The organism is Streptomyces aurantiaciflavus, from assembly GCF_049808595.1.
GTDB lineage: Bacteria > Actinomycetota > Actinomycetes > Streptomycetales > Streptomycetaceae > Streptomyces.
This window is the reverse complement of record NZ_JBNCAQ010000012.1, coordinates 170,548-222,787: the sequence shown is the minus strand read 5'-3', so window position 1 is coordinate 222,787 and position 52,240 is coordinate 170,548. Positions and strand designations below refer to the sequence as shown.

The 52,240-nt window shown below is 71.8% G+C and carries 49 protein-coding genes and 2 pseudogenes (1 of these 51 cut by a window edge); 20 read left to right on the top strand and 31 right to left on the bottom strand.

The annotated features are described in order from the left end of the window. Nucleotides 1-81 precede the first annotated feature (81 nt). The 4 genes from ACPT94_RS17040 to ACPT94_RS17025 all read right to left on the bottom strand — a co-directional run bounded on the left by ACPT94_RS17040 (nt 82) and on the right by ACPT94_RS17025 (nt 4,029). A complete protein-coding gene (locus ACPT94_RS17040) occupies nt 82-1,275 on the bottom strand; it encodes a glycoside hydrolase family 64 protein (protein WP_360352048.1) in 1,194 nt (397 codons plus the stop codon). Between the two features lie 167 nt (nt 1,276-1,442). Next, nucleotides 1,443-2,198, bottom strand: coding sequence for a dienelactone hydrolase family protein (locus ACPT94_RS17035; RefSeq protein ID WP_425246200.1), 756 nt, complete (start codon nt 2,196-2,198; stop codon nt 1,443-1,445). A gap of 148 nt (nt 2,199-2,346) precedes the next feature. After that, a complete protein-coding gene (locus ACPT94_RS17030; protein WP_360352042.1) occupies nt 2,347-2,967 on the bottom strand; it encodes an L-threonylcarbamoyladenylate synthase in 621 nt (206 codons plus the stop codon). 465 nt (nt 2,968-3,432) lie between these two features. Beyond that, nucleotides 3,433-4,029: a TetR/AcrR family transcriptional regulator gene (locus ACPT94_RS17025; RefSeq protein ID WP_360352039.1), complete on the bottom strand. Its 597-nt coding sequence runs from the start codon at nt 4,027-4,029 to the stop codon at nt 3,433-3,435. 385 nt (nt 4,030-4,414) lie between these two features. Between ACPT94_RS17025 and ACPT94_RS17020 the strand changes: the two genes are divergently transcribed. Further along, nucleotides 4,415-5,938, top strand: coding sequence for a helix-turn-helix domain-containing protein (locus ACPT94_RS17020; protein WP_360352036.1), 1,524 nt, complete (start codon nt 4,415-4,417; stop codon nt 5,936-5,938). A gap of 119 nt (nt 5,939-6,057) precedes the next feature. Here the strand turns inward: ACPT94_RS17020 and ACPT94_RS17015 are convergent, their stop codons facing one another. The 7 genes from ACPT94_RS17015 to ACPT94_RS16985 form a co-directional block, all read right to left on the bottom strand. Then, a complete protein-coding gene (locus ACPT94_RS17015; RefSeq protein WP_425246199.1) occupies nt 6,058-7,290 on the bottom strand; it encodes a cytochrome P450 family protein in 1,233 nt (410 codons plus the stop codon). Beyond that, entirely contained in the window at nt 7,287-8,558 is a 1,272-nt protein-coding gene (locus ACPT94_RS17010; protein WP_425246198.1) for a cytochrome P450 family protein, read from the bottom strand. Before ACPT94_RS17010 ends, ACPT94_RS17015 begins: the two co-directional genes overlap by 4 nt. Beyond that, complete coding sequence (locus ACPT94_RS17005) at nt 8,555-9,208, bottom strand: GTP-binding protein (protein WP_425246197.1); 654 nt, start codon at nt 9,206-9,208, stop codon at nt 8,555-8,557. Before ACPT94_RS17005 ends, ACPT94_RS17010 begins: the two co-directional genes overlap by 4 nt. Continuing rightward, complete coding sequence (locus ACPT94_RS17000; RefSeq protein ID WP_360352025.1) at nt 9,180-9,542, bottom strand: DUF742 domain-containing protein; 363 nt, start codon at nt 9,540-9,542, stop codon at nt 9,180-9,182. Before ACPT94_RS17000 ends, ACPT94_RS17005 begins: the two co-directional genes overlap by 29 nt. After that, nucleotides 9,539-9,961, bottom strand: coding sequence for a roadblock/LC7 domain-containing protein (locus ACPT94_RS16995; protein WP_360352022.1), 423 nt, complete (start codon nt 9,959-9,961; stop codon nt 9,539-9,541). Before ACPT94_RS16995 ends, ACPT94_RS17000 begins: the two co-directional genes overlap by 4 nt. Next, on the bottom strand, nt 9,958-11,337 hold the full coding sequence (locus ACPT94_RS16990; RefSeq protein WP_425246196.1) for an ATP-binding protein: 1,380 nt from the start codon (nt 11,335-11,337) through the stop codon (nt 9,958-9,960). Before ACPT94_RS16990 ends, ACPT94_RS16995 begins: the two co-directional genes overlap by 4 nt. A 345-nt stretch (nt 11,338-11,682) precedes the next feature. Further along, nucleotides 11,683-12,150 (bottom strand): hypothetical protein, encoded by a 468-nt coding sequence (locus ACPT94_RS16985; RefSeq protein ID WP_425246195.1) that lies wholly within the window; start codon nt 12,148-12,150, stop codon nt 11,683-11,685. 297 nt (nt 12,151-12,447) lie between these two features. On the opposite strand from ACPT94_RS16985, the gene ACPT94_RS16980 reads away from it, so the two are divergent. Beyond that, complete coding sequence (locus ACPT94_RS16980) at nt 12,448-12,684, top strand: hypothetical protein (RefSeq protein ID WP_360340258.1); 237 nt, start codon at nt 12,448-12,450, stop codon at nt 12,682-12,684. 78 nt (nt 12,685-12,762) lie between these two features. On the opposite strand, the gene ACPT94_RS16975 is transcribed toward ACPT94_RS16980, so the two are convergent. Then, on the bottom strand, nt 12,763-13,131 hold the full coding sequence (locus tag ACPT94_RS16975) for an ArsR/SmtB family transcription factor (protein WP_360340261.1): 369 nt from the start codon (nt 13,129-13,131) through the stop codon (nt 12,763-12,765). Between the two features lie 149 nt (nt 13,132-13,280). Beyond that, the gene (locus tag ACPT94_RS16970; protein ID WP_360340264.1) at nt 13,281-13,655 is read right to left on the bottom strand and encodes a hypothetical protein; all 375 of its coding nucleotides are present in this window, start codon (nt 13,653-13,655) and stop codon (nt 13,281-13,283) included. A gap of 353 nt (nt 13,656-14,008) precedes the next feature. Between ACPT94_RS16970 and ACPT94_RS16965 the strand changes: the two genes are divergently transcribed. Beyond that, complete coding sequence (locus tag ACPT94_RS16965) at nt 14,009-14,461, top strand: flavodoxin family protein (protein WP_360340267.1); 453 nt, start codon at nt 14,009-14,011, stop codon at nt 14,459-14,461. Nucleotides 14,462-14,482: 21 nt separating this feature from the next. Here ACPT94_RS16965 and ACPT94_RS16960 read toward each other — a convergent pair whose 3' ends face one another. Further along, on the bottom strand, nt 14,483-14,959 hold the full coding sequence (locus tag ACPT94_RS16960) for a hypothetical protein (RefSeq protein WP_360340270.1): 477 nt from the start codon (nt 14,957-14,959) through the stop codon (nt 14,483-14,485). Between the two features lie 538 nt (nt 14,960-15,497). Between ACPT94_RS16960 and ACPT94_RS16955 the strand changes: the two genes are divergently transcribed. After that, nucleotides 15,498-17,768, top strand: a complete 2,271-nt coding sequence (locus ACPT94_RS16955; protein WP_425246194.1) for a M4 family metallopeptidase — start codon at nt 15,498-15,500, stop codon at nt 17,766-17,768. 77 nt (nt 17,769-17,845) lie between these two features. On the opposite strand, the gene ACPT94_RS16950 is transcribed toward ACPT94_RS16955, so the two are convergent. Next, nucleotides 17,846-18,475, bottom strand: a complete 630-nt coding sequence (locus ACPT94_RS16950; protein WP_360340276.1) for a hypothetical protein — start codon at nt 18,473-18,475, stop codon at nt 17,846-17,848. 235 nt (nt 18,476-18,710) lie between these two features. On the opposite strand from ACPT94_RS16950, the gene ACPT94_RS16945 reads away from it, so the two are divergent. The 3 genes from ACPT94_RS16945 to ACPT94_RS16935 all read left to right on the top strand — a co-directional run bounded on the left by ACPT94_RS16945 (nt 18,711) and on the right by ACPT94_RS16935 (nt 20,538). Next, nucleotides 18,711-18,986 carry a hypothetical protein gene (locus ACPT94_RS16945; RefSeq protein WP_425246193.1) on the top strand — a complete coding sequence of 92 codons (276 nt, stop codon included), beginning with the start codon at nt 18,711-18,713 and terminating at the stop codon, nt 18,984-18,986. Between the two features lie 185 nt (nt 18,987-19,171). Continuing rightward, nucleotides 19,172-19,999: a chitosanase gene (locus tag ACPT94_RS16940; protein WP_360340282.1), complete on the top strand. Its 828-nt coding sequence runs from the start codon at nt 19,172-19,174 to the stop codon at nt 19,997-19,999. 89 nt (nt 20,000-20,088) lie between these two features. After that, on the top strand, nt 20,089-20,538 hold the full coding sequence (locus tag ACPT94_RS16935; RefSeq protein WP_360340285.1) for an ATP-binding protein: 450 nt from the start codon (nt 20,089-20,091) through the stop codon (nt 20,536-20,538). 12 nt (nt 20,539-20,550) lie between these two features. Here ACPT94_RS16935 and ACPT94_RS16930 read toward each other — a convergent pair whose 3' ends face one another. Continuing rightward, nucleotides 20,551-21,060 (bottom strand): molybdenum cofactor biosysynthesis protein, encoded by a 510-nt coding sequence (locus ACPT94_RS16930; protein ID WP_425246192.1) that lies wholly within the window; start codon nt 21,058-21,060, stop codon nt 20,551-20,553. 38 nt (nt 21,061-21,098) lie between these two features. Here ACPT94_RS16930 and ACPT94_RS16925 point away from each other — a divergent pair. From ACPT94_RS16925 to ACPT94_RS16905, 5 genes and pseudogenes are all read left to right on the top strand, one after another. Beyond that, nucleotides 21,099-21,545: pseudogene (locus ACPT94_RS16925) on the top strand (SAM-dependent methyltransferase); the annotation flags it as partial. Nucleotides 21,546-21,812: 267 nt separating this feature from the next. After that, a complete protein-coding gene (locus ACPT94_RS16920; protein WP_425246191.1) occupies nt 21,813-22,325 on the top strand; it encodes a nucleoside deaminase in 513 nt (170 codons plus the stop codon). A 92-nt stretch (nt 22,326-22,417) separates the two neighbouring features. After that, entirely contained in the window at nt 22,418-23,302 is an 885-nt protein-coding gene (locus ACPT94_RS16915; RefSeq protein ID WP_425246190.1) for a metallophosphoesterase family protein, read from the top strand. 47 nt (nt 23,303-23,349) lie between these two features. After that, nucleotides 23,350-23,524, top strand: a pseudogene (locus ACPT94_RS16910) (IS5/IS1182 family transposase); the annotation flags it as partial. Between the two features lie 119 nt (nt 23,525-23,643). Then, the gene (locus ACPT94_RS16905; RefSeq protein ID WP_425246189.1) at nt 23,644-24,297 is read left to right on the top strand and encodes a GOLPH3/VPS74 family protein; all 654 of its coding nucleotides are present in this window, start codon (nt 23,644-23,646) and stop codon (nt 24,295-24,297) included. 278 nt (nt 24,298-24,575) lie between these two features. On the opposite strand, the gene ACPT94_RS16900 is transcribed toward ACPT94_RS16905, so the two are convergent. Continuing rightward, complete coding sequence (locus tag ACPT94_RS16900) at nt 24,576-25,901, bottom strand: lipase family protein (RefSeq protein WP_360340306.1); 1,326 nt, start codon at nt 25,899-25,901, stop codon at nt 24,576-24,578. A gap of 449 nt (nt 25,902-26,350) precedes the next feature. Here ACPT94_RS16900 and ACPT94_RS16895 point away from each other — a divergent pair, with 449 nt between their 5' ends. Both ACPT94_RS16895 and ACPT94_RS16890 read left to right on the top strand, forming a co-directional pair. Beyond that, on the top strand, nt 26,351-27,832 hold the full coding sequence (locus ACPT94_RS16895; RefSeq protein WP_360340674.1) for an MFS transporter: 1,482 nt from the start codon (nt 26,351-26,353) through the stop codon (nt 27,830-27,832). Between the two features lie 47 nt (nt 27,833-27,879). Then, entirely contained in the window at nt 27,880-28,743 is an 864-nt protein-coding gene (locus ACPT94_RS16890) for an NAD(P)-dependent oxidoreductase (protein WP_425246188.1), read from the top strand. A 125-nt stretch (nt 28,744-28,868) separates the two neighbouring features. Here ACPT94_RS16890 and ACPT94_RS16885 read toward each other — a convergent pair whose 3' ends face one another. After that, nucleotides 28,869-30,170: a phytase gene (locus tag ACPT94_RS16885; RefSeq protein ID WP_425246187.1), complete on the bottom strand. Its 1,302-nt coding sequence runs from the start codon at nt 30,168-30,170 to the stop codon at nt 28,869-28,871. Between the two features lie 193 nt (nt 30,171-30,363). Next, entirely contained in the window at nt 30,364-31,011 is a 648-nt protein-coding gene (locus tag ACPT94_RS16880; RefSeq protein ID WP_425246186.1) for an HAD family hydrolase, read from the bottom strand. A 104-nt stretch (nt 31,012-31,115) separates the two neighbouring features. On the opposite strand from ACPT94_RS16880, the gene ACPT94_RS16875 reads away from it, so the two are divergent. Next, nucleotides 31,116-31,544, top strand: a complete 429-nt coding sequence (locus ACPT94_RS16875) for a hypothetical protein (RefSeq protein WP_425246185.1) — start codon at nt 31,116-31,118, stop codon at nt 31,542-31,544. A 207-nt stretch (nt 31,545-31,751) separates the two neighbouring features. Here ACPT94_RS16875 and ACPT94_RS16870 read toward each other — a convergent pair whose 3' ends face one another. The 8 genes from ACPT94_RS16870 to ACPT94_RS16835 form a co-directional block, all read right to left on the bottom strand. Next, complete coding sequence (locus tag ACPT94_RS16870) at nt 31,752-32,153, bottom strand: DUF6083 domain-containing protein (RefSeq protein ID WP_425246184.1); 402 nt, start codon at nt 32,151-32,153, stop codon at nt 31,752-31,754. A 357-nt stretch (nt 32,154-32,510) separates the two neighbouring features. Further along, the gene (locus ACPT94_RS16865) at nt 32,511-33,257 is read right to left on the bottom strand and encodes a DUF1775 domain-containing protein (RefSeq protein ID WP_425246183.1); all 747 of its coding nucleotides are present in this window, start codon (nt 33,255-33,257) and stop codon (nt 32,511-32,513) included. Between the two features lie 69 nt (nt 33,258-33,326). Further along, nucleotides 33,327-33,989: a hypothetical protein gene (locus ACPT94_RS16860; protein WP_360340327.1), complete on the bottom strand. Its 663-nt coding sequence runs from the start codon at nt 33,987-33,989 to the stop codon at nt 33,327-33,329. 145 nt (nt 33,990-34,134) lie between these two features. Then, complete coding sequence (locus tag ACPT94_RS16855; protein ID WP_425246182.1) at nt 34,135-34,896, bottom strand: ZIP family metal transporter; 762 nt, start codon at nt 34,894-34,896, stop codon at nt 34,135-34,137. Nucleotides 34,897-35,092: 196 nt separating this feature from the next. Continuing rightward, nucleotides 35,093-36,472: an alpha/beta hydrolase gene (locus ACPT94_RS16850; protein WP_360340333.1), complete on the bottom strand. Its 1,380-nt coding sequence runs from the start codon at nt 36,470-36,472 to the stop codon at nt 35,093-35,095. A 318-nt stretch (nt 36,473-36,790) separates the two neighbouring features. Further along, nucleotides 36,791-38,053, bottom strand: coding sequence for a sugar ABC transporter permease (locus ACPT94_RS16845; RefSeq protein WP_425246181.1), 1,263 nt, complete (start codon nt 38,051-38,053; stop codon nt 36,791-36,793). Nucleotides 38,054-38,067: 14 nt separating this feature from the next. After that, a complete protein-coding gene (locus ACPT94_RS16840) occupies nt 38,068-38,850 on the bottom strand; it encodes an ATP-binding cassette domain-containing protein (protein ID WP_425246180.1) in 783 nt (260 codons plus the stop codon). Between the two features lie 38 nt (nt 38,851-38,888). After that, nucleotides 38,889-39,980: a sugar ABC transporter substrate-binding protein gene (locus ACPT94_RS16835; protein WP_425246179.1), complete on the bottom strand. Its 1,092-nt coding sequence runs from the start codon at nt 39,978-39,980 to the stop codon at nt 38,889-38,891. A 462-nt stretch (nt 39,981-40,442) separates the two neighbouring features. On the opposite strand from ACPT94_RS16835, the gene ACPT94_RS16830 reads away from it, so the two are divergent. The 4 genes from ACPT94_RS16830 (at nt 40,443) to ACPT94_RS16815 (ending at nt 45,877) form a co-directional block, all read left to right on the top strand. Then, entirely contained in the window at nt 40,443-42,965 is a 2,523-nt protein-coding gene (locus tag ACPT94_RS16830) for a SpoIIE family protein phosphatase (protein WP_425246178.1), read from the top strand. Beyond that, nucleotides 42,962-44,044 (top strand): sugar ABC transporter substrate-binding protein, encoded by a 1,083-nt coding sequence (locus tag ACPT94_RS16825; protein ID WP_360340348.1) that lies wholly within the window; start codon nt 42,962-42,964, stop codon nt 44,042-44,044. The genes ACPT94_RS16830 and ACPT94_RS16825 overlap by 4 nt, the downstream gene beginning before the upstream one ends. Before the next feature lie 256 nt (nt 44,045-44,300). Beyond that, the gene (locus ACPT94_RS16820) at nt 44,301-45,632 is read left to right on the top strand and encodes a S8 family peptidase (RefSeq protein ID WP_425246177.1); all 1,332 of its coding nucleotides are present in this window, start codon (nt 44,301-44,303) and stop codon (nt 45,630-45,632) included. Continuing rightward, entirely contained in the window at nt 45,629-45,877 is a 249-nt protein-coding gene (locus ACPT94_RS16815) for a hypothetical protein (RefSeq protein WP_425246176.1), read from the top strand. Before ACPT94_RS16820 ends, ACPT94_RS16815 begins: the two co-directional genes overlap by 4 nt. Nucleotides 45,878-46,063: 186 nt before the next feature. On the opposite strand, the gene ACPT94_RS16810 is transcribed toward ACPT94_RS16815, so the two are convergent. The 3 genes from ACPT94_RS16810 to ACPT94_RS16800 all read right to left on the bottom strand — a co-directional run bounded on the left by ACPT94_RS16810 (nt 46,064) and on the right by ACPT94_RS16800 (nt 49,893). Beyond that, entirely contained in the window at nt 46,064-47,542 is a 1,479-nt protein-coding gene (locus ACPT94_RS16810; RefSeq protein ID WP_425246175.1) for a glutamate-cysteine ligase family protein, read from the bottom strand. A gap of 107 nt (nt 47,543-47,649) precedes the next feature. Next, nucleotides 47,650-47,904: an EF-hand domain-containing protein gene (locus tag ACPT94_RS16805; protein WP_360340677.1), complete on the bottom strand. Its 255-nt coding sequence runs from the start codon at nt 47,902-47,904 to the stop codon at nt 47,650-47,652. Between the two features lie 141 nt (nt 47,905-48,045). Continuing rightward, nucleotides 48,046-49,893, bottom strand: a complete 1,848-nt coding sequence (locus ACPT94_RS16800; RefSeq protein ID WP_425246174.1) for a peroxidase family protein — start codon at nt 49,891-49,893, stop codon at nt 48,046-48,048. 520 nt (nt 49,894-50,413) lie between these two features. Between ACPT94_RS16800 and ACPT94_RS16795 the strand changes: the two genes are divergently transcribed. Next, on the top strand, nt 50,414-51,106 hold the full coding sequence (locus tag ACPT94_RS16795; protein ID WP_360340363.1) for a glycoside hydrolase family 11 protein: 693 nt from the start codon (nt 50,414-50,416) through the stop codon (nt 51,104-51,106). A 42-nt stretch (nt 51,107-51,148) separates the two neighbouring features. Here ACPT94_RS16795 and ACPT94_RS16790 read toward each other — a convergent pair whose 3' ends face one another. After that, nucleotides 51,149-52,240, bottom strand: partial view of a glycosyltransferase gene (locus ACPT94_RS16790; protein WP_360340366.1) — the 3' portion only. The gene runs 201 nt beyond the window's last position; the window shows 1,092 of its 1,293 coding nt (coding positions 202-1,293); its start codon lies beyond the right edge, outside the window; it ends in the stop codon at nt 51,149-51,151.

The following is a 52,240-nucleotide window of genomic DNA, read 5'->3' as shown; positions in this document are numbered from 1 at the left end:
GCCCCCCGGCGGCCCCCCCCCCCCCCCCGGGGGGCGCCCCCCCCCGGGGGGCCCCCCCGGGGGGGGGCCCCGTCGCCGTGTTCAGCTCAGCGGGTCGAGCGTCAGATAGGCCTGGCGCGGAGCGCCGTCGTGGACGAGCGACTCCTGCCGGCCGACGTCGTCGAAGGCGAACGCGTACGCCTTCCCGTCGGCCATCTGCGCGTGGATCTTGCGGGCGTAGTGGTTGGTCACCACGTCCTGGTAGAAGTTGGCCGTCGTGGTGTCCGGCTGGTTGGGGTTGACCAGGAGCGTCGAGCGGTTGAAGCCCGCGCACAGGGTGCGGGAGATCGGCCCGCGCACCGCGTCGTTGGGCGCGTCCAACAGCCGGTGGCAGCCGAAGACGCTGTCGGCGTCGGGCTTCTGGAAGCTGGTGACGACGGCTCCCGCGCCGTTGGTGAAGTTCAGGACGCCACCGGAGACCCGTCCGTAGTACTTCGTGCCCGGCTGATCCGCGAACGGGGTCACCGTCAGCGTCGTGGTCGTGTACTTCTGCCAGACGCGGTTGACGTAGTCGTCCATCACGGACCTCGGCAGGGCGCCGGTCTCCACCCCGTAGAGCGGCGAGAGCGCCCTGAGGACGGTGCCGTCGGGTCGCGTCTGGATCAGGTTCGCCCAGCCGCCGGGCTGTCCGCGCAGGGCGTTGAAGAAGCCGTTGTAACCGCCCGGCTTGAGCCGCCCGGTGCTGCTCACGCTCCCGTCGGAGCGCTGCACGCCGACCGCGTACGGCGCGGAGAACATGTCGACCTGGGTGCTGTTCAGCCACAGCCCGGAGTCGTTGAGGGTGTACTCCGACCAGTTGAAGAGGATGTTGCGGTTCGGGTCGCTCGGGTTCTGCACGGCCGGTTGCACCAGCCCGCCGGTGGTCAGCCGGAACACCAGCTTCTGGCCGTAGGAGAAGTAGATCCGGCCCGAGAACTTGGGGATGCGGATCGTCGTGGACTGCCCGGCGGCCGGTCCCGGGATCGAGGCGTCGGGGGCCGGTGTGGGCGGGTTGCCGCCCGCGGGCCACGCGTGGAACGTGCCGTTCGCGTCCGCCCAGCCCTGCTGACCCGTCGTCAGGAGGGTGCCGAGGTTGTAGACGTGGACGGGCTCGCCGCGGCCCGAGTTGTTGGTGATCTTCAGCGGGACGGTGTCGGGGACCGCGGCCTGCGCGGGCGGTCCGAGGGTGAGCAACGCGCCAGCCAGAGCCGCGGCTCCCGCCGCGGCCGCCAGCCGGGACCTGAGTGTGCGGAGCACTCTCCACCTCCGTGGGGGAGGCCCGTGGGGTGGGCCTGTGGGATTGGTCCGTACCTTCTTGAGAGCGCTCTCAAGGTGACACTCGGGTGTGAGCATGTCAACCATGTGCACAGGAGGAGGCGCCCGCGGCATGTTCGCCGCGGGCGCCTCGGGCCGCTGTCAGGCCGTCAGAACGTGCGCTTCAGCAGATCCAGCAGCGCCGTCCAGTGCCGTTCCGCGCCCTCCTCGTGGTACGCGGCGGTGTCGGCCTGCGTGAAGCCGTGGTGGGCGCCCTCGTAGACCTCGCAGCGGTGACGGACACCGGCCGCGGTCAGCGCGTCCTCCAGGCGCTTGATCTGCTCGGGCGGCAGCGACGTGTCCTCGTCGGCGTGGCCGAAGTACAGCTCCGCCTTGACACGGTCGGCCACCAGGTGCGGGCTGTCCGGCGCGTCCGTCGCCAGCCGTCCGCCGTGGAAGCCGGCCGCCGCCGCGACCCGGTCCGGGTAGGTGCCGGCGGTCAGCAGGGAGAGGCGGGCGCCCATGCAGTACCCCGTCAGCGCGACCGGGCCGTCCGCGACGAGCGGGCTCTCGGCCAGCCAGCGCAGGTAGGCGCCGGCGTCCCGCATGGCCAGGTCGTTCGTGAGGGACTGCATGATCGGGCTGAGCTGCTTCCACATCTCCGGCCGGGCAGCCGGGTCGATGAACTCGGGCAACTCCACGACCGGGGCGCGCCCGTGACGGTAGAAGACGTTGGGCACCAGCACCGTGTAGCCGGCCCCGGCGAGCCGGTCGGCCATCGCCCGCAGATGCGGGCGCAGCCCGAACGCGTCCTGGTACAGCAGCACACCCGGCCGGGGCGACCCGTCAGCGGGATGGGCGAGATAGGCGTCCGCGACGCCGTCCTCGGTGGGGATGTCCACGGCTGTTCCCTGTACGGAGGTCATGGGATGCCTCTCTGCGCGGTTCACGGCGAGCTGTGGGCCCGCCCGGAGGGCCGGGCCGCGCCCATCGTTGCACGCACCATCCAACCGGCCGCGACGACCCCCGGCCCGCATACCGTCCCTTTACCGGGACCTGCTCGGACACCCCGGCCTATTCGAACCGTGAGGCGTCACCCGCTCCGTACCGCACGATCTCCGCCTCGCCTCCGGAGAAGTCGATGACCGTCGTCGGCTCGGTGCCGCAGTCCCCGGAGTCGAGCACCCCGTCCACCACGTGATCGAGCCGGTCCTTGATCTCCCAGCCCTGGGTCATCGGCTCCTCCTCGCCGGGCAGCAGCAAGGTGCTCGACAGCAGGGGCTCGCCGAGTTCGGTGAGCAGGGCCTGGGTGACGACGTGGTCGGGGATGCGCACCCCCACCGTCTTCTTCTTCGGATGCTGGAGCATGCGCGGCACCTCCTTCGTCGCCGGGAGGATGAAGGTGTAGCTGCCGGGCGTCGACGCCTTGATGGCGCGGAACACGTCGTTGTCCACCCGCACGAACTGCCCGAGCTGTGCGAAGTCCTGGCAGACGAGGGTGAAGTGGTGCCGGTCGTCCAGCTCGCGGATGGACCGGATCCGGTCGACGCCGTCCCGGCTGCCGATCCGGCAGCCGAGCGCGTAGCAGGAGTCCGTCGGGTACGCGATGAGCGCGTCCGCCCGGATGGCGGCCGCGACCTGGGCGATGGTGCGCGGCTGCGGGTTGTCGGGGTGCACGTCGTAGTACTTCGCCATTGGCTGAGCTTATGCCGTGGCGCGGGCGCGAGCGGCGCAGGCCCGTCCGGACCGCGACGTCCAGGGCCCGGCCCCGGTGCGATCCGCCGGGGAGACCCTCAGCGGCCTCCCCGGCTCCTCCCGCCCACGCGGCCGGGCAGCAGCCTCCGCAGGCCGTGCCGCGTGACCTCGCGCGGATCGACGTACGGGCTGGTCAGGACCGGTCGACGATGCGTGGATGGCGTCCTCGGCCGTGCCGGCTCACGCGGGGAGCGCGGTGCGCCGAGGCGGCCGGCTTCCACGACGCGGTCGCCGTACCGCTTCCCGGGACGCGCCGAGCGCGGTGACCGCCTCCGGGGCCGAGGGCTGGTCGTGGGGCGGCGGGACCAGGGTGGGGGTGGGGGCGTCCGGCAGATCGCGGGCGACGCGCCGGGCGGCACCCGCGGATCCCTCCCGGTCCGCTTGACGCGGTTCAGGCCCGCCCGCTCACCGGTTTTCCGCTCCCGGGGCGGGTTCACCCAGGAGGTGCGCCCAGCTGTCGGCGAGCAGCCCGAAGGCCAGCGCGGGGTCCGTCTCCCAGCCGTGCCGCATCCAGCGCCGCGCCAGTTGGTCGAGCTGGGTCAGGGCCAGGAAGCCGCGCAGGCGACGGGAGGCGGGATCGAAGCGGCCGGCCTGCTCCAGGCCCGCCTCGATGTCGGCGACGACCCCGTCGAACCAGTGGTCCACGAGTTCCCGCAGCTCAGGGTCGACCACGGCCGCTTCGTGCGCGGCCAGCACGTACGGGCGGATCCGGGGCCACTGTCGGGACGTGTCGCGCAGCCAGGCCTCGATACCGTCCCGGCCGCCCTCGCGTACGACCGCGACGAGGTCCGGTGCCGCCTGCGGCTCGGTGTCGCGGCGCTCCAGCAACTCGTCCAGTTCGGCGACGAGCGCCTTCATCAGGGCCGCCCGCGAGGGGAAGTACGCGTAGAACGTGACCCGTGTGGTGCCCGCCGCCTTCGCGATGTCGTCGACCGTCGTCCCCGCGTAGCCCCGTGCCTCGAACAGTTCCAGGGCCGTCGACAGCAGCAGCCGGCGGGTCATCTCCTTCTGTGCAGCGCGTAGACGGGCCACGGCAGGCGCTCTTCCGGTCGACTGCGAAGGGGCCGCTGACCTGCGAGGTCGCGCTCCCGACGGACGTCCTCATCGTACGGTACGACCCTCAAGGGGCACTCGCCCGCTCACGTCGATCCGCGCGGCCCGGTCGAGCCCACCGTGCCTGACGGACGGACCACCACGGCCGGCAGGGCGCCAGCAGGCGAGGCCGCGGTCACCGTGGGCATGCCCCGTCTTCGTCGGCATGCCCGCACTGCTCCGCCGGATGCCGCCCGGCGGGGCGAGGTCCCGGCGGCGCAGGTGAGGTAACGTCCCCGACCGATATGGCTGGTTCGGCCCGATGAGGGCCGCGAAAGACGAGGAGAGCGCCGGGATGGCTGGCCGGGACGACGAGAACCGTCACACGGACGGGACGGGCGGCGCCGACTCGACGTGGGCGCACGAACTCCTCGACCACCTGCGCCCCACCGGACGCGACGTCGGCAGGATCGTCGACTGGCTCGCCGCCACCGTCGACGCGACCGTCTCCCTGTGCGACGGCACCGGCACTCCGATCGCCGGCCCGCCCGCCCCCCTGGACGAGGGACTGACGGCGGACATCCTCACCGGCCGTATCGCCTCCGCCGCCTGGGAGGGAGACGGCCGCCACCTGCGCCTGATGCGGGTCGAGCTCCCGCCGCCCGCGGGGGCCGGCGTCCTCGCCGTCTCCCGCAGGGCCCCCTTCGACCGGCGTGCCTCCGAGGTCGTCACCCACACCGCGGCCACCCTCGAACTCGTGCTGCGCGCCCAGCGCACCGCCGCCACCGGACACCGTCTCGCCCGCGCCACCTCCGACCTGCGCCTGGCCATCCTCCAACTGCTCATGGTCGAGGACACCGTCGCCGCCCGCCGCGTCGCCGCCGGCCTGTGGCCCGGCCTCCTGGACACCGACATCGCCTGCGTCTACGTCGTCGAGAGCACCCCGCAGAACCGCGACCGCCTCGCCGAGGCCTGCCTCGCCGCGACCCGCGAGCACGCCCTGGTCGTCCGCTGCCCCGCCATGGACGGCCATGTCATCGTCGTCGCCCCGCACGACGCCGCGGCCGGCCAGCTGCGCGGCCTGTGCGACCGCCACCCCGACACCTTCCTCGGCGGGAGCGCTCCCCAGAGCCTCGCCCACACCGCCACCGCCTACGGACAGGCCGTCAGCGCCCTCGCCGTCGCCCGCTTCCGCCCCGACAAGGCGGCCGTCTACGCCGAACGCACCCACCCCGAACGCCTGATGGACCCCGCCGCCCTGCGCGCCTGGACGACCCGGCTGCTGCGCCCGCTCGACACCCTCCCGCACCACACCCGCGCCGAACTCCTCGCCACCACCCGGCTCGGCCTGGAGTTCACCGCCGTCAACGCCGCCAAGGTCCTCGGCGTCAGCCGCAACACGGTGCGCGCCCGCATGGAACGCGTGGAGACCCTGCTCGGCACGGACTTCTCCGACCTCACCGTCCGCGCCACCGTCCACCTCGCCCTCAACACCCAGGTCGGCATCGCCGAGGAGTACCCCGGCGCGGCCACCGCCCCCGACCGCCTCGACCATCTGCTCGCCGGAACCGCCCTGCGCACCTGGGCGCAGGACCTGCTCGCGCGCCTGGACACCGACGGCCGCGACCTGCGCCGCACCCTGCGCACCTGGATCACCGCCGGCGGCAACGCCGAACGCACCGCACAGGTGCTCGGCGTGCACGCCCAGACCGTCCGCGAGCACGTCCGCGGCGCCGAACCCGTCCTGGAACGCCAGCTCCTCGCCGGTGGCAGCGACCTGTACGAGGTCGTACTCGCCCATCTGGCCACCGGTCACCTCGACCAACCCGCTCTCCACCCGGCGGAATCGGGCCTTCCGGACTCACCTGTGCACAGGTGAGCCATCCTGCCCGGTGAGCGGGCACCGGCACGATTCACAAGGCGTGCGCCGAACACGTAGGTTCGACGCATCGCGGGGGCGGGACCGGAACGGGGGACCGGTCGCGCCCCCGTATCCGATCAGCCCCGCGTGCGGACCGGGATCTCCTGCCAGCCGAAGGCGATGAACGACGCCACCTGGCGCAGTTCCTCGGCCCTGGTGTCCAGCCGCAGATCCGGGAACCGCTCGAACAGCGCGGGCAGCGCCGTCAGCGCCTCCATCCGCGCCAGCGGGGCACCGATGCACCGGTGCACACCGATTCCGAACGCCAGATGGTCGTCCGCGCCGCGCGTGGCGTCGAACACGTCGGCGTCCGCCCCGTAGTGCGCCGGGTCCAGGCCCGCCGCCGCGTACGTCGTGATGATGGCGTCCCCGGCCGGGATCGTCACCTCACCGACCTTCAGGTCGGTGACGGCGAACCGCAGCGGCAGCGAGGCGATCGACGGGTGCACCCGCAGCGTCTCGTCCACCACCGCGTCCCAGTCGATCTCCCCGCGCCGCACGGCCGCCAGCTGCCCGGGCCGGTCCAGCAGCGCCACCACCGCGTTGCCGATGAGGTTCACGGTCGTCTCGAACCCGGCGCCGATCACCAACAGCAGCGTGTACAGCAGTTCCTCGCTGCTGAGCCGGTCGCCGTCCTCGTCGCGCACCCGGATCAGCTCGGTCGTCATGTCGTCGCCGGGGTGCTCGCTCTTGTGGGCGATGAGCCCGCCCAGCACCGTGCCGATCTGCTCCTGCACGTGCGCGGCGTGCTCCGGGCTCGGGTCCGAGGTGTCCATGATGGCCGCGATCAGCCGGGCGGTGGCCTCCCGCAACTCCTCGGGCACACCGAACAGTTCACAGATGATCCGCATCGGCAGCGGGTGCGCGAACCCGGCCTTGAGATCGACCACGTCGCCGCCCCGCTCGAGGTCGTCCAGCAGTTCCGCGGTGATGGCCTCCACCCGCTCCCGCAGGGCCTCGGTGCGCCGGTGCGTGAAGCTGGGCGCCACCAGCTTGCGCAGCCGCGTGTGGTCGGCGCCGTACGTGGAGAGCATGTTGACCACGCCGACCCAGCCCAGGATCCAGCCCCAGGACGGGTGGTCGCCGATCTCGGGCCACAGCCGCCAGTGCCGGCGCGGATCCTTGCTGACCTGCGGGTCGAGGATCAGCTCCTTGAGGGTGTCGTAGCCGGTGGGCGCCCAGGCCGGGATGCCCCCGGGCAGCTCCACGGGCACGATCGGGCCGAGGGCGCGCAGCCGGGCGCTCTCGCCGGGGATGTCGGATCCGAACGGATCGATGGCGACGCGGTCGACGCGGTCGGTCACGGTCATGACGGAACTCCTGGCTGGTCGGGGGAGCGCGGGCTGAAACGGACGGGCAGGGCGGTCAGCGAGCGGTGGAACGGGCCCGGCCGCCAGCTCAGCCGCTCGCGGGGCAGAACCGGGTCGAGGTCGGGCAGCCACTGGGTGAGCCGCTCGATCGCCTCGGTGACCAGCAGCAGCGTGTGCTGCTTGACCGGGCAGGCGTGCGGGCCCGCACCCCACGACAGGTGCGAGGCGTCGTTCGGGTGCCGACCACCGGTGGCCACCCGTTCGGCGATGGGGGTGCCTCCCGTGCCTTTCGGGCCGTGGGGGAGCCCGAGCGCCCCGTACGACACCACCACGGGCACCGCGTCCCGCAGCCACACCCCGTGGAAGGCGACCGGCCGACGGGCGTAGTAGATGCCGTAGTTGGCCAGCGGCGTCTCGTGGTGCAGCACCTCGACGACCGCGTCCATGACCGGGCGGGCGCCGCTGGTGAGGGTGGAGTAGTAGGCGGGGTTGCCCAGGATCCGGGAGAGGGTGTTGGACAGCAGGTTCGCGGTCGGCTCGTATCCGGCGCCCAGGGTGAGGAACACCTGCCAGGTGACCTCCTCGCGGGTCAGCCCCGCCGGATGGTCCAGCAGCCGGCTCGGCAGGTCGTCACCGGGCCGTTCGGCCTTGGCGGCGATCAACTCCAGGACGTACTGGGCGTACTGCGCCTCGCCCTCGGCGGCCTGCGCTCCGCCCTCCATCATCTTGCCGAGGCCCTCGTTGAGCCGGTCTCCGTGGCTGTCCGGCAGCCCGAACAGGTCGTTGAGGACCAGCGCCATCAGCGGCCGCGAGAAGTCCCCGACGAGATCGGCCTCGCCGCGCGGACCGATCCGGCCGGCCAGCAGCCGCACGGCCCGGTGCACACGCGCCCGCAGGTCGTGCGGCTCGACCAGGTCGAACACGTCGATGAGGGTGGTGCGGTAGCGCAGGTGGGCGGCCCCGTCGGCGAACAGCGCGTTCGGACGCCACCGCATCATGCCGAGCACCGGCGAGTCGGCCGGGACGGTCGACTCCCACGCGCGCGGGTCGTGCGAGAACGTCTCCTGATCGTGCAGCACGTCCAGCGCGGCCCGCCGGTCCGTGACCAGGTACGCCGGCACACCGGGCGCCAACTCCGCCCATCCGACGGGCCCCTGGGCGTGCAGGGCCGCGTAGTAGCGGTGCGGATCGGACGCGAAGCCGTCCTCCCACAGTCGCACCGGCGCCGAACGCGTGAAGTCGTGCTGGTCCGGGGGACAGGTGGTCACCGGGCCTCCACCGGGTCGAGGAGGTGGTCGACCAGCGCGAGCAGCGCGTCGATCGACGAGTTCGCGTCCCGCGCGTCGCACGTGACCATCGGCGTGCCCTCCTCCAGGTCCAGGGCACGCCGCAGTTGCTCCTCGCCGTAGTGGCGTTGGGGGTGCCCCCGCGCGAGCGCGTTCGAGAGTGGGGGAGCGTCCGGGAACGCGTTGAAGGCGACCGCGTACGGCAGCCCGCTCTCCTCGACCAGTCCCAGCACGTCGAACGACGCGTCCAGCCGGCGGCTGTCGACCAGGACGAGCGCGCCGAGCGCCCCGTAGGCGATGTCGTCCCACAGCGAACGGAACCGCTCCTGCCCGGGGGTGCCGAACAGGTACAGCACCACCCCGCCGGGCAGACTGATCCGGCCGAAGTCGATGGCGACGGTCGTCGTGGTCTTCTCCCGCACCCCCGCCAGGTCGTCCACCTCGGCGGAGGCTTCGCTGACGTGTTCCTCGGTGTGCAGCGGCCGGATCTCGGACACCGAGTCGATCAGGGTCGTCTTGCCCACCCCGAACGGACCCGCGACGAGGATCTTCACCAGGTCGCGGGCGGTGTCGGGAAGGTGGATCGCGCCGGGGGTGACGGCGCTAGGTGTGCTTGAGGGCGCGGAGGCCATCGGCCACTCTCTTCAGCAGGTCGGGGTCGAACCGTTCGGCGGGCGGAATCGGCGCGCGGACGAGGATCAGGTCCCGGTCGGCGAGGTCGGCCGCCAGGACACGCACCGCGGAGACCGGCAGCCGCAGCAGCGCCGCCGCCTCCACCACCGTCAGCGAGCCGCCCTCCAGGGCGTCCAGCAGGGCGAGTTCGGCGGCGGGCAGCCCGGGCGGCACGGGCTCGCCGCTGCGGGCGAGCACCGACAGCCGCTCCAGCTGGGGACGGCTGGGCCGGGCCACCCCGCCGGTCGACAGATACGCGGGAACCAGGGGACGGCCGGCCGGGCGGCCGGTCATGCCGGAGCGTTGTCGTCGGCTCCTCGGGGCGTGGCCGTCATGGCCTTCTCGCCGAGCCGCGCCACCTGGGAGTGCACCCGGTGCGCCAGCAGGTCCAGGCGCACCTCGCCGTCCCCGTAGGCGGCCACACAGGTGCCGTGGTCCGTCGGCACGATGAGGACGTAGCCGTGGTCCGACTCGATGACGACCTGGCGCACCTCGGCCCGGTCCCGGTCGGCGAACGCGGCCGCCGCCGTCCGGCACGCCCCCTGCACGGTGCTGGTGATGGCGGCCACCCGCTCCGCCGACGGCTGCGACAGCGCGTCGGTGTACCCCGTCACGAGTCCGTCCCGGGTCAGCATGACGGCGGCCACCACGTGCGGCACCTGCAGGATCGGCTCCAGCACCCATGCGGTGTCGCCCGTGTTGCGGCTGGTCATCGGGCCGCTCCTCCTTCGTCGTCGGTGGGGTCGGTGTCGTGGTCCGCCGGCGCGGTGCCCACGGGTGCGGCCTCGGCGGCGGAGCGGGCCGCCGCGGTGCCGGACTGCAGCGCGCCCAGCGCGGCCGCGGCCTCCTCCGGGCGGCGCGCCGGCCGCCGGGGCGCGGGCTGCTCCGCCGCGGCCGCGGCCCGGCTACGGCGGCGGCGCTGCGGCAGCCCGTCGGCGTCCCGGGGTGTGTGGTGCCGGGGCGTGTCCGGGGCGGTCTCGTCGGTGCCGTACGCGTGGGAGGAGGCGGCTGCCGCCCTGCGGGTCGTGCGCGGGGCGCTCGCAGCGGGCGGCCGGTCGGCGGGGTCGAGGTGACTGAGGAGGTGGCTGTCGACCCGCAGCACGGCGCGCACGCCGCCGTAGGGGGACGGCGAGGAGACGTCGACACCCAGGTCGAACTGCCGGGTCAGCCGCCCGATGGCGGCCAGGCCCATGCGGGGCGGGTCGCCGAGGTCGGTCAGCAGGATGGGGTCGTCGCCGGCCACCAGGCGCTGGGCGCGGGCGCGTTCGTCCTGTGTCATGCCGAGGCCGGCGTCGTCGACGGTCACGCACACGCCGTGGTGGACGTGCTCCAGGCTCACCACCACGTCGGTGTCCGGCGCGGAGTGGCGCAGGGCGTTGTCGAGGAGTTCGGCGACGATGACGGCGACGGGTTCCACGGCGTGCGAGACCAGGGCCGTGCCGGGTTCCAGGTGGTTGTGGACCTTGACCCGGTGGTAGCCCGCGAGCCGGGCCTGGCCGCCGGTGACCGCGTCCACCAGGTGCGACTCCTCGCGCGCGAGCCCCACCCAGGCGCCGCACACCACCGCCGTGACCTGCGCGCGGCGCAGCGACTGCTCGTTCTCGTGGTCGAGCTCGAAGAGGGTCTGGGTCAACTCCGGGTCGTCATGGCGCTGTTGCAGACCGCGCAGGGCGTCCTGGAGCCGGTACAGGGCCGCCTGGATCTCCCGGGTGGCGCCCCGCATCCCGGCCTGCGCGGCCGCGTCGACCCGGGTGCGCTGGTCCGCCACCTCGGCCTGCACCGCCAGGAGCACGTTCTCCAGGGCGATGCCGAAGGGTGTGCCGACGGTCAGCGGCTGGAGCGGGCCGGGCTCCGCGAGATGGGGATGCGCCACGTGACGGGCGGCGGCGGGCACGCGCCGGGCCGCCAGATGGTCGACCTCCGCCGTGAACGCCCTCAACGATCCGTCGAGCTGGGTGCGCAGCGCGGCGATCTCCCCACGCTGCCGGATCTGCTGCCGTCGTAACCGCACGAGCCCGCCGCCGAGGGCGAGCGCGGACAGTGTTCCGGCGGCGAGGCCGCCGGCCACCAGGTCCGGTAATTCGATCATCGATTCGGTTCCAGGAAGGGTCAGGCGTTTCGGGGAGCACGAGTGCGGGGCGGGTCCGACGCGTTCGGACCGGGCACCCGCAGCACAGTACACACCGTCATCGATCGATATCGCACGGTCGAGCGATACTTCGGCCCGAAAGTGCCCGTCGGCTGATCGCTTCTGCGTCGACTGTCTGAATTGCCGTGCGGTGCCGCCGAGTTGATGTGGAAATGATCATAGTGCCGGGGAAGGGGACGGACGGGTGGGGGGTTCGCCCGCCCCGGTGAGCGCACCGGAGGACGCGCGTACGACCGGCGTGTGCCTCACTGGTCTGCGCCCGCCGGATCCCCGGCCCGCGCCGCGCTACACCCCGCCCCGCGCGGGCAGTACGGCGAGGCTTCCGTTGGCCTGACGCAGCGCCAGCTCCAGCGTGCCGGGCGCGTGCAGCGCGCCGGTCCCGTCCGGCGGTACCAGCCACTCCAGGAACCGCGCCGGCCGGTACGGCGGAGGCACCGCGACCCAGGATCCCCGGCCCGCCTGCCGCAGCCCCGCCCCGACCCAGCGGCTGTCCGGGTCCGGCGGCAGGAAGAAGCCCACCCGGCGGGCCGCGGTGTCCACGAGTGTCGGCCCGGGCACGGGCAGCGACGGCTGCCACAGCAGGTCCAGGGTCAGCAGGCCCAGCCGCTCGGGCACGCTGAGCACGTCCCAGTAGCGGCCCGCCTCCAGCAGCACGATCCCGTTGCCCTGGTCCCACTCCCGCTTGCACACCCGCGGGTCCGTCGCGGCGGCGGCGAGCCACTCCACGCCGCGCGCCCACATCACATCGCTCATGTCCGGCTCCGTGTGAGATCCCCCGGGCCCGGACGACGCAGGCACGACGCAGGCAGACAGGACACCGGGCCGGGCCGCCGTCGACCGCCCGCCGACTCGGCGTATGCATGCTGGTGGATGTTTCCACGTGGCGGAAGGGGTGGCGAACCCTGGCGTTTCGGTCTGGTTCGTTCGAGTCCCGCACCCCCGTTCGGCCAGCGGCCCGGGACGCGCGTACCGCCCGGTGTGCCCGGGGGAGCGATGGGTACCCGGCCAGCGAGCCAGCAAAGTCAAGCATCACGCTGGGAGGAGGCCCGCATGGCCACTGGCACGGAAACCGGCGACGTGACCGGTACCCGGGACAAGGACTACAACCTCATCTGGTACGTGGAGGCGTGCCTGAACAACGCGCTGCGGCTGGAGACCTACATCCAGGACGCCGAACGCGACAAGGACACCGAGGTCGCGGACCTGTTCCGCAAGGCCCAGGCCGACAGCCGCAAGGGCGCCGAGCTGGGGAAGGACCTTCTGCGCACGCGCCTGAGCGGCGGCTGACGCCCGCCGCCCGAGGGGCCCGGACGCGGTGGGTCGGTCACGGCGTCCGGGCCCTGGCACGCGTCGGCGCGGACCCCGTCACGTCCGGCTCGGGCCGCCCTGCGGTACGGACAACGGCGGCTCCGCCTGACGCAGCTCCGCCAGCAACTCGTTCTGCCCGGCGAGCAGTTCGGTCAGGATGCGGCGCGCCGCCCGCAGCAGCTCGGCGACGTCACCGCCGGCCAGGGCGTAGCTGACCGTCGAACCCTCCCGGATGGACACCACGATCCCCGAGCGGCGCAGCACGGCCAACTGCTGGGACAGGCTGGACGGTTCGATCTCGATCTCCGCGAGCAGGTCCCGCACGGCGACGGGACCGCCCTGCAGCAGTTCGAGGACCCTGATGCGCACCGGATGCCCGAGCATGCGGAAGAACTCGGCCTTGGCCTGGTAGAGGGGGACCTGCATGGTCAATCGCTCCCTGCCCGGTTCGGGGTCCTGCGTCCGATTCTGGCGACCGCGGGCTCCGCACACCCCGGTGATGCACTCATGTGGATGTGTCGAGTTGAAGAAATCTGCAACTGCAGGGCGTGCGAAGCCACCGGTCACCGGTCCGTCTACACCTCGAGTTCCGTCTCGATCCGCTTGAGCTGGTGGCGGGCCATCGCCAGGTTGGAACGGCCCCGGTCCAGGACGAGGTAGATGAACAAGCCGCTGCCCTGCCGGCCCTTGACCAGCCGGATGAGGTGGTACTGACTGCCGAGCGTGATCAGGATGTCCTCGATCTCCCCCTTCAGCCCGAGGTGTTCCATCGTGCGGACCTTGGCGCGGACCACATCGGTGTTCCCCGCCGCGGCGACCGCCAGGTCGAGGTCCTTGCCGCCGCCCATCGTGCCCAGCGCCATGCCGCTGGTGTAGTCGACGACGGCCGCGCCGAGCGCCCCCTCGATCATGGTCATCGTCTCCTTCAGGGAGATTTCCACATTCGCCACGGCGTTCCTCCTGCCGGTAGCACGGGCCCGGGCTCCTCCGGCCCCGTTCGTGCCCCGAACCGTACGGAGCGGGTCGCCCGGAAGGGTGAAGCGCTCCGGGACTGGTGCGAGGGGGTTCGAAACACGCACACGCATGCCGCTTTCTGATCACACGCATACGGGTGTTGTCCGGCGCGCGTCTCCAACGCCCGCTGCCGGCAAAGAAGTTGTTCGCACCCCGTCGGCGCCCGCAGTCGCCCCACCGCCCGTCCACGGCGCTCGGCTCGGCGGCGGCTTCGGGCGCGGTCGCTGCCGAGGCTGCCGCGACGACCGTCGCTTGCGGTCGGACCGGTGAGCGGGCAGGGTTCGGTGCCGTGGCCACCTTGCTGATCGTCCATCACACCCCCTCGCCGAACTGCCAGGCGATGTTCGAAGCGGTCGTCTCGGGCGCGACGGACCCGGAGATCGAAGGCGTCCGCGTGCTGCGGCGGGCCGCCCTCGCCGCCACGGCCTCCGACGTCCTGGAGGCCGACGGCTATGTGCTGGGCACCCCGGCCAACCTCGGCTACATGTCCGGTGCCCTCAAGCATTTCTTCGATCAGGTCTACTACCCCTGTCTCGACACCACCCGTGGCCGTCCCTTCGCCTACTACGTGCACGGCGGCAACGACGTCACCGGCGCCGTCCGCGGCATCGAGGCCATCACGACGGGCCTCGGCTGGCGGCGAGCGGCCGAGCCGGTGACGGTCACCGGGGAACCCGGCAAGGCGGATCTGGAGGCGTGCTGGGAGCTGGGTGCGACGACGGCCGCGGGGCTCATGGAGTGACGGAACCGCGCCGGCCCGGGCTCAGTCCCACAGCGGGTAGCTCACGACCTTCGCGAACTGCTCCGGCCGCTCCCCGGTGTACTCCAGCGTGATCCGGCCGTAGCGCTGCACCTGCGGGTCCTTCTTCCAGGTCTGCGGCTTGTCCAGCCGTACGACGACCCGGTACGAGTGGAAGGTGCCGGCGGCGCAGTACGGCTTGCAGTCGTTGAGCAGGTTGACGCCGGTGGCCCTCGCCGAGTCCGCGCTCCACTGGTCCCACTTCAGCGAGGCGAGCCGGCTGTTGCCGTCGCCGCAGGCCAGGACGAACGCGTCGGGCTCCACCCGGGGATGCCAGAAGCAGTCGACCAGGACCGCACCCGCGGTCTGACGCGCGGTGGCCTGCTCGGCCGCCGTCCCGGCCGGCGACGTCCGGGGCGCGGCCGAGGCCGTGCCGATCGCCGCGGTGAGTCCCAGCGCCGCACACAGCAGCGCCGCCGTCCTCATGGTGTGTCCGCGCATGTCCGCTCCCGCCCGGCCGTCTCGGACCCCGGTTCTGTACCGACGCTACGACGGCGTGCGGACGAGGGCCACTCGAACGGGTGGGGGCCGCTGACGATGGCCACTCGAACGGGCCGGGGCCGCTGACGAGAGGGCGAGCCGGATCATCGTCCTTCTGCACCTGGCCGAGGTCGCCCGCGGGCGAGTCGGCCCCGGACCACCCCCCGGGACAGCCTCGGCCCGAGGCCGAAAAGCGTGCCGAGGGTGCCGGACTTCCAGCCGTCCATGGTCATTTCCAGCCGTTGTCTTGGCATTCCCATGACAACTACACCGCCGCGATGTCACGCTGCTGCCCGACGTTCACCGTTCCTTCACGTCTCTCTCACGCGGTACCGCACGCATCCCCCCACCTCCACGTCACCCCCCACCTGCGTCCCGCCTCCCCGGATGCCCGCAGACCACCCGCCCTGCCGTGCCGCGCGCCCGGACCGGCCCCACCTCGCCGGTCCGCCCCACCTCGGCCCGCACCCCGGGCCGACCGTCGCAGAAGGAGAAAACGTTGCCCCGGCGACACCGCCCCCTCCACCGGCGCAGACGCGCCGCAGCCCTCGCCCTCACCACCATCGGCACCCTCCTCACCCTCGGCGCCCCCGCCGGCGCCGCCTCGGCCACACCGGCGGATCCGGGCCCGGCCACGATCAGCGCCGTACCCCGCGCCGGCGTCGCCCCGATCGCCCTGACCCCCGCCCGACGGGCCGCACTCGTCCGCGGCGCGCAGGCCGCCGCCGGCACCACGGCGCACCGGCTCGCCCTCGGCTCCCGCGAGAAGCTCGTCGTCAAGGACGTCATCCAGGACGCCGACGGCACCACCCACACCCGCTACGAACGCACCTACGCCGGACTGCCCGTCCTCGGCGGCGACCTCGTCGTCCACCTGAAGAACGGCCGGACCACCGTGACCCGGGCGAGCGAGGCCACTCTCACCGTGCCCTCCCTCACGCCCAAGCTCACCGCGGCCCGCGCCACCGGCAAGGCGCTCGCCGCCGCGAAGAACGCCGACGTCGCGCGCCCCGAGGCCGAGGCGGCGCCCCGGCTCGTCGTCTGGGCGGGCGAGGGCAGGCCCGTCCTGGCCTGGGAGTCGGTCGTCGAAGGCGTCCAGCGCGACGGCACGCCCAGCGAGCTCCACGTCGTCACGGACGCCGGCTCCGGAAAGGAGATCCTCGCCGCCGAGCAGGTGCACACCGGCACGGGCGTCGGCCAGTACAACGGCGAGGTCCAGGTCGGCAGCACCCTGTCCGGATCGACGTACCAGCTCGTCGACGGCGACCGCGCCGGCCAGCGCACCTACGACCTGAACCGGGGAACCTCCGGCACCGGAGCCCTCTTCACGGACGACAACGATGTCTGGGGTGACGGCACCCCGGCCGACCGCCAGACGGCCGGCGTCGACGTGGCCTTCGGCGCCGCGGCCACCTGGGACTACTACAAGGACGTGTACGGCCGCAACGGCATCCGCAACGACGGCGTCGCCGCCTACAGCCGCGCCCACTACGGCAACAACTACGTCAACGCCTTCTGGCAGGACAGCTGCTTCTGCATGACCTACGGCGACGGCGAGGGCAACGCCAAACCGCTGACCTCGCTCGACGTGGCCGCCCACGAGATGAGCCACGGCGTCACCAGCGCCACCGCCGGCCTGACGTACTCGGGCGAGTCCGGCGGCCTCAACGAGGCGACCTCCGACATCTTCGCCGCCGCGGTGGAGTTCCACTCCGGGCTGACCGCCGACGTCCCCGACTACCTCGTCGGCGAGAAGATCGACATCAACGGCGACGGCACCCCGCTGCGGTACATGGACAAGCCGTCCAAGGACGGGTCCTCCCGCGACTACTGGGACTCCACGCTGGGCGGCATCGACGTCCACTACTCCTCGGGGCCCGCGAACCACTTCTTCTACCTGCTCTCGGAGGGCAGCGGCGCCAAGACCGTCAACGGCGTCGCGTACGACAGCCCGACCCGCGACGGACGGCCCGTCACCGGCATCGGCATCGAGAACGCCGCCGCCATCTGGTACCGGGCGCTGACCACGTACATGACCTCCTCCACCAACTACGCCGGCGCCCGCACCGCCACCCTCCAGGCCGCCGGCGACCTCTTCGGCGCCTACAGCCCCACCTACCTCGCCGTCGCCGACGCCTGGGCCGCCGTCAACGTCGGCAACCGTGTCGCCCTCGGCGTCAACGTCGCCCCGATCGGCGACCAGACCAGCGGCGTCGGCCAGGCGGTCTCCCTCCAGGTCGACGCCTACACCACCAACACCGGCTCCGGCCTCACCTACGCGGCCGACGGCCTGCCCGACGGCCTGACCATCAGCGGGACCGGCCTGATCTCCGGCGTGCCGACCAGCACCGGCACCAGTGACGTCACGGTGACCGTCACCGACGGCACGGGCGCGTCGGTCAAGGTCGACTTCGCCTGGCGGATCGCGTACGTCTACGCGGCCACCACCCGTGTCGACATTCCGGACGCGGGCGCCGCCGTCGAGTCCCCGATCACCATCACGGGCCGCACCGGCAACGCCTCCTCCGCCACCGAGGTCCACGTGAACATCGTCCACACCTACCGGGGTGACCTGACGGTCGACCTCGTCGGCCCGGACGGCACCGTCTACTCCCTGCTCAACCGCAGCGGCGGCTCCGCCGACGACGTCGACCAGACCTTCGTCGTCGACGCCTCGGCGCAGCCCGTCGCCGGCACCTGGAAGCTGCGCGTCCAGGACCGCGCGTCGATCGACGTGGGCTACATCCAACGCTGGCAGCTGACTCCCTGACGGGAAGCGGGTCGCCTGCGGCCGCCCGGGCCCGGAAGGGGTCCGGGCGGTCGTGTTTCCCCGGCTGGAGAAGCCCCTCAGGTGCGGCGCGGTGGTGGACCCCCGAGTCCGGCGATCTCGGCCAACGGCGTCCCGCGTGCCCACAGTTGGAGGCGGGCGCCGTCGATCAGATGGGTGTGCCCCTGGCGTGCGGCCCACACCTCGTCGCGGTGCGTGAACGTGCCACGATGCACGACCAGGCGCACCCGAGGTCCGGACCGCCCGCGTAATCGGCAGGAGCAGGCGGCCTCCTCGTCCGGTAAGGGCTCGGCCACCGGCCGGAACGCCACGTCGAGCAGCCGCCCGCGCCCGTCCCGCGCGGCCAGGTGCGGCGCGTTGTGCGCGGCCGGCGGCGACACCCGCCACCCGTCCCGCCGCAGCATCCGTGCCACGGCGACCACGAGCGCCGGCACGTCCAACTCGGCCAGTTCCTCGGCGGTGTAGTAGCCGTGCCGCCGCCTGGCGGGCCGTAGCGAGCGACGGTGTACGACGACGGCGACGACGCCGAGGGCCACGAGGGCCGCGGCGGGAACCCGGACGCCGACGGTGCGACCGGCCACGGCGAGGGCCGCGGTGGCCCCGCAGACGACGGCGACCAGGACGGCGAGCCCGGGCAGCGCCTCGCGCAACCGTGGCCCGTAACGGCCCGCCGCACGCAGCTCGCGCACGGTCCGTCGCCGCCGGGCACGCGACGACTCACCCGCCGGCGCTCGCTCGTCCCCGCCTTCCCCCAGGGTCGGCACCCCCCACCCCGTACGCCACGATGTGCACGGGACCTGATACCCAGCGTGGGGGGGGGAAATGCCCGCACTCGACGCGTTTCCGCCACGCCTTGGCCGAGGAGCGGCCCTTGCGCGGCCGGCTCGGGGGCCGTTGTCAGTGGTGGGTGTCAAGCTGCTGGTCATGGACGAGGCAGACTTCATGCGGGGCCGGGTCTACGGCGCCGATCACGACGACGCGAGCCCCCGCCCCGACCGCGCCTACGCCGAGCTGGTGGGCGGCCCGCTGGACGGGCTGCTGCTGGACGTCACGGACCACACCGACCGCGACGACCTGCGCGAGGTGGCGCTGACGACGGAGATAGGCCGCTACGGCCCCGGCGGCCGGGCCCTGTATGTCCGCCGTCCGACGGACGGCCGCCGCTTCGACTGGCGGGGCGACGCGCCGGGCGCCAAGTGATCGGATCCTTTTCCCGTCTTTTCCGGCTCGTACTTGTTCGATCGCACGAACCTGCGTCCGCTGGGGTTATCTCGATGCCCGAGGCTTGGTAGGAAACCTTCCTGTCAGTTGTCCGCAGATCCAGATGCACGCAGAAGCACCTCCACCCAACCCCCCACTCCTCCTCTGGAGACACTGTGGTGCACATGCCCCGCGCGACGGACCCGACGACCGCCTCGCGCCGCAAGATCCTCACCCTGTTCGCCGCCCTGACGGCGGTCCCGCTGCTCGGCTCCCCGCAGGCGGCGGCCGCGCCGCGCGCCACCCGGGGCCTCGACGACCCGGCGAAGAAGGAGATCGCCATGAAGCTGGTGTCGAGCGCGGAGAACTCCTCGCTCGACTGGAAGGCCCAGTACAAGTACATCGAGGACATCGGTGACGGCCGCGGTTACACCGCCGGCATCGTCGGCTTCTGCTCCGGCACCGGCGACATGCTGGACCTGGTGGAGCTCTACACCGACCGCAAGCCCGGCAACGTCCTCGCCCGTTACCTCCCCGCCCTGCGCGCGGTGAACGGCACCGACTCCCACGCGGGCCTCGACCCCGACTTCCCCGGCGACTGGCGCAGGGCCGCTCAGGACGCCGCGTTCCAGCGGGCGCAGAACGACGAACGCGACCGTGTCTACTTCGACCCGGCCGTCCGCCGGGCCACCTCGGACGGGCTGCGCACCCTCGGCCAGTTCGTCTACTTCGACGCCATCGTCATGCACGGCGACGGCGACGACCGCACCAGCTTCCGCAGCATCCGCAAACGCGCCCTGAACAAGGCCAAGCCCCCCGCGCAGGGCGGCAACGAGACGACCTACCTGCACGCCTTCCTGGACGCCCGGGTCTGGGCGATGAAGCAGGAGGAGGCGCACAGCGACACCAGCCGGGTCGACACCGCACAGCGCGTCTTCCTCCGCAAGGGCAACCTCGACCTCGTCCCGCCGCTGGACTGGAAGGTGTACGGGGACAGTTACCACATCGACTGACCGCCGCAGACCGAAGGTGCTCGTGGGGCATAGGAGACCGGTCCCGGGGTAAGCGCGCGAGGATGACAGGGGTAGTGAAGGCGGTCCTGATGGAACCTGTCCCGCCCGACGAGACCTCCTCCGGGTCCGGCGAGGGCCCCGTCGAACTGACGGTGGCCCTCGCCGGCGAGGACGGCTGCATCGCCGGGGCGCGGCATCTGACGGGTGGTTTCCTCGCGCGTGTCCAGCGTGAACACGGGGTGCCCGTGTCGCCGCGCACCATGGACCTGGCGCAGCTCGTGGTGAGCGAGCTGGTCACGAACGCGCTGCGCCACGCGCCCGGCCCTGCCCTGCTGCGCCTGAGCCTCGCCGGTGCCGCCGTGGAGATCGCGGTCTGGGACAGCGAGCCGGACCTGCCGGTGCCGCGAGGGCCGGATCCGACGCGGGTGGGCCAGCACGGCCTGGAGATCGTGATGGCCGTGGCGCAGGACTTCGACGTCGTGCGGGAACCGGTCGGCAAGCGGATCGTCGCCCGGCTGGGCCTGCTCGACGGTCTGTGAACGGCACTCCGGTCAGTGGGGAGCGAGGTCCTCCTCGGCGACGCGGAACGTCGCCCGGCCGAGGGTGAGCACCCCGTCCGACAGCGGGGTGCACCGCACTCCGCCCTTGCCGCGCAGGGCGCGCTGCGCGCCCGGGCCGACGGTGACGTCCATCCACGCGCAGGGCCGCGCCGGGCGGTTCACGCGGAACGCCACGGGACCGCTCCCGCCGTCGAGGACGATCGTCGAACCGACGTGGGAGTCGATGTCGACGCCCCGCAGCAGGATGTTGCGGCGGGTGTGCCGCAGATCGACGGACGGGTCGATGTCCACCGGCAGGTTCTCGGCGGCCATGATGGTCACCGCCGCGTCCCGGTGTGCCGGACGGCCGAAGTAGCGGTCGCCGACCAGCCCGAGACCGCCGCGGACCTCCACCGACCTCACCACCTGGTCGCCCGGTCCGTCCGTCGGCCCGTCCGCGGGACGCCCCGCGAACCGGTGCACCGGCGACACCAGCAGCTGTACGACCTCCACCTCGACCACGCCGTCCACCTTAGTGCGTGTTATTGATCCCTCCCGGAAGCGTCGGCACCGTGAAGGCGGCACATGTGCTGCGTCCAGGGGGACGGCTGGCGATCTTCGGGCACGTGTACGAACCGCCTGCCGAGGTGGCCGAACCGTTTGCCGCTGCCCTGCGGCGGGCGGCACCCGACTCCCCGATCAGCGGTCAACCGGCCCGACGCCCGCTCGACCTCTACCAGGCGGGATACGCGAAGTTCGCCGACAAAATCCGCGAGACCGAACACTTCAACGCTCCTGAACAGTGGCGATTCGACTGGGAGCAGTCCTACACGCGCGACCAATGGCTGGACCTGCTACCCACCACCGGCGGCCTCACCCAACTCCATCCCGATCAGCTGGCCGAAATACTGGACGCGGTCGGGGACGCCATCGACTCCCTGGGCGGGCGCTTCACGATGAACTACACCACCCTGGCCGCGACCGCCGTACGCGTCGGCACCTCCTGAGTCCGTCAGCCAAGTCACCGCCGACCCAGAAACCCACGCGGCCGTTCGACGCTCTGCCCGGCGTCGGCGGAGTGGGCCGTAGCGGCGGCCATCTCGGCCGGGAGCTGCCGGCCTGGCGAGTGCCGGTGACGACGGGAATGCAGACGGGACCGGGTGCTTCATCGGCGCGGTGCGCATAGGCAGGCCACCCTGGGCAGATCCGCGACGCAGGTTGGGGCGAGGGAGAATGCCCAGCTGGGCGCTGACACAGTCACGGAGGCCAGCCGTATGACACCTCATCAGCTACTCGGTTTGGCAATCGAGGTGGCCGAGGAAGGCTTGGCGGCGGGCGAGTTGCCGATCGGTGCCGTTGTGGCCATGGGTGACGAGGTCGTCGGCCGCGCATACACGCAGGAGCGGGCGCTGAACCGGCGGCTGGTGCATGCCGAGTTGCTGGCAATGACAGAGGCAGATCAGGGGTTGGGCTGGGGACAACCTCCGGAGCCGGTGATCCTCGCCGTAACTCTCGAACCGTGCCTGATGTGCCTCGGAGCCGCCATGACGATGGGGGTGTCAAAGATCTGGTACGGGCTCGAATCCCCGAGCGACGGGGCGGGGCGTGTCAGCAGTGTGTGGCGGCCGCAGCAACCCGAAGAGGATTTCTCCCAAGTCCCGACAGTCGTCGGCGGCGTCCTTCGACAGCAATGTCAGACATTGTTCGAGCGTTACGCCGAGAGCGCGACGAATGCAGGGATGCGGCGGTGGGCCTCGGCTCTGGCGAGTCTGCCCGCTCGCGACTGAACGCCATGGCACTCGGGCAGGCCATTTCCGTCCGCAGATTCCGGCTCACAAACGCCTGGCCCTGCAGAGTCGGCCTGGATAGCGTCTGGCGAATGCGGATCTTGCACCTGTCGGACACCCACCTCGATCGCCGTGACGCACCGAACAAGTACGGGGTCAATGCGACCCGGTCCCTGCGCCGGATGCTCGCCGATCTACGGCATCTGCGCGCCGTCGACGCCATCGTGGTCAGCGGTGACATCGCCGACGACGGATCCCCGGAGGCATACGCCGCGGCCCGCGACATCGTGGGTGAGTTCGCGGCCGAGCGGAACGTCCCGGTGATCTACAGCACCGGCAACCACGATGAGCGCCAGGCGTTCGCCAAGGTGCTGGGCAGCGGTCATCTCGATCCCGACGGCAGCGATCGGGCCGACACCATGATCGCCTCCGATGAGGCAGAGCGGGCCGCCGTGAGCCTGGCCGACGGCCACCGCTTCATCACGCTTGACTCACTCGTGCCCGGAAAGGGGTACGGGCACCTCAGTCAAACCCAGCTCGACTGGCTCCGCGACGTATTGGACACACCTGCACCCCACGGCACCGTCCTGGTCTTCCACCACCCGCCGATCACCCTGGGTGTGGAAGTCCAGCAGGCCCTGGGACTGCAGAACCCGTCAGAGCTGGTCGACACGATCCGTGGCAGCGACGTCCGCCTCATCCTGTGCGGCCACTTCCATCTGCAGATCTTCGGCTTTCTGGAAACGGTGCCGGTGTGGGTCACCCCAGGCGTCGTCAGCCGGGTCGACCTCACCGCCGCCCCCCACACCGAACGGGCCGTGCGCGGAGCCTCCGCCACTCTGGTCCAACTCGGCACGGCGCACGGACCGCTGTTCCACACCCTCCACGCCCGCGACCCGCGGGTCGGCGAGACCGTCTACGAACTCGACGAACAGCAGCTCCGCTCCGTCATCGACGAGCTCGGCCCCGGAACCTGACCACAGCGTTCCCACTGAATGCCGACCGCGGGTAGGACCACGACCTGTACCGCCGTCGGCTGCGTGAGCGCGGCATCGTCCCGGAGATCGACCGGCGGGGACAACCGCACTACTCGGGCCTGGGCCGCATCCGATGGGTCGCCGAGTCCGCCATCGCCTGGCTCCACGGTCCCCCGCCACCTACGAACCCGCTGGGAAACCCGAGACGACATGCACGACTCGCCCACAAGATCCCAGCCACCGCATGGAATCCGCTCGCGCGCCTGGCTTCCCGCCCTCGCCACTGCCCATCGGGAACCAAGAGCGTCACTGGCTCATCTCCGTGTCGAGAGGGTGAATAGATGATCGAGGATCTGACAATCGGCGAGCAGGTCGTGCTGCTTGCACTGGACGAAGAGAGTGGCACCCTGAGGGAGGCGCCACTGCGGGTGTCTCTGGCTGTTTCGGCGGCCGCCTTGCTGGAGCTGACCTTCACCGGACACGTGATGGTGCGTGACGGCGCACTCGTCCCGGCCCGGACATCAGCGCCGGCGCCGACGGATCCGGCGGCAGCGGCCATGGCCGAACGCATGCCAAGCCATCCCGAGGAGACGCCCCGGGAACGGCTCTTGGCCGTACGCGAGCAGGCACTCGCCGCCGCGTACGACGGACTGTCGGCCAAGCAGTTGGTACGCAAGGAGGGCCGACGGGTCCTCGGCGCCTTCGGATCGGTCAGGTACCCGGTCACGGACCTCACCGCGCTCGTGGCCCTGCGCGAGCGGTTGGCCTCCGTACTCACCCAAGGCCGGGACCCCGACGAGCGGACGGCCGCACTGATCACGGTGCTGCACCATGCGGGCCTCCAGCCCGTCATGCTTCCTGGCAGCGATGCGGCAGTGGCCGAATCCCGGTTCGCCGCGATCGCCGAGGGGCAGGGGCCGGTCGCAGCACTCGGAGAGACGGTCCACAACACAGTGGCCGCTCTCGTCGCGGTCCTGGCCGCCTCGGCCCTGTAAAGGAATGCGACGCTGAAGGCATCAGCGGCCTGGGCTCTTCACCAGCACGAACCCGGGAAGAGCCCAGGTTCCAGCCAATCGGTACACCGAGCATGCTCCGCGGGCACGTCTTCGCGCCAGACTCGAAGCCGGCCACTACGTCCTCATGAGAGCAGCGAAGTACGCTCCCGGGCCGGAGGATGAAGAACAAGCTCAGGCCCGGTCGGGAACGGGCGGTCGGGGCGGGGCTCCCGGCAGCGGCCGCCGACGGCCGGCTGCCGCTGCCGGGGCCCGGTGGGTCAGGGCCGCAAGGGCAGGGTGGAGCAGTTGGAGGGGGCGGGCTCGCCGTTCAGCCGGTCGGTCAGCCAGGAGATCGCCGCCCCCTGGTCGGCGAGCAGCGGAGCCACGTGGTTGAGCAGGGCGCGGCCGAGCGGCAGCAGCACGACCGGCTTGTAGGTGACGTCGGCTCCCTTGGCGCACCAGGCCACGGCGAGTTGCCGCGTCTGCGCGTGGGGTACGAGGTCGTCGGCGGTGCCGGTCGCCACCCGCACCGGGGACGCCGGCCTGAGCGTGCCGATGCGCTGGTCGGCGAGGAACGCCTTCAGCGCCGGCTCCGCCTGGATGATGTCGCTGAGGGAACGGCCGTCCGTGGTCCAGGCGGTGCTCCGCGCCGAGTTGTAGGCCAGGAGCGCGTCGCCCACGCACATGGTCGACAGATCCTTGAGTGCCGCCTGCCCGGCCTGGTTGAGGTGCTTCTCGGCGATCGGCTTCAGCGCGGGGTCGCTCTGCAGGAATCCGTTGACCGACCAGCCGAGCGCGCCCGCCAGGTCGCTGCCGTCGATGGCCCGGGTGACGGCGACCAGGTCCGCTGGAGCGGCGCCCGTGTAGGTCCCGGCGAGCGGCACGTCGGGCGCGTACGAGGGCTGCAGTTCGGCGGCGGCCGCCGTGGCCCCGCCGCCCTGGCTGTAACCGAACAGCGCCACGCGGGAGTCGTCCGTGAGGGACGTCCCGTCGAGGGACCGGGCCGCGCGGACGGCGTCCAGCACGGCGTGCGCCTCGTCGACCCGGTTGACGTAGGTGTGCAGCCGGTCCGTCGCGCCCAGCCCGGCGTAGTCGGTGACCACGACGGCGATGCCCCGGGCCAGGAGCCGGTAGATCGCCAGGTTCTCGTAACCCACGGACAGCGTCTGCCCGTTGAGGAGGAGGGGCCGTTCGAGGCCGAGGGAGGCGGCGCACTGGTCGCCCTGTCCCATGGTCCCGGGCGCCAGTGCGACCAGCGGCCGCGGGCCGCTGCCCTTCCACGCGGCCGTCGGTTCGAGGTAGGCGCCGGTGACGGCCATGGGCCGGCCGCCCGCATCCGTGGACTTGTACATCAGCCGGGTCGCTCTGCCGGGGAGCGGGCCGTCGAGTCCCGGCAGGCTCAGTGCCAGCGGAAGCCGTTCGGTGCGGACGAGGGCGCCGTCGGCCGCCGGGAGTGAGGCCGGCGGGGTGTAGAACGCGGGGATGGTGACGCCGCGCGACACCACGGCGTCGGTCTGCGGGTCGGCGGCGGCCGGGACGGCCGTCGTACCGATGCAGGCGGCAGCGGTGACGGCCGCGGCCAGCAGGCGGGTGGGGGTGGGCATGGCAGACCTCCTGGGGGAGAAGGGAGGCCGAGCCTTTCCTCTGCGGCTCGGTGGCTCACGGCCCGGTGGGGACGGGCCGCCCGGCACGGAGCCGCGGTCGCCCACCGCTGCCCCGCACCGCACGCAACGCGCTCGGTTCTTAGACGAACTGTCAGGACGGTAACCGCGGTGGTGTTACCGGGGGTACCCGTCGGTAGGTTACGGTTCAGTAATATGAGGGCGGCGGCCCAACTTCCCTGTGTCCCCGCCCGGCACGGCCCCGGTTGATCGATTGGTGACGGCTTGGCCGCGGGCGTACGGTCGAACGGTGGACGCCGACAGTGGACGCCGGCGTTCAGTGAGCCTCCCCGGGCCCGCCTCCGAGCGGGCGAGACGCCATGAGCAGCACTCCGCAGCCGACCTCCGCGAGCGAGGCCTCCGCCCGGCGACACGGCGGTGGCGGGGGCGCGATGGCGCTGCTGGTCATCGCCTCGTGTCAGCTGATGGTGGTCCTGGACATCACGATCGTGAACATCGCGCTGCCCCACATCCAGCGCTCCCTGGGCTTCTCCACCACCAGCCTGTCGTGGGTGGTCAACGCCTACACCCTCACCTTCGGCGGCCTGCTGCTGCTCGGCGGCCGGGCCGGTGACATCCTCGGCAGACGGCGCGTCTTCGTCTTCGGCGTCCTGCTGTTCGTCCTCGCCTCCCTGCTCGGCGGCCTCGCCCAGGGCGTCGGCCAACTCCTGGTCGCGCGCGCCCTCCAGGGCGTCGGCGGAGCCATCGCCTCCCCGACCTCGCTCGCCCTGATCAGCACCACCTTCCGGGAAGGGCCCGAGCGCAACCGGGCGTTCGGGGTCTTCGCCGCGGTGTCGGCGGGCGGCGGCGCGATCGGTCTGCTCGCCGGCGGGGTGCTCGTCGAGTGGCTCAACTGGCGCTGGGTCCTCTTCGTCAACGTGCCCATCGGCCTGCTCATCGCCCTGGCCGCGTTCCGCTGGATCAAGGAGTCCGAACGCCACCCGGGACACTTCGACGTCACCGGCGCGCTCACCTCCACCGCGGGGATGGTCCTGCTGGTCTACGGCTTCATCCGGGCCGCGCAGCACGGCTGGCGGGACGCGCTGACACTGGCCGCGTTCGCCGGGGCCGTCGTGGTCCTCGCACTGTTCGTCCTGGTGGAGAAGCGGTCCCGGCAGCCGATCACACCGCTGCACATGTTCGCCGACCGCAACCGCGCGGGCACCTACGGCATCATGCTGTGCCTGGCCGCCGCGATCTTCGGCATGTTCTTCTTCCTGACGCTCTTCGTGCAGAACGTGCTGGACTTCAGCCCGCTGGCCACCGGGTTCGCCTTCCTGCCGGTCAGCGCGGTCATCGCGGTCGGCGCCGGCCTGGCCTCCCGCTTCCTGCCCACGTTCGGCCCCAAGCCCTTCATGGTGGGGGGCGGGATCCTCGCGGCGACGGGCCTGGGCTGGCTGACCCTGACGGACGTCCACTCCACGTACGCCGGCAGCATCCTCGGCCCGATTCTCGTCTTCAGCATGGGCATGGGCATGGAGTTCGTCTCCCTCACCCTGATGGCGCTCTCCAACGTCCCCACCGGGGAGACCGGAGCGGCCTCCGGCCTTCTCAACGCCACCCAGCAGGTCGGCGGTTCACTCGGCCTGTCCATCCTGGTCACGGTGTTCGGCACCGCCGGGGCCAACGAGGCCGGGCGACAGATCCCCGACTTCCTGGCCCGGGCCACCCCGGCGGAACGCCTGCGCTTCCGGCGCACCGGGGAACTTCCGCCCCGCTGGTCCGACGAGATCCTCACCGCCGGCGTCTCGGCCGCGTTCACCATGGCGGCCGTCTTCACACTGCTCGCGGCCCTGATCGCCGTGGTGGTGATCCAGGTCCGCCCCTCCGACCTGGAACGCCTCAGGGGCGGAACCGGACCGGGCGCCCCGTGACCGGCCTTGCCACCCGGCCGGGACGACCGCAGCGTTAGAGTCCGCCCATGGGTCATCGAGACGTGGGCATCCTGCACCCCGGTGCCATGGGAGCGAGCGTGGCGGCGCAGGCCTTGGCCGGGGGAGCCGGGGTCCGGTGGTTGCCCGAGGGCCGGTCGGCGTCGACACGTCGGCGGGCCGCCGGGCTGGAACTGCGCTCGGCGGCGAGTCTGCGGGAACTCGCCGACACGTGCGAGATCGTCCTCAGCGTGTGCCCTCCCGCCGCCGCCCTCGACGTCGCCGAACAGGTGGCCGCGACCGGCTTCCGGGGCCTCTACGTCGACGCCAACGCGATCAGCCCGGACCGGATGGCCGCCATCACCCGGCTGTTCGAGGGCAGCGGCACGACGGTGGTCGACGCAGGGATCACGGGCCCGCCGCCCCGCGAGACCGGCACGACCCGCCTGTACCTGTCCGGCGATCGCACGGCCGTCGCCCGGGTCGCGGCCCTCTTCGAGGGCACCGCACTCGCCCCGGTCGCCCTGGAAGGCCCCATCGGCCGGGCATCGGCCCTCAAACTGGCCTTCGCCGCCTACAACAAGATCTCCTACGCCCTGGCCGCCCAGGCCCGCGCCCTCGCCGACGGCCACGGAGTCCTCGACGACCTGCTCGACCTGGCGGCCCACTCGCTGCCCGGCACCCCGCTGGCCGGCACGGACCAACTGGCCGGCGCCGGACCGCGGGCATGGCGGTGGGAGCCGGAGATGCGGGAGATCGCCCAGGCCTGGCGGGAGGCCGGCCTGCCGACCGCCTTCGCCGAGGCCGCCGCGGAGACGTTCGGACGCTGGGAGACCCACAAGGACGACTGGACGGTGACCGGCGCCCGCCTGATCGCCGACCTGCGGCAGGGCGACGGCGACTCGGCCACCTGATCCACCGGGCGCAGCCCCCGGTGTCCGCCGCGCGCAGACGCCCTCCGCGTCACCGGGGCGCGGACGTCACCGGAGAGCGGCGCGACGCTCCTCCGTCCCGCCGCGCCCGCGACCTGCCCGGTTTCTCAGTCGTCCAGCGCGGTCAGCACCTGGCCGAGGTCGACGAACTTGAAGTTCGTCGCGCTGCGGCCCTCGGCCTCTCCGGTGTCGTCGTGACCGTCCTGGACGACGAGCAGACCGTGCGGGTACCTGCTCCCCAGCGGCGCGTCGAGCGCCGCCGCGCCGTCGCACTCCTCCGAGCCGTCGGGCCCGGTCGCCGTGGCGCCGACGCGGAACCCGCCCTCGTACTCGTTGTCGTCGCCGAGCTCACGGTCGTAGGCGGCGAAGGTGTCGTCCCCCTGGCTGGACGCCAGCAGGTAACCGTCGCCGTCCGCCTCGTGAACCAGCGTCAGGCCCTCGACGTCGGCGGACAGCCGGGTGCCGCCGTAACCCGGGTCGCTTCCGCTCACACACTCCTCGGTGGCCTCGTCGTACGTGCCGGGGACCCCGTACTCCCGTACTTCGTCGATGAGTTGAGGAGTGCCGGTGAGGGCGGCCGGGACGCGCCAGATGCCGACGTCCTCCTGACCGGCGTACAGCGTGCCGTTCGCCGGGTCGACGACCATGCCCTCGACCTGGGGGAGTTCACCGGGCTCCGCGCACGGCGACCACGAAGTGCCGTTCGGCAGACGGAAGGACGAGGGCAGACTCAGCGTGCGGACCTTGCGGTAGCCGACCCTGCCGCCGGCGGTGGCGGTCAGCTCCAGCAGGGCGATCCTGGTGCGCTCCCGCTGACTGACCAGCGCGTACGTGCGGCCGCTCGCCCTGTCGGTCCACGTGGCGAGGCCGTACGCGGTGCGCTGTTCGTTGATCTCGGCCTGGTCCGCCGAGAAGATGGGCGCGGCGGCCGCGTCCGTGACGTCCGTGAGGGGGCGGCCGGGGGAGCGGGGATCGATGCGGTAGACGCGGAGACGGTCGTTGCCCCGGTCGGTGGTGACCGCCAGGTCGGCCCGCCCCGTGGGCAGTTTCAGCCCGTGGACGAGATCCACGTTGTTGAAGCGGCCGGGCGCGTCGTCGGCGCCCGGTCCGGTCGGCGCGGCGATCGACTGCACGAGCCGGGCGTCGAGGTCGTAGACCCGCAGTCCGCCCTCCTTCGCGGTGGCGACGACGAGGCTGGCGTCGGGATCGGCGGCGTTGCGCCAGATCGCGGGGTCGTCGGCGTCGGCGTTGCCGCCCGCCTCGTCGTCGTGGAGGGCGGGGGTCTCGACGCGGGGCAGGACGGTCGGCAGGGCGTCGCCGTCGTGTGCGGGCGCGGGGAGCGCGGCGGTGAGCGCGAGGGACGCCGTGAGGACCGAGACGGCCAACGATCGCGGGAGAGGTCGGGCCACGTCGACTTCCTTCCGTAGCGGGCATGACAAACGTGCGTGATGATCTTGGTTGCCCGGGCGTACGCCGAGGCGGCCTGTACGTGAAGGGGAGGCGCCTTCGAGCCGAACAAGTGCCGGGGGATCAGGGCGATTTCCGGTTACCTGTCATGGTGCTTTCGCGGGTCGGAAAACCTGAGCGGGCGGCCCGTGCGGTCTACACCGAGGAGTGCGCCAGCAGGTAGTCGACGGCCTCGGTCACGTCGGTGACGGTGTGGTGGGGCACGGCGAGCTCCTCGGGCCAGGGCCGGCCCGCGACCCAGATGGTTCTCAGACCCGCACCGTGCCCGCCGTGGATGTCGGTCTCCGGGTTGTCACCGGTCATCCAGTCGCCGGAGGTGAGCTGGGTGCCGCACCGGGCCGCGGCCAGCTCGAACAGGCGCGGGTCCGGCTTGCGGACGTCGATGTCGCCGGAGGCCGCGATGCCGTCCACGAGGTCGGCGAGGCCCGTGGCGCGCACTTTGGCCCGCTGGATGTCGGAGGACCCGTTCGTGGCGACGCCGACGCTCCAGCCGCTCTCCTTCAGCCGGGTGAGGCTGTCCAGGACGGCGGGACGGCAGGTGACGGCGGCGGCCATGCGGTCGACGTACACCCGCCACAGGTGATCGGCCGACTCACCCAGGCCGAAGGCGGCGCGCAGCCGGGCGAAGTCGCCGCGGTCGGCGTGATCGGCGAGCTCGGACAACAGCCACTGCTCGATCTCCGGTCCGTACCCGTGGTCGTGACAGAGGTCGGCTATGGCGTCGGCGACGGCCGACGCGCGGTCGACCAGCGTGCCGTCCAGATCGAAAAGGGCGAGGCGCATGACCGAGCCCTACCCAGGCGCCGATCGCCCCCAACCCGCACACACGGCGCCGCTGGTGCGCGACGAGCGGGTTTGCCGCCGCAGTGAGCGGCAACGCGATGTGAATGAGCGAACCGAAGAGTCAGCCCAACGAAGAACCCGAATCCAAGCGGGCGACCGCGGGCAAGGCCCGCCGGACCGCGGCCAAGGCGACCGCTCCCGCCGCACGGGCCACGAAGAGCGCCGCCACAAAGGCCGATGACGCCGCGTCAGCGACCAGGAACGGTGTCGAGCGCGCCACCGGAGCGACGGCCGGCGCCGCGCACAACGCGGCCCGCGGCGTCGAGGCGGGCCGCCAGGCGATCGTCGCCACCTCGGGGCAGGTCGCCGCCACGGCCAAGACGGCCTGGACCGTCATCGCGCAGCGGAAGCTGGTCGCCGCCGGCGTGGGCGCGGGCCTGACCGCGCTGACCGCCGCGTCGTACGCGGTGGGCCGCCGCTCCGGCCGCCACACCCACGGGCCGATCACCCGGCTCACCGGCGGACGGATCTGACACGTCACCACGGCGGACCCCGCCTGCGGGAACCCGCGCTCACCGCCCCCAGGCCGGGTCGACGGCAGTCGCGCGGCTGAGCCCGACTCCCGTCGTCTTCAAGGGATCCGGAAGGCGACGAAGTCCGACCTGACGGCGGGCTGGGAGAGGACGGGCGATCAGGGAGCCGGCGCGGGCGGGGTCCGCCGAGGCGCGCGGGGGAGCCCCTCAACCCGCATCCGGGAAGTCGACGTGCGGCAGTCCTCCCGGCGGCTCCGGCCCGGGCCCTGCGTCGTGCCGCTCCGCTCGGCGGGCGTTCTCCTCCCGCATGGCCGTCAGCCACGGCCACAAGTCCGGCAGCCGCTGCGCCGGACACGCCAGACGGTGCTCGATCCGGCAGCGCTGCGACCCGTCCGGCGGGCACACGCCGTACACCGCCACCCGACCGTCGGACAGCACGATCCACCGGTGCTGGGCGGGCACGAGGTGCGCGAGCACGGTCACACCCGGCTCCAGCAGCACCCAGTCGTGCTCCAGCGTCAGCACCCGGTCCTGCGGCAACCCGCAGTACGGGCACGCGTACGGCGTCCTGCCGCGTAATCGCCGCGGCCCCTCGTCGACAAGCCCCATACCAGGAGCGTGCGCTCCGACCACCGCCCCGCACACGCCGCCTTCAAGACGCGTCCCCTGTGCCCACACGGGTCCTGAACGGCAGCCGAGACACCTCGGGACCACACGCGTCCGCGCCGACGCACCGGCCACGGCGGACAACCACCGCCGACGGAGCGAGGCGCAACGACGGCCGACCGAAGGACGGGCCCGTCGAAGCCCTCACCGGTGATCGGCCCGGAGGCCCCGCAGACGGCGCGAGCGTCCGCGGGAGCCCTCCCGCGATCGTCCCGGCGGCCCGCGCCGGTGGCCGGTCCGCAGGCCACTCCTGCCGGATCCGTTCCGGCTGGGCCGCCGGGCGCGGTGCGCAGCCTCCGTCTACTCCTGGGCGCTGCCCCGGCGACGGACGAGAAGGGTCACGGCAGCGGCCGCGACGAGGACGGCGGCGACAATGCCGGTCCAGGCGGCGGCGGAGAGCCCGCCGTCCTCCTCCTTCTCGGCGGCGGCCGCCTGCGGGGAGGACGAGACGGCGGCGGTCTCCTCGGCGGCCGGGGTGGCTGCCGCGGAGGGGCTCGCGGAGGGGCTGGGGGAGGCGGTGACCGGCTTCGCACCGGGCGCCGCCGCCTTCAGCTTCAGCACGGGCGCCTCGTTGCCGTGGCCATGACCGTGGCCGTCGTCGTCGGACTCGCCGAGTTCGATCCAGCGGTCGACCTTGCCGTCGCTGTAGGTCTGGAGAGTCTTGAACGCCAGCTCCTTCGCGTCGGGCAGCTGCCGGACGACGATCGAGTGCTCGGCGTTCTCGCCGACCTTCACCGCGGGGCCCTTGACGGTGTACCCCTCGGTGTCGGCGGTGAATTTCCAGCCCGCGGGCCCCTTGCCGTACACCACGTCGGAGGGTGTGATGCCCTTGGGCAGGACCACCCGCAGCTGGGTGATGCCGGCCGTGGTGGACTCCGACTCGGCGACGAAGGTGATCTCGACGTTCTCCGCGAGGGCCTGGGCGTTGGCGGACTCGACCTCCACATGGGCGGCGGCCGGCACGGCGGTGAGCAGGACGGCGGTGGTCGCGGCGGCCGCCGCGACGGTCAGGCGGCGCACGACGCGGGGCAGGGTGAAGCGGGACATGGGGTGTCTCCAAGCACAGGGAATGACGGGGCAGCCGTGCGGTGGGACCGAAGCGGCGCCCCGACGGGGTCAGTTGACGAGGGCAGGCCTCGTCGCGGGAGGACCCCGCCGTACGACCGCGTGTGCGAGGACCGGCCCGACCGCCGGCGGCCCGCCGCCCCCGGCCGGAAGGACGACGGGGAGCCCGAGCGCCTCGGCTGCCGACAGCCGGCCGACGGCCGGCGGCCGGGCGGCGGCCAGCCGCGTCCGCAGGGCGTCGAGCACCGCCGTCACCCCATGAGCCAGCGTCCAGCACGCCACGTCCGCCCGGTGCAGGAGGACGGCGACGAGTACGGCGACCAGGGCGTGGGCCGCCGTCATGGCCATCGAGCCGTGCAGGCGCTCCTGCCAGGCGAGGTGGACGTCGTGGACCTGCCCGCCGTGGTGCCACGCGGGGAGCCCGGCCGTCGCCGGCGTGTGCGCGGGCCGCGTGGTGAACGTCAGCCACAGATGCAGTCCGCACTGGGCCACCACGCTGCAGACGGCGACCGTGACCAGACGACGGGGACGGCGCGTGCCGGCCAGCCCCAGTCCGAAGAGCACCGCGGCCGCTGCTCCGCCCCGTGCCCACGGCACCGGCCCCTCGCCGAGCAGATGGTGCGCGCTCGCCCCCAGCACCGTGCCGACGACGGCGAACACGGCGGCCCGCAGAACGGGCAGAGGCGCGCGGGGCGTCGTGACGGGCTGGTGCATGGCCCGCTCATCATGATGCATGGCCCGTCCCGCCGGCAGGCTGGTCGGCGAAAGAGGCCGAGATGTCCTGGGGCGGACCCCGCTGCTCGCCGCGGGCCCGGTCGGCGCGCCCGGCGTCCTCCGCGCCGCTCGGTCGCCGCGCCTGTCAGGCGTGGGAGAGGGCGAAGGACACCAGGAAGCCGCTCACGGTGATCAGCCCGATGGCCAGGTGAGCGTCCTGGAACGCCTCCGGGATCATCGTGTCGGCGATCATGGCGAGGATCGCCCCGGCGGCCACCGCGGTGACCGCGGCGATCACGGCGGGGGAGAAGGCGCCGATCACGGTGTAACCGAGGACGGCCGACAGCGTGCCCGCGGCGGCGATCGCTCCCCAGACACCGAAGACGTAGCCCTTGCTGCGGCCGGCGTTCCTCATCCCCGCCGAACTGGACAGCCCCTCGGGCACGTTGCTGATGAACACCGCCGCCACGGTCACCAGACTGACCGCGCCCCCGTCGAGCAGGCTGACGCCGATGACCGCGGACTCCGGCACACCGTCCAGAAGGGCGCCGAGCGCGAGGGCCGTACCCGAACCGCCCTGCTCGCTCTCCGACGGCTGCGCCTGCGTCGGTTCCTGACCGGAACGCTTGCGATGCCGGGCGCCCCGGCGGGCCAGCCAGACATTGCCCGCGGTGTAGGCCACCGCTCCGGCGAGCGAGCCGATCGCGGCGGGCGCGAGCCCCGCCTGGTCGTACGCCTCCCCGACCAGTTCGAAGGAGACCGCCGACAACAACACCCCGGCACCGAAGGCCATCACCGTCGCGATCACCTTCTGCGGGACCCGCAGCCCGAACCCCAGCGCGGCACCGACCAACAGCGCCGAGCCGGCCAGCAGCCCCCACAGTCCCGCTTGCACTACTTCAGCCATGCAGGCCCGACTACCCCGCGGCGCGGGTGATGTCGCCTCGCTTTACCCGAGCATGGCGTGCCCTGGAAAGGTGGCTGCTGACGCCGGCGCGTCTAGGGCGTCGCGACGCCTCGCGCGAGAGAGCCGGGGCGCGCTCCCGGTCTGAAAGCGCGCCCCTCACCTCAGGACCGTGCCGGATCAGGCTCGGTCACGTGGTTCACCGATGCGTCCCCGTCCCCAGCAACGCGGGCAGCGGGTTGACGAGACCGGTCGGCGACTGCCGCTGGGCGGAGGGCCCGGTCGGCCAGACCGCGGGGCAGTGGGTGCCCTTGCGCGGCGTCCTCAACGTGAGGAGGTAGGTGTCGACGGCGTCCCGTGCGCACGGGCTCAGCCAGTAGTCGCCGTGGCCGACACCGTCGTAGGTGAGGAACACCGCCTCCCGGCCGATCTGACGGGCCGCGTTGGAGCCCCAGGAGTACGGGGTGGCCACGTCGTAACGGCTGTTGGTCACCAGGATCGGCGGGGTGCCGTCGACCCGGAGCCGGTGCGGCGGGTTGGTCACCTTCGTCGGCCAGTTCTGGCAGCCGGTCAGGTCGGTCCAGGCGAGCGAGCTGAGCCGGGTGACGGGGGCGAGGCGGGCGAGTTCGCGTTCGTAGCGGGGGAGGGTGGCGTAGGACGGGACGTCGAAGTCGTAGTCCTGGCACATCACCGGCAGGTACGCGAACTCCGTCGGCTCACCGCGCCGCTTCAGGGACCGGCCCGCCGCGGGGTCGGCGGCGTCCAGGGAGGCGAGGTCCTCGGCGAACCGGAACCAGGTGGCCGGGTCGTACATGTAGCCGAAGGCGAGGGCCTGGAGGTCCTGGGTGGTGACGGTGTAGGGCGGGTCGCCCGGCAGGACCAGCTCGCCGGCGTCGGCACGCTTGTAGAGCGAGTCGAAGACGGCGCGGGCGTCGCGGTCGTGCAGTACGCAGGACGGAGTGCGGGCGCACCAGTCGGCGAACTGGCCGTACGACTCCTCCATCGCGATGGTCTCGGTCTTCTGGTAGGCCCAGGTGCCCAGGCTGTGGTCCATGTTCGAGTCGAGCGTCATCGCGCGGACGCGGTGCGGGTAGCGCTCGGCGTACTGCTGGCCGATCCCGGTGCCGTAGGAGACGCCGTAGTAGCTGATCCGCTTCTCGCCGAGGCCGGCGCGGATCGCGTCCATGTCGCGGACGACGCTCGCGGTGTCCATGTGGTCGACGAGCGGACCGGTGAGGTCGCGGCAGTTCTCCCCGAGCGCGCGGTTCGCCTCGCGCAGGGCGGCGAAGGAGGAGCGGCTGTCCGGGTAGAGGAGCGCGCTCTGCGCGGCCACCCGGTCCGAGTCGCACGTGACCGGGTTGCTGAGGCCGACGCCGCGCGGGTCGAAGCCCACGATGTCGAAACGCTCGAGCAGCTCGGGCGAGAAGGAGTCGGGCGCGCTGAACGCGAAGCCCACCCCGGAACCCCCCGGCCCGCCGGGGTTGATCAGCAGGGAGCCGATCCGGTGCTCCGGGTCGGTGGCCCGGTGGCGGGCGAGCGCCAGGTCGATGGTGGCGCCGTGCGGCCGCTTCCAGTCCACGGGCACCTCGAGGGTGGCGCACTCGAAGGTGCCCTCGCCGGAGGGAGACGCACAGGGTTGCCAGGCTATGCGCCCGGGCGACGGGGTCTCGGACGGGGGCGCGGCCACGGCGGCCCCGGTGAGCAACTGGCCGAACAGCGCGGTGACTAAGGTTCCGACGGCCAGTCTCGCGCGCCCTCGGGAGCGCGTGGCACGTGGGGGGTTGGACGGCACTGATGATCCTCCATGAAGCAGGCGTTCACAGACGGATCACAGCATGGTCCGAAGATCCTTGTGTGACAAGGAAAGTGATGATGTGTCAGGTGTGGGGGAGCAGGATCAGGCCCGTCCGTGCGCCTCCTGCGAGCGCCGGGACAGCGAGTCGATGACCACCGCGGCGAAGAGCACCCCGCCGGTGATCACGGACTGGATGGCGGCGGGCGTGTCCGTGATCGCCATGCCCGAGGCGATCGACTGGATGACCAGCATGCCGAGCACCGCGGACCAGGTCGTACCGCGCCCGCCGAACAGGCTGGTGCCTCCGATGACGGCTGCCGCGATCGCGTTGAGCAGGAGGACGCCCGAGCCGGAACTCTGGCTCACGGAGGTGATGCGCGAGGCCAGGAACAGGCCGCCGATCGCGGCCATGGTGCCCGAGACCGCGAGCACCGCGGTCCGCACGCGCGTCACGCTGAGGCTGGCGCGACGGGCCGCCTCGACACTGCCGCCGAGGGCGTACACCTGCCGCCCGTAGTGCGTGTACCGGAGGACGATGTCGAGGCCCGCCACCATCACGAGGAAGATCAGCAGGGCGAGCGGCAGCCCCTGGAACCGGTTCAGCAGATACGCGACGGCGAACGCCACCACCGCGACGGCTCCCGTGCGCACCACGATGGCCCGCAGCGAACGGTGCGGCATGCCCACGGCCTTGCGGCGCTTGCGGTCCTGGTGGGAGACGAGGAAGACGATGCCCGCGGCGATCGCCGCCAGGCCGTAGGCGACGGCGTCGTGGGTGAAGTAGTAGCTGGTCAGCTTGGCGACGAGCCCGTTCTCGTCGAGGTTGATGGTGCCGCTGGTCCCCAGGATGGAGATCATGATGCCGTTCCAGGTGAGCAGGCCCGCGAGCGTGACGACGAAGGCCGGCACCCGGGTTTTGGCGAAGGAGTAGCCCTGGACGGTGCCCGCCACGGTCCCCGCCAGCACCCCGGTGATGAGGGCAAGCCACTCCGGCACACCGTTGTTCACGTTCAGGACGGCGAAGACGGCCGCCGCGAGGCCGCTGATCGAGCCGACCGACAGATCGAGCTCACCGAGCAGCAGCACGAAGACGATGCCCACCGCGATCAGCCCCGTGCCCACGAAGTCGACGCTGAGGTTGGACAGGTTCCGTGGTGAGAGGAAGTACTCGTTCAGGGACTGGAAGATGATCCAGACCACGGCGAGGACGAGAACGACGGGAAGCCAGCCCAGCTCACCGGCGCTGAGCTTCCGCCGGAAGGCGACGAGCCAGCCCTCCACGACACGGGAGACGGCCCGCTTGCGGGGCGGCCGGCCGGCCTCGGCTTCGGGCGTGACGGGTTCGGTCCGCGTGTTGTCCGTCATCTTGCGCATCCCTTTCACCACGCCGACTCCTGGGGCGCGGTCGGACGGGGCACGTTCTCCGTGGCACCGGTGATGGAGGAGATGATCTGCTCCTGCGACGCGGTGTTCACGTCGAAGAAGCCGTTGTTGCGGCCGAGCCGCAGTACGGCGGCCCGGTCCGCGAGCGCCTTGACATCGCCCATGTTGTGGCTGATGAGCAGGACTCCCAGACCGCGGTCACGGAGCCGGTCGACGAGGTCCAGGACCTCGGTGGTCTGCTTGAACCCCAGCGCCGCGGTGGGTTCGTCCAGGAGGAGCACCCGCGGGTTGGCGAGGAGCGAGCGGGCGATGGCGACGGTCTGCCGCTGCCCGCCGGACAGGGAGACGACGGGCGCGCGCAGATCGGGGAGGTTCCGGGTCAGGCGCTCCAGCAGGCTCCTTGTGAGGCGCTCCATCTCCATCTCGTCGAGGAACCCGAACCTGCGGATCTCCCGTCCCAGGAACAGATTGCCGACGACGTCGAGGTTCCCGCACAGCGCGAGGTCCTGGTACACGGTGGCGATGCCGAGATCCCGGGCGTCGTGGGGGCGCCTGATGTGGACCGCCCGGCCCTCCCACTCGACGACGCCCCTGTCGGCGGGCGCGACCCCGGAGATCACTTTGACCAGGGTCGACTTGCCGGCTCCGTTGTCACCCAGCAGCGCGACGACCTGGCCCGCGTGGATCTCCAGCTCGATGTCCTTGAGCACCTCGACGACGCCGTACCGCTTGCACACGCCGTGCAGCGCCAGCAAGGGGGGAGCCGGCACGGAAACCATCTCCTTCCCAGGGCCCCGATCCGGCGGGAACCGGCCTGTCAGGTGAGCCCGGCCTTGTCGCAGGCGGCCACGAGGCGGGGCGTGCAGATCTGCCGGATCGTGTAGACGCCGTCCTTCACCAGGGTGCTCTTGATGTTGTCGACGGTCACGGACACGGGGGTGAGCATGCGGGCCGGAACCGTCTTGCCGGTGCTGGTCTCCACCTTGTCCGGGGCGACCCGGGCGAGGTTCTCACCGCGCGCCGCGGCCACGGCCATGGCGGCGCCGCCGGACGCCTCCGGCGCGAAGGGCTTGTACACGGTCATGTACTGATGGCCGTTGACCAGGCGCTGCACCGCCCCGAGTTCGGCGTCCTGCCCGGTGACGGGCGGCAACGGGTCCACCTTGTTCGCCCTGAGGGCGGAGATGCTGCCCGCGGCGAGGCCGTCGTTGGCGGCGTACACCCCGTGGATGTTGCCCACGCCCAAGGCGGAGATGGCGGCGGACATGTTCATGTTGGCCGTCTCGGCCCTCCACTGGAGGGTGTCGAACTCCTTGCCTATCTTCACTCTGCCCGTGAGCACGGACAGCGCGCCCTTCTTGAACAGCACCGCGTTGGGGTCGCTGGGATCGCCGTTCATCATGACGATCTGGCCGTCGGGGACGTCGTCGTCGCCCATGGCCTTCAGCAGTGCCTTGCCCTGCAGCCTGCCGACCTCCTCGCCGTCGAAGGAGACGTACCCCGAGATCGGGCCCTCGGCGAGGCGGTCGTAGGCGATGACCGGGACCCCCGCTTCGTTCGCCCTCCTGACCGCGGCGCCGAGCGAGCGGGCGTCCACGGCCACGAGCACGATGGCGTCCACCCCCTTGGCGATCATCGAGTGCATCTGCTCCTGCTGGAGTCTCACGTCACCCTTGGCGTTGACGTGCTCGACCGAGCAGTCGCCGCAGAGCTTTTCGACCTCCTTCTCGAGCAGGGGCCTGTCCTGCGTCTCCCAGCGAGCGGTGGTGGCGTCCGGCAGCAGCAGGGCGATCCTGGGCCCGTCCCCGCCGTCGGGGTCGGACCCGGCGCCCGATTCGCAGGCCGCGAAAGCGATGGCCGTGCTCAGTGCGGCCGTGACCAGGACCGTGTTCCGGAGGCAGGCCCTCATGCGCCGGCGGGGCCGTACGGGCCGCGGGTGACAGGGCGGGGAGCGACGGGCCGCTCGGCGCCGGGTGGGCAGGCGGACAGGGGCGTGCGGCTGCCGCTCCGCCGGTCGCGGAGCAGCGTCGCGCGTCGCGGGAGGATGGGACCCCGGCCCGACCGGCCCCGCACCGGCGGCTCCCTCATCGAGCATGGCGACAGCCTCCTCACCATGCCAGGCGTACCACCGGGCAGAGGCCCGGCAGCCGACAGATGTCGACGATGCTGGCGCCGAACGTCCGCCTTGAACGTGCCGCGTGGAAGCGGCGGACGACCACGTCGTCAGTGTGACACCGGCTGCGGTGATCTGCGAGTGAAGTGGCAGTCGAGTAGATCTGTCCACTTGGTCCGTATATGCGATTCTGGTGGATGGGTGCCTGACCTCAACCTGTCGACACCTTCCGCCTGGACGGGGAGGTGGGTCGCGGACATGTCTCATGACGGCCGTGCACGGACCGGCGTCTCGGAACCCCGGGCTTCCGACGCCGGCGCCGCGGACCCGCGTGCGCCCTCTCCGGTGTCCGAACCCACCGCTAGCGACCGGGCCCTGGTCTTCGCCGGAGCGGCGCTCGCGGCCGTCTATGTGCCCGACGCCCGGCGTGACGCGCTGCTGCTCGCCGAAACGGCCGGATGCCCCGCGACGGACCCGGTGCCGGAGCGTCTGCCCCTGTCGGGCGGCTCACCCGCGGCGCACGCCTTCCGCACCGGCCGGCCCCTGTGGCTGAGCCCCACGGATCTCGCCTCCTACGGCGAGGACGGATCGACCCCGCCGCACGCCGAGGTGCCGCTCGCCGCGCTGCCCCTCACGACGGAGGGCAGGCGGCTGGGCTGCCTCGTCGTCGTGGGCTTCGAGGCGCACGACGGCTTCGAGGCCCAGCAACGGCACTTCCTGGAGCGGTACGCCGACGCGGTCGCCGGCCTGCTCCAGTCCGGCGCCGGCCGGCCGGCGCCGACGTCGCTGTTCGACGCCGCCCTGCGAGGGCTGCGCGTCGGCTCCTTCGTCCTGGTGCCGGACACCGGCCTGGTCGAGACGGACGAGACCCTGCTGGAGCTGGTCGGCAGCGCACCGGACGACTTCGACGGCAAGGCCGACACCCTGCTCGCCCATGCCCTCCCGGAGGACATGCACGCGCTGATGTCGGTCCTCGAGCCCTCCACCCAGGTGGTCGGCCCCCGCGAGCTGGAGTTCCGCGTGCGCTGCCCCACCGGTGAGATGCGCTGGCTGAGCCTGGGCTGCCGGGTGCTGCCCCACACCGACGACCGCCCGCAGCGGGTGCTGGGCGTGGTGACGGAGACGTCGGTGCTGCGCCGCAGCCCCGACGACGTCTCCCGGATCCAGTGGCTGACCGCCGCACTCGACGAGGCGGCAACGGTCCGTGACGTCAGCCGGCTCGTGGTCACGGCACTCCGGGAGCCGCTGGGCGCCGACCGGGTGGCACTCGCCGAGCTGCAGGGCGACCGGCTCATGGTCACCCTCCTCGACCCCCCGCAACCCGCCGCCTGGCCGGAGATGTGGCGCTCCGAGTGGCCCGAAGCGCCCATCAGCACCCTGCCCACCCTCCAGCTGGCCCTGCGGGACGGACGGATGGACCTGTGGCCCGCCGGCACCGCCTTCGAACCCGGACTCGCGGGCATCGGCACGGGCGGCCTGGCCGTCCTGCCGCTGCCCGCCAAGGGTCGGACCGCCGGCGTGTGCCTCGTCGGCTGGGACCAGCCCCACGAGTTCGTCCCCGAGGAGCGGTCCCTGCTGACGGCCACCGCCGTCCTCGTCGGGCAGGCACTCACCCGGGCACACGCGCACGACGCCGAGGAAGAGCTCGCGACGATGCTGCAGCGCAGCCTGCTGCCCCGGCGACTCCCCGAACTGCCCGGCGGGACGGCCGTCGCCCGCTACCTGCCCGCGCGCCGCGGACTGCAGGTGGGCGGTGACTGGTACGACGTCATCGCCCTCTCCGAGGACCGGGTGGCACTGGTCATCGGTGACGTCCAGGGACACAGCGCCGCAGCCGCCACGATCATGGGCCAGATGCGTACGGCGGTCAGGGCCTACGCGGTGGAGGGCCACCCGCCCGACGTGGTCATCTCGCACGCCAACCGCCTCCTCGTCGGCATGGAGACCGACCTCTTCGCCACCTGCTGCTACGCCGAGGTGGACATGGAGGAGGGCACCATCCTGTTCGTCCGGGCCGGACACCTCTCCCCACTGGTCCGCCATCCCGACGGCACGACCGAGGAGGTGCAGGTCGAGGGCGGGCCCCCGCTCGGCGTTCTCGCGGAGGCCGAGTTCCCCATGACCTCGGTCGCCCTGACCCCGGGAACGGTGCTCGCCCTGGTCACCGACGGCCTGGTCGAGGCCTCCGACCTGCCCCTGGACGAGGGGATGGACCAGACGCGCACCGCGCTCGCCGCGGCCGAGCCGACGGATCCCGGGCGCATGGCCGACGACCTGATCGGCGACCTCGGCCGCCGTGAGGACGACGTGGCGTTGCTGCTACTGCGCTACGACGGCATGAAGACCCGCCCCATCAAGGCCGGCTGGGCGGTATGGCGGCTGCCCGACGCCGTCATGCACGCCCGCCGCTTCACCGCCCGCACACTCCGTCGGTGGCAGGTCCAGGAAGCGGCCGACGCGGTCCTGCTGGTCGTGTCCGAACTGGTCACCAATGCCCTGGTGCACACCCAGGGGCCGGTCCGCATCGATCTGATGCTCCGCGCGGGCCGGGTCCGCGTGTGTGTGAGCGACTCCTCGCCGCGCGCACCCGCCAAGCCGGTGATCGTCGACTGGGAGTCCACCGGCGGCCGGGGCCTGATGCTGGTCGAGGCGATGTCGGAGTCCTTCGGCTCGATGCCGGTGGCCGGCGGCAAGCAGGTGTGGAGCGAGATCGTGGTGCCGGGGCGAGAGTCGGTCCCCGCGGACGCGGAACCCCGGGCCGAACGAGGGGGGCTGCTGTGAGAGCCCGTGCACGGCACGTCGTCGCGGCACTCGCCGCGGGAGTCCTGACACTGGCCCTGGCCTCCTGCGAAGGAGACGACGACGGCGGCTCGGACAGCTTCACCATCGGTCTGCTCCTGCCGAACCGGGCGACCCCCCGCTGGGAGAAGTCCGACAAGCCGCTGATCGAGAAGCGGCTGAAGGAGCTGTGTCCCGGCTGCACCGTGGCCTACGTCAACGCCGAGGGCGACGCGACGCGGCAGCAGCACCAGATCACCTCCATGATCACGAAGGGGGTCCGGGTCGTGATCCTCACCCCCGCCGACAGCAGGGCGCTCCGCTCGTCCGTCCAGGAGGCACATCGGGCGGGCGTCCCGGTCGTCGCCTACGACCGGCTCGCCGAAGGCCCGATCTCGGGCTACGTCAGTTTCGACGGCGCCCAGGTCGGCAAGCTCCAGGGCGAAGCGCTCCTGAAAGCCATGGGCGACGGTACAGACCGCGGGAGCGTCGTCATGATGAACGGCGACCCGACCAGCTTCAACGCGGCGTGGTTCCGCAGGGGCGCGCTCTCCGTTCTCACCGGCAGGGTGAAGATCGCCAGGTCGTACAACACACAGGGCTGGACCACGGAGAACGCCCACGCCAACATGTCCGCCGCCATCGCGGCCCTGGGCCCGGACCGGATCGACGGCGTCCTGGCCGCCAACGACTCCCTGGCCGCAGGCGTCATCTCCGCGCTCAAGAGCGCCGGCGTCACGGATCTTCCTCCTGTCACCGGTCAGGACGCCGACCTCGACGCCGTGCAACGCATTGTCAAGGGTGAGCAGTACATGACGGTGTACAAACCGTTCGCCGAGGAGGCTTCGGCAGCCGCGGGCATGGCCGTCGCCCTGGGACGCGGCGAGGACCCCCGCGACAGCGCCACGACGACGATCGACAGCCCCACCACGAAGAACGTCCCGTCCGTCCTGCTCACCCCCACCGCGGTGACGGTCGACACCATCGAACGGACGCTCGTCGACGACGGCGCCTACACCGTCGACCAGATCTGCCCCCCGGAGCTCAGGGCCGCCTGCGTCGAGGCCGGCCTCATCCCGTAAGGGGACCGACGGCCCGCATCGACGGGTTCGTACCTCTGCGTAGTCACCCGATTGCCATGTGTTGCGGACCATCGTGACCAGTGCGACCGTGTACGAGGGGGCAACGTCGGCGGACCGGCCAGGGGCAGCCCTGCGGGCGTCGGCGTCAACCGCCGACACACGGCCGAACCGCTCGCCCAGCATCCTCGGCGCCAGCCGTTCGACGAGTCGGCGTGTGTCCACGAACCGGGGGAATCCCACAGAAAGCGGGAAGTCAATGGCGAACGGACCCATGGACAGGCGCGCCTTCGGCGAGCAGCCCGAACGGCCCAACGGGCTCAGGGCACGAGGCACCGAATACACCGGTCGGTACGTGGTCCTGCTCGACCCGGGCAATCAGGAGAGCGGCCTGAACGCACTGCGTTCCTCCGCCGACATCGCGTCCGTCGAACGTGTCCGCGGAACCGAGACGGCGAACGTGGCCGAACTCCTCGAGCGCCCCGACGTCTCGGTGCACTTCGAAGATCTCGCCGCCGCCGTCGTCGAAGTACGGCCCGACCAGCGCCACGCGCTGGTGACCACGGCCGAGGCGGAACCCTCGATCATCGCGGCGGAGCCGGAGCGCATGGTGTACGCCATGCCGATCACCGCCCCGCAGGCCCCGCCGACCGAGTTCTACCCGGCCTACCGCAGCGACGAGGACGTGGTCGCCCGCCACTCCAGGGCCGAGATGGCCGCCGCTCAGGGCCCGGCCTGGGACGAGCAGCACTGGACCTGGGGTCTGCAGGCGATACGCGTCAACCGGACCAACCTCACCGGACGCGGAGTGAAGGTCGCCGTCCTGGACACCGGCGTGGACACCGACCACCCGGACCTCGTCGGATGCATCGAGGAGACGATGTCCTTCGTGCTCGGCGAGACCGTCGAGGACGGCCACGGCCACGGCACGCACTGCATCGGCACCGTCGCCGGCCCGGCCAACCCCCAGCAGGGTCCCCGTTACGGTGTGGCGTGCGAGGCCCGGATCCTCGCCGGGAAGGTGCTGAGCAACACGGGCACCGGAACCGACGGCAACATCCTGGCCGCCATGGCCTGGGCCGTCGCCCGCGGCGCCCGGGTGATCTCCATGTCGCTCGGCGCCCGGGTCCGCAAGGGCGAGCTCTTCCCGCAGACGTACGAGATCCTGGCCATGCGCGCACTCGAGCGCGGGACGGTGATCGTCGCCGCCGCCGGCAACGACAGCAGCCGGCCCCAGGACATCGAGCCCGTCAGCAGGCCCGCCAACTGTCCCTCCATCCTGGCGGTGGGAGCGCTCGAGAAGGCCATCGCACCGGCGTTCTTCTCCAACGGCGGCATCAACGCCCAGGGCGGCGAGGTCAACATCGCCGCGCCCGGCTGGCAGGTGCGCTCCGCCGCCCCTGACGGCGGGTACCAGGAGATGAGCGGTACCAGCATGGCCACACCGCACGTCGCCGGTGTCCTCGCCCTCCTCGCCCAGGCGAACCCCAACGCTTCCGCGGCCGATCTCATCGCCGCCCTGAAGTCGGGCGCGTTCCCGCTGGCGCACCCCGTCAGGGACGTCGGCGCGGGCCTGCTCCAGGCCCCGTGAGCGAGTCGTCCCACGCCGAGCCGGTCGGGGTCATCCTCGCGGTCGACCCCGACCGGTTCGCGGACGTCGTCGAGGCCCTGCGGCGGTCCGGGCTGACGGTCACGTCCGAGCAGCCGATCCTCGGCACGCTCTCCGGGACCGTCGCGGAGGACCGCATACCGGCCCTCAGGGCGGTCGACGGCGTCGAGTCCGTCGACCGGGAGCGCACCATCCGGCTCCCCCCACCCGACGCCCCGATCCAGTAAGGGCGGCGAGCCCGGCGCCCACGTCGGCGCCGCCACCGGCGTCCGCACAGGTTCCGGCCTGAGCGGACGCTGCGGCGCACACCCGTGGAGCGCCACCTGATCGGCCACACCGGCCGCCCGCACGGCGGCCGGCAGCTCCTTCGCGGCCGCGGCGCTCACGCGTGCGTGAGGTTCAGAACGGCCCCCTCAGTCGACCGGCCACGTGTGGACAGGGGCGTTGAGATGCATGTAGTCGATGTACAGCAGCGTCATGCGCCGCAGGGCCTCGTGACGGCCGGAATGCAGGGAGGTGACCAGGTGGTGGAACATCTCCTTCTGCCAGACGGCTCCGTTGCGGCCGGTGACGCACCGCTGCTCGATGATGCCGAGCAACGGCTCCCGCCAGGCCGCGTCCATGCCGGAGCGCTCCAGCCCCCCGTGCGCCAGGGGCAGCAGACGCCGCAGGACGAGTTCGGGCACCGGAACCTCGCCCATCCCGGGCCAGTACAGGCGTGCCTCCATGCCGTGCCGGGCCGCCGCGTGCAGGTTGTCCTCGGCGGCCGAGAAGGACATCCGTGACCACACCGGCCGCTCCTCCTCCACCAGGGCGCGGGTGAGCCCGTAGTAGAAGGCGCCGTTGGCGAGGGTGTCGGCCACGGTCGGGCCGGCGGGCAGCACCCGGTTCTCCACGCGTACGTGCGGCTTGTCGTGGGCTATGGCGTAGACCGGGCGGTTCCAGCGGTAGATCGTGCCGTTGTGCAGGGTGAGCTCGGCCAGTTCGGGGACGTCGCCCCGGTCCAGCGTCTCCGCGGGATCCTGCTCGTCGCACAGGGGCAGCAGAGCCGGGAAGTAGCGCAGGTTCTCCTCGAAGAGGTCGAAGACGCTGTTGATCCACCGCTCTCCGAACCACACCCGGGGCCGCACCCCCTGCACCTTGATCTCCTGCGGGCGGGTGTCGGTGGCCTGCTCGAACAGCGGGATACGGGTTTCGTGCCACAGCTCCTTGCCGAACAGGAACGGCGCGTTGGCCGCCAGCCCGACCTGGACCCCGGCGATCGCCTGCGCCGCGTTCCAGTAGCCGGAGAACTCCTCCGGGGACACCTGAAGGTGGAACTGGGTACTGGTGCACGCGGCTTCCGGAGTGATCGTGTCCGCGTAGGTCCGCAGCCGGTCGGCGCCGTCCACCTCGATCAGCAGATCCTCGCCCCGCGCCGCGAACACCTGGTCGTTGAGCAGCCGGTAGCGCGGGTTCTCCGACAGCGTCCCCTCGACGACGTCCTGCTGCCGCAGTGTGGGCAGGATGCCGATCGTGATCAGATGCGTGCCGACCGAACCGGCACGCTGCTCGGCGTGGTTCAGCGCGGCGCGGATCTCGGACTCCCAGTCGTCGGGGCCGCCCTCCGTCAGACGACGGGGCGGCACGTTGATCTCGAGGTTGAACCGGCCCAGCTCGGTGGACCAGGCGGGATCGGCGATCGCTTCGAGCACATCGGTGTTGCGCATCGCCGGCTCGGCCTCGTCGTCGACCAGGTTCAGCTCGATCTCCAGCCCCACCTGGGGCCGCTCGGACTCGAACCGTGCCTCGCGCAGCATCTGTGCGAACGCGTCGAGGCACTCCTGCATCTTGTTCCGGTACCGGCGGCGGTCCTCGCGGGTGAAGACCAGTGCCGGGACGTCGCGTCCCATCGGCCCTCCCGGGTTCCTCTCCACTCCAGCGTCGCACCACCGGCCGCCCCTGACCAGGCGGGACGGCGCCCGCCGCGGTGACGGCGGGCGGCCGCGCCGCCGGTGTGTCAGCGCCAGCCGAAACGACGGTCCACCACCGCCGCGAACTCCTCCAGGGTCAGGACCGCGTCCCCGTTCTGGTCGGCGGCGTCGAACAGCGCGGACGAGGCATCCACGTCCCCCAGCCCCCAGAACGGCAGAACCCCCGACGCGGCCAGAGACGGGCCCTTCGTCCGCAAGGCGATGATCACTTCCTCGCGGGTCAGGGTCCCGTTCTGGTCGAGGTCGAGCGCCTCGAACAGCTTCCGGGCCTTGTCACTCACCACGTCGTCCCCGTCCCTTCGGCCGGTGGGCGGTCCGGACGGGACCGCCTCACTCACGGACGACAACGCCTCCCGCTCCGCCCCGGTTCCCCGCGTCCCGCAACACGGGCGGGGAGTCCGGCCCACCGCGTCGGTGCCGGTTCACCGTCCGCCCGCGGTGTGCCACGGCAGGAAGGCGTTCGTCAGCCCGGCGAGAGCCGTACGCAGCTCCGGGTGGTGACGCAGCAGCACCGTGGTCATGCTGCTGTCGTCGATCCAGGCCATGCCGGCCTTGGAGTACACCTCAGGGGTGTAGTACTCCGTGAAGAAGCGGTCGCTGTTCAGCCGACGGGAGGCCATGAGGACGAAGACGCGGAACGCCGTGTCACTGAAGGCGAAGCCGGCCGGCAGCTTCTCCGCGTACAGCCCGACCATCAGGTCGACCTTCTCGATGTCGCCCTCGTAGAGCCGCTCGACCTCCTCGGCCCACGCCGGATTGCCCGTCAGCTCCGTGAAGCTCCCCGCGGGCTTCAGCCGCAGCAGCCGCCGGAACTCGTTGTAGCGGGGGACACCCAGCTCCCGGGAGCGCAGGATGTCGGTGGCGGCGAGATCCTGAAGATGCCCGTCCGGACGCTCGAACTCCTGCAGGAACCTGGGGAAGTTGTGCAGGGTGACCAGTCCGGGATGGAGCGTGCCGAAGCTGTAGAGCAGATCGGCCATGCCGGTGGTCTCCAGGACCTTCAGCGCCCCCGGCCCCGAGATGTCCCGCAGGGTGCAGTGACGCAGGGTCGCGTCGTCGTCGGCGGACCGCAGATGCCATTCGTCGCGGATCAGCGGATGCATGCGGTAGACGGCCACGAACTCCTCGGTGAGGGCGTACGGGACGCCGTAGTGGTCCGTAGCGCCGCCGGGGATGCCGCTGATGACCTCGCTCCGGCTGACCCGGCCGAACAACTGGTGGACGCGCTCGCCCGCGAGGCCCCACCAGTTGGCGCGCAGCGCCGTCACGGTGGTCGGATGACTGATCACGGCCGGTGTCCACTCCACCGTGTGGATCTTGGCGAGGAGAGCCGCGTTGACGAGCCGGGCGCGCTGGAACAGTTCCTCGTCGTTCCACGAGGGGTAGACGCCGTGCAGGTGGTCGCAGATCGCGTTGTGCTCGCGCGCGAACAGGTTCTGCATCATGGCGAGCCCCAGCCAGAAGCCGGGAACCCGCGAGGGGTCGCGCGAAGGGTCCGAGGGGAACGGCGACTGCTCGTCGTCCCACAGATGGACCTTGCCCGACTCGCCGGTGCGCATCAGGCGCTGCTCGGTCTCGTTCGTCCCGTAGATCTGTGAGGCGTCCCACCAGTGGGAGGACACATTGACGCGGGTGTCGGGCGTCCCGGCGGGCGCATCGGGGTCGCGGGTCGGGTCGTCCGGTGTCCGCATGATCCGCATGGGATGCTCCGGCCACGGGTCGTCCTCCATGAGGGGCACCTCCCAGGGCCGTTCCGCGGGGCTCGTCCCGTGACTGAACCAGTCGCGGACCATGAACTGCAGCCAGGCGGAGACCAGCGAGTTGACCGACTCGGCCGGGGTGAGACCGTCACGGGTGAGCAGGGCGCGGCTGACCTCCCGAGGATTCGGCCGGGACAGGACCTCCTGCGGTGTGGTCGCGGCGATCCGGTCCAGCGGGATGTTCCGGCCGAAGCGGGTGCCCGCCATGCCCATCCGGGGCTCGCCGAGATCGTTGTGACTGCCGTCGGCGGTCCGGTTGACCTTGTGACTCTCGGAGGGCGGCGCGGGATCGGGCAGATTCACCGAGGGCAGCCGACCGGTGTCGTGGAGGTTCTTCTGCCGCAGCCTGACCCGCAGCCCGAGGAGCGTCAGCAGGCCGGGAAGGACGGGCAACCTGTCCCATCCGACGCGCCGGTCGACGAATTCGGCACCGCGGGTGACGATCCGCCAGAGGAATGACGTACGGTACCCGGCCGCGGAACGCCGCGCGGCACGTCGTTGCTTGCTCATCGCGATACTCCTTGGGCAGCCCCGCCGTCACTTCGGCTTCCCGTGGGCGGAGTTGGCGAGACGGATACGAGAGAAGAACCCCCTGAAAACCCTCCAAATAACACGTTATGGGAACTCTCGCTCACCTGCACCCCGAGGTGGGTCTGGTCGAGACCATCGAAAGGCCGACGGTGGGCGGACGTCGGCGCCTTCACGCGCCGGCCGTACGGGGCGGCCCCGTCGCGGGCGTCGGTGCTTGCGGCACGATCGGAATGGCACGATCGGAATGGTGTTCCGAAACATTCGACGATTTGACCCTGGATTACGAATGGCCGAATCGAGTATTCCGCCAATGATTCCAGAATGATCGGCAAAACGGGCCTCTGGCCAGCTTCAATGCAACTCATGGCGCTCCTCGTCTCCGAGAAGCCTTTCGTAATCCATGCCGAAACTGTTGACAGTCCTGCGGGCCGATCCAACACTGACCGCACCGACAGCCCCACGGTGCTCGGCCCCCCACCCCCCGTCACGAGGAGGAAGCATGCACGAGGACGACGCAACCGCCCGCCGGATCAGCCGCAGGAGTCTCCTCGGTGGCGCCGGCGCTCTCGTCCTGGCCCCCGCGTCCGGACTGCTCTTACCGGCCACCGCCCACGCGGACACGACCATCACCACGAACCAGACCGGCACCAACAACGGCTTCTACTACTCGTTCTGGACCGACGGCGGCGGCTCGGTCGCCATGACCCTGGCGTCCGGCGGCAGTTACCGGACCTCCTGGACCAACTGCGGCAACTTCGTCTGCGGCAAGGGCTGGAGCACCGGCGGACGCAGGACGGTGCAGTACTCGGGCAGCTTCAACCCCTCCGGCAACGGCTATCTCACCCTCTACGGTTGGACGTCGAACCCGCTCGTGGAGTACTACATCGTCGACAACTGGGGCACCTACCGGCCCACGGGAACGTACAAGGGAGCCGTGACCAGCGACGGCGGCACGTACGACATCTATCAGACGACGCGGTACAACGCCCCCTCCGTCGAAGGCGTGCGAACCTTCAACCAGTACTGGAGCGTTCGGCGAGCGAAGAAGACCGGCGGAACCATCACCACCGGCAACCACTTCGACGCCTGGGCCCGCGCCGGAATGGCACTGGGCAGCTTCCGCTACTACATGATCCTCGCGACGGAGGGCTACCGGAGCAGCGGAAACTCCACCATCACGGTGACCGGCTGAGCCCAGGTCCCACCGGACCACCGCGCCTGCGTCCAGCCGGCTTCAGCCCGCCGCGGCCCGCTCGATCAGATCCGCGGCCGTACGAAGTCCGTCGCGGGCGCGGATGGTCTCCGAGGCCTTGGCCAAGGTGGCGCGCATTTCGGTGTCGCCGAGCAACTTCGTCAGGGCGTCGTGCAGTTGGTCGTCGGTGAAACGGTACGGGTCGAGCCGGACGCCGTAGCCGAGCTCGGTCACCCGCTGGGCGTTGTCGTACTGGTCCCAGAACAGCGGGAGCACGATCATCGGTTTGCCGAAGTGGAAGCACTCGGTGGTCGTGTTGTTCCCGCCGTGGGTGATGACGAGGTCGACCAGCGGGAGGATCCGCGTCTGCGGCAGGAATTCGGCGCCCCACATGGTGGGCGGGAGCTCGATCTCGTCGTGCAGCGGGCCTTTGGAGACGATGTAGCGGTGCGGGGTGCGCGCCAGCGAGGCGATGACCCTGCGCATGAGGTCGACGTCGGCGGAGCCGAGCGAGCCGAGGCTGAAGTAGATCAGCGCGCTGCCGTCCGTACCGCCCGGGGGGTCGGCCAGTTCCGACGGCAGGGTGAACTCCTCGTCGGTCTCCCGGACGGAGGAGTCCAGCCGGTGCCAGCCGGTGCCCAGCGGACGCGCGTCGGTGTAGTCGGCGATCTCGGGATACACATAGAGGTTGAGGTCGCCCTCGTGGACGAACTCGAGGTCGGGCAGTGGCCGTGCGCCCTGTTCCGTCACCCAGGTGTCGAAGGCGGCCCATGTCGAGCGGTGCGTGCGCTCGTACTCGGCGCGGAACCGGGCCCAGCCGGTGCGGTCGTCGACCGGATACCCGGAGAAGGGCGGGGGAACGTGCTCGCCCTTCACCTCCAGCGGATTGCAGGAGACGATCCGGACGAAGGGCACGCCCGCCGTGGTGAGCGCGGGGAAACAGACGACGTTGTCCTCGACGATCACATCGGGGCGGACCCGGTCGACGATCTCCTTCAGCTGCGGCTCGCAGTACCGGGCGCCGGAGATCAGCTCGTCCCAGACCGGCTTGACCCACGTCCCCAGCTGCTCGATCGTCGGCTTCCTGAACTCGGGAGCGGTGTCCCGTATGAAGTCCTTCCAGAACTGGCCCGC

Coding starts and splice junctions, on each gene's coding strand:
- ACPT94_RS16795 (WP_360340363.1), top strand. CDS start 50,414: ATGCACGAGGACGACGCAACCGCCCGCCGGATCAGCCGCAGGAGTCTC.
- ACPT94_RS16920 (WP_425246191.1), top strand. CDS start 21,813: ATGACACCTCATCAGCTACTCGGTTTGGCAATCGAGGTGGCCGAGGAA.
- ACPT94_RS16860 (WP_360340327.1), bottom strand. CDS start 33,989: ATGCACCAGCCCGTCACGACGCCCCGCGCGCCTCTGCCCGTTCTGCGG.
- ACPT94_RS17030 (WP_360352042.1), bottom strand. CDS start 2,967: ATGGCGAAGTACTACGACGTGCACCCCGACAACCCGCAGCCGCGCACC.
- ACPT94_RS17000 (WP_360352025.1), bottom strand. CDS start 9,542: ATGACCGGCCGCCCGGCCGGCCGTCCCCTGGTTCCCGCGTATCTGTCG.
- ACPT94_RS16900 (WP_360340306.1), bottom strand. CDS start 25,901: ATGCCCACCCCCACCCGCCTGCTGGCCGCGGCCGTCACCGCTGCCGCC.
- ACPT94_RS16890 (WP_425246188.1), top strand. CDS start 27,880: ATGGGTCATCGAGACGTGGGCATCCTGCACCCCGGTGCCATGGGAGCG.
- ACPT94_RS17020 (WP_360352036.1), top strand. CDS start 4,415: ATGGCTGGCCGGGACGACGAGAACCGTCACACGGACGGGACGGGCGGC.
- ACPT94_RS16855 (WP_425246182.1), bottom strand. CDS start 34,896: ATGGCTGAAGTAGTGCAAGCGGGACTGTGGGGGCTGCTGGCCGGCTCG.
- ACPT94_RS16995 (WP_360352022.1), bottom strand. CDS start 9,961: ATGACCAGCCGCAACACGGGCGACACCGCATGGGTGCTGGAGCCGATC.
- ACPT94_RS17015 (WP_425246199.1), bottom strand. CDS start 7,290: ATGACCGTGACCGACCGCGTCGACCGCGTCGCCATCGATCCGTTCGGA.
- ACPT94_RS16985 (WP_425246195.1), bottom strand. CDS start 12,150: ATGAGCGATGTGATGTGGGCGCGCGGCGTGGAGTGGCTCGCCGCCGCC.
- ACPT94_RS16845 (WP_425246181.1), bottom strand. CDS start 38,053: ATGACGGACAACACGCGGACCGAACCCGTCACGCCCGAAGCCGAGGCC.
- ACPT94_RS16905 (WP_425246189.1), top strand. CDS start 23,644: ATGATCGAGGATCTGACAATCGGCGAGCAGGTCGTGCTGCTTGCACTG.
- ACPT94_RS16980 (WP_360340258.1), top strand. CDS start 12,448: ATGGCCACTGGCACGGAAACCGGCGACGTGACCGGTACCCGGGACAAG.
- ACPT94_RS17035 (WP_425246200.1), bottom strand. CDS start 2,198: ATGACCTCCGTACAGGGAACAGCCGTGGACATCCCCACCGAGGACGGC.
- ACPT94_RS16810 (WP_425246175.1), bottom strand. CDS start 47,542: ATGGGACGCGACGTCCCGGCACTGGTCTTCACCCGCGAGGACCGCCGC.
- ACPT94_RS16895 (WP_360340674.1), top strand. CDS start 26,351: ATGGCGCTGCTGGTCATCGCCTCGTGTCAGCTGATGGTGGTCCTGGAC.
- ACPT94_RS16990 (WP_425246196.1), bottom strand. CDS start 11,337: ATGATCGAATTACCGGACCTGGTGGCCGGCGGCCTCGCCGCCGGAACA.
- ACPT94_RS16880 (WP_425246186.1), bottom strand. CDS start 31,011: ATGCGCCTCGCCCTTTTCGATCTGGACGGCACGCTGGTCGACCGCGCG.
- ACPT94_RS16840 (WP_425246180.1), bottom strand. CDS start 38,850: ATGGTTTCCGTGCCGGCTCCCCCCTTGCTGGCGCTGCACGGCGTGTGC.
- ACPT94_RS16935 (WP_360340285.1), top strand. CDS start 20,089: ATGGAACCTGTCCCGCCCGACGAGACCTCCTCCGGGTCCGGCGAGGGC.
- ACPT94_RS16875 (WP_425246185.1), top strand. CDS start 31,116: ATGAGCGAACCGAAGAGTCAGCCCAACGAAGAACCCGAATCCAAGCGG.
- ACPT94_RS16830 (WP_425246178.1), top strand. CDS start 40,443: ATGTCTCATGACGGCCGTGCACGGACCGGCGTCTCGGAACCCCGGGCT.
- ACPT94_RS16945 (WP_425246193.1), top strand. CDS start 18,711: ATGGACGAGGCAGACTTCATGCGGGGCCGGGTCTACGGCGCCGATCAC.
- ACPT94_RS16820 (WP_425246177.1), top strand. CDS start 44,301: ATGGCGAACGGACCCATGGACAGGCGCGCCTTCGGCGAGCAGCCCGAA.
- ACPT94_RS16865 (WP_425246183.1), bottom strand. CDS start 33,257: ATGTCCCGCTTCACCCTGCCCCGCGTCGTGCGCCGCCTGACCGTCGCG.
- ACPT94_RS16870 (WP_425246184.1), bottom strand. CDS start 32,153: ATGGGGCTTGTCGACGAGGGGCCGCGGCGATTACGCGGCAGGACGCCG.
- ACPT94_RS16960 (WP_360340270.1), bottom strand. CDS start 14,959: ATGCGCGGACACACCATGAGGACGGCGGCGCTGCTGTGTGCGGCGCTG.
- ACPT94_RS16915 (WP_425246190.1), top strand. CDS start 22,418: ATGCGGATCTTGCACCTGTCGGACACCCACCTCGATCGCCGTGACGCA.
- ACPT94_RS16940 (WP_360340282.1), top strand. CDS start 19,172: ATGCCCCGCGCGACGGACCCGACGACCGCCTCGCGCCGCAAGATCCTC.
- ACPT94_RS16800 (WP_425246174.1), bottom strand. CDS start 49,893: ATGAGCAAGCAACGACGTGCCGCGCGGCGTTCCGCGGCCGGGTACCGT.
- ACPT94_RS17025 (WP_360352039.1), bottom strand. CDS start 4,029: ATGACCCGCCGGCTGCTGCTGTCGACGGCCCTGGAACTGTTCGAGGCA.
- ACPT94_RS16975 (WP_360340261.1), bottom strand. CDS start 13,131: ATGCAGGTCCCCCTCTACCAGGCCAAGGCCGAGTTCTTCCGCATGCTC.
- ACPT94_RS16835 (WP_425246179.1), bottom strand. CDS start 39,980: ATGAGGGCCTGCCTCCGGAACACGGTCCTGGTCACGGCCGCACTGAGC.
- ACPT94_RS17005 (WP_425246197.1), bottom strand. CDS start 9,208: ATGGCCTCCGCGCCCTCAAGCACACCTAGCGCCGTCACCCCCGGCGCG.